This window comes from Chromatium okenii (assembly GCF_016583745.1).
Classification (GTDB): Bacteria; Pseudomonadota; Gammaproteobacteria; order Chromatiales; family Chromatiaceae; genus Chromatium; species Chromatium okenii.
In genome coordinates, this window is the sequence record NZ_NRRQ01000004.1 from 57,672 (window position 1) to 113,756 (window position 56,085).

General features: G+C 55.3%; 60 protein-coding genes (2 of these 60 running past the window's edge). 30 read left to right on the forward strand and 30 right to left on the reverse strand.

Going from position 1 to position 56,085, the window contains the following annotated elements; all coding sequences use genetic code 11:
* The 12 genes from dapC to CKO12_RS02405 all read left to right on the forward strand — a co-directional run.
* A protein-coding gene (gene dapC, locus CKO12_RS02350; protein WP_200153122.1) for a succinyldiaminopimelate transaminase crosses the window boundary here: on the forward strand, positions 1-938 show its 3' portion. 274 nt of this gene lie to the left of the window's left edge; 938 of the gene's 1,212 nt are visible here — the last part of the coding sequence; its start codon lies beyond the left edge, outside the window; it ends in the stop codon at positions 936-938.
* Positions 939-1,047: 109 nt separating this feature from the next.
* Positions 1,048-1,893: an STAS domain-containing protein gene (locus CKO12_RS02355; RefSeq protein WP_200153123.1), complete on the forward strand. Its 846-nt coding sequence runs from the start codon at positions 1,048-1,050 to the stop codon at positions 1,891-1,893.
* A complete protein-coding gene (locus CKO12_RS02360; RefSeq protein WP_200153124.1) occupies positions 1,890-2,282 on the forward strand; it encodes an STAS domain-containing protein in 393 nt (130 codons plus the stop codon). The genes CKO12_RS02355 and CKO12_RS02360 overlap by 4 nt, the downstream gene beginning before the upstream one ends.
* Positions 2,275-2,682 (forward strand): anti-sigma regulatory factor, encoded by a 408-nt coding sequence (locus CKO12_RS02365; RefSeq protein WP_200153125.1) that lies wholly within the window; start codon positions 2,275-2,277, stop codon positions 2,680-2,682. Before CKO12_RS02360 ends, CKO12_RS02365 begins: the two co-directional genes overlap by 8 nt.
* A gap of 44 nt (positions 2,683-2,726) precedes the next feature.
* On the forward strand, positions 2,727-3,116 hold the full coding sequence (locus tag CKO12_RS02370; RefSeq protein WP_338032681.1) for an anti-sigma regulatory factor: 390 nt from the start codon (positions 2,727-2,729) through the stop codon (positions 3,114-3,116).
* On the forward strand, positions 3,107-3,682 hold the full coding sequence (locus CKO12_RS02375; RefSeq protein WP_200153126.1) for a SpoIIE family protein phosphatase: 576 nt from the start codon (positions 3,107-3,109) through the stop codon (positions 3,680-3,682). Before CKO12_RS02370 ends, CKO12_RS02375 begins: the two co-directional genes overlap by 10 nt.
* A 135-nt stretch (positions 3,683-3,817) precedes the next feature.
* Positions 3,818-4,852 (forward strand): sensor histidine kinase, encoded by a 1,035-nt coding sequence (locus CKO12_RS02380; protein WP_200153127.1) that lies wholly within the window; start codon positions 3,818-3,820, stop codon positions 4,850-4,852.
* Positions 4,853-4,881: 29 nt separating this feature from the next.
* Positions 4,882-5,253, forward strand: a complete 372-nt coding sequence (locus tag CKO12_RS02385; protein ID WP_200153128.1) for a response regulator — start codon at positions 4,882-4,884, stop codon at positions 5,251-5,253.
* A gap of 7 nt (positions 5,254-5,260) precedes the next feature.
* Positions 5,261-6,055 (forward strand): ParA family protein, encoded by a 795-nt coding sequence (locus CKO12_RS02390; protein WP_200153129.1) that lies wholly within the window; start codon positions 5,261-5,263, stop codon positions 6,053-6,055.
* 116 nt (positions 6,056-6,171) lie between these two features.
* Positions 6,172-6,888, forward strand: coding sequence for a bifunctional 2-polyprenyl-6-hydroxyphenol methylase/3-demethylubiquinol 3-O-methyltransferase UbiG (gene ubiG, locus CKO12_RS02395; protein ID WP_200153130.1), 717 nt, complete (start codon positions 6,172-6,174; stop codon positions 6,886-6,888).
* An 8-nt stretch (positions 6,889-6,896) separates the two neighbouring features.
* Positions 6,897-7,586, forward strand: a complete 690-nt coding sequence (locus CKO12_RS02400; protein WP_200153131.1) for an SDR family NAD(P)-dependent oxidoreductase — start codon at positions 6,897-6,899, stop codon at positions 7,584-7,586.
* Between the two features lie 20 nt (positions 7,587-7,606).
* Entirely contained in the window at positions 7,607-8,638 is a 1,032-nt protein-coding gene (locus tag CKO12_RS02405; protein WP_200153132.1) for an agmatine deiminase family protein, read from the forward strand.
* Here CKO12_RS02405 and CKO12_RS02410 read toward each other — a convergent pair.
* From CKO12_RS02410 to CKO12_RS02480, 15 genes are all read right to left on the reverse strand, one after another.
* The gene (locus CKO12_RS02410) at positions 8,635-9,045 is read right to left on the reverse strand and encodes a response regulator transcription factor (protein WP_200153133.1); all 411 of its coding nucleotides are present in this window, start codon (positions 9,043-9,045) and stop codon (positions 8,635-8,637) included. The two genes, CKO12_RS02405 and CKO12_RS02410, sit on opposite strands and share 4 nt — an antisense overlap.
* Positions 9,046-9,074: 29 nt before the next feature.
* On the reverse strand, positions 9,075-9,356 hold the full coding sequence (locus CKO12_RS02415) for a hypothetical protein (RefSeq protein WP_200153134.1): 282 nt from the start codon (positions 9,354-9,356) through the stop codon (positions 9,075-9,077).
* Between the two features lie 27 nt (positions 9,357-9,383).
* Entirely contained in the window at positions 9,384-9,839 is a 456-nt protein-coding gene (locus tag CKO12_RS02420) for a ClpXP protease specificity-enhancing factor (protein ID WP_200153135.1), read from the reverse strand.
* A 17-nt stretch (positions 9,840-9,856) separates the two neighbouring features.
* Complete coding sequence (locus tag CKO12_RS02425; protein WP_200153200.1) at positions 9,857-10,468, reverse strand: glutathione S-transferase N-terminal domain-containing protein; 612 nt, start codon at positions 10,466-10,468, stop codon at positions 9,857-9,859.
* Positions 10,469-10,634: 166 nt separating this feature from the next.
* Positions 10,635-11,369 (reverse strand): cytochrome c1, encoded by a 735-nt coding sequence (locus CKO12_RS02430; protein WP_200153136.1) that lies wholly within the window; start codon positions 11,367-11,369, stop codon positions 10,635-10,637.
* The gene (locus CKO12_RS02435; protein ID WP_200153137.1) at positions 11,366-12,610 is read right to left on the reverse strand and encodes a cytochrome b; all 1,245 of its coding nucleotides are present in this window, start codon (positions 12,608-12,610) and stop codon (positions 11,366-11,368) included. Before CKO12_RS02435 ends, CKO12_RS02430 begins: the two co-directional genes overlap by 4 nt.
* Positions 12,610-13,206 (reverse strand): ubiquinol-cytochrome c reductase iron-sulfur subunit, encoded by a 597-nt coding sequence (gene petA, locus CKO12_RS02440; protein ID WP_200153138.1) that lies wholly within the window; start codon positions 13,204-13,206, stop codon positions 12,610-12,612. The genes CKO12_RS02435 and petA overlap by 1 nt, the downstream gene beginning before the upstream one ends.
* 202 nt (positions 13,207-13,408) lie before the next feature.
* Positions 13,409-14,161, reverse strand: a complete 753-nt coding sequence (locus tag CKO12_RS02445; protein WP_200153139.1) for a Nif3-like dinuclear metal center hexameric protein — start codon at positions 14,159-14,161, stop codon at positions 13,409-13,411.
* Between the two features lie 89 nt (positions 14,162-14,250).
* Positions 14,251-14,499, reverse strand: coding sequence for a YfhL family 4Fe-4S dicluster ferredoxin (locus CKO12_RS02450; RefSeq protein ID WP_200153140.1), 249 nt, complete (start codon positions 14,497-14,499; stop codon positions 14,251-14,253).
* A 57-nt stretch (positions 14,500-14,556) separates the two neighbouring features.
* Positions 14,557-15,033, reverse strand: coding sequence for a pantetheine-phosphate adenylyltransferase (gene coaD, locus CKO12_RS02455; protein ID WP_200153141.1), 477 nt, complete (start codon positions 15,031-15,033; stop codon positions 14,557-14,559).
* Positions 15,034-15,123: 90 nt separating this feature from the next.
* Entirely contained in the window at positions 15,124-15,654 is a 531-nt protein-coding gene (locus tag CKO12_RS02460; protein ID WP_200153142.1) for a TRAP transporter small permease subunit, read from the reverse strand.
* A complete protein-coding gene (gene tadA / locus CKO12_RS02465) occupies positions 15,655-16,137 on the reverse strand; it encodes a tRNA adenosine(34) deaminase TadA (RefSeq protein WP_200153201.1) in 483 nt (160 codons plus the stop codon).
* Entirely contained in the window at positions 16,137-16,661 is a 525-nt protein-coding gene (locus tag CKO12_RS02470) for a thermonuclease family protein (protein WP_200153143.1), read from the reverse strand. Before CKO12_RS02470 ends, tadA begins: the two co-directional genes overlap by 1 nt.
* Before the next feature lie 11 nt (positions 16,662-16,672).
* Complete coding sequence (nhaD, locus tag CKO12_RS02475; RefSeq protein WP_200153144.1) at positions 16,673-18,001, reverse strand: sodium:proton antiporter NhaD; 1,329 nt, start codon at positions 17,999-18,001, stop codon at positions 16,673-16,675.
* A 14-nt stretch (positions 18,002-18,015) separates the two neighbouring features.
* Positions 18,016-18,606 carry an ankyrin repeat domain-containing protein gene (locus tag CKO12_RS02480; RefSeq protein WP_200153145.1) on the reverse strand — a complete coding sequence of 197 codons (591 nt, stop codon included), beginning with the start codon at positions 18,604-18,606 and terminating at the stop codon, positions 18,016-18,018.
* 178 nt (positions 18,607-18,784) lie between these two features.
* On the opposite strand from CKO12_RS02480, the gene CKO12_RS02485 reads away from it, so the two are divergent.
* Positions 18,785-20,419 carry an alpha-D-glucose phosphate-specific phosphoglucomutase gene (locus tag CKO12_RS02485; protein ID WP_200153146.1) on the forward strand — a complete coding sequence of 545 codons (1,635 nt, stop codon included), beginning with the start codon at positions 18,785-18,787 and terminating at the stop codon, positions 20,417-20,419.
* Positions 20,420-20,526: 107 nt separating this feature from the next.
* Here CKO12_RS02485 and CKO12_RS02490 read toward each other — a convergent pair whose 3' ends face one another.
* Positions 20,527-21,498 carry an Lcl C-terminal domain-containing protein gene (locus CKO12_RS02490; RefSeq protein ID WP_200153147.1) on the reverse strand — a complete coding sequence of 324 codons (972 nt, stop codon included), beginning with the start codon at positions 21,496-21,498 and terminating at the stop codon, positions 20,527-20,529.
* A 122-nt stretch (positions 21,499-21,620) separates the two neighbouring features.
* Between CKO12_RS02490 and CKO12_RS02495 the strand changes: the two genes are divergently transcribed.
* Positions 21,621-22,376 carry an adenosylcobinamide-GDP ribazoletransferase gene (locus tag CKO12_RS02495; RefSeq protein WP_200153148.1) on the forward strand — a complete coding sequence of 252 codons (756 nt, stop codon included), beginning with the start codon at positions 21,621-21,623 and terminating at the stop codon, positions 22,374-22,376.
* A gap of 133 nt (positions 22,377-22,509) precedes the next feature.
* On the opposite strand, the gene CKO12_RS02500 is transcribed toward CKO12_RS02495, so the two are convergent.
* Positions 22,510-24,951 carry a DNA internalization-related competence protein ComEC/Rec2 gene (locus tag CKO12_RS02500; protein WP_200153149.1) on the reverse strand — a complete coding sequence of 814 codons (2,442 nt, stop codon included), beginning with the start codon at positions 24,949-24,951 and terminating at the stop codon, positions 22,510-22,512.
* Between the two features lie 54 nt (positions 24,952-25,005).
* Here CKO12_RS02500 and CKO12_RS02505 point away from each other — a divergent pair, with 54 nt between their 5' ends.
* Complete coding sequence (locus CKO12_RS02505; RefSeq protein ID WP_200153150.1) at positions 25,006-25,554, forward strand: DUF2062 domain-containing protein; 549 nt, start codon at positions 25,006-25,008, stop codon at positions 25,552-25,554.
* Here CKO12_RS02505 and CKO12_RS02510 read toward each other — a convergent pair.
* Both CKO12_RS02510 and CKO12_RS02515 read right to left on the reverse strand, forming a co-directional pair.
* Positions 25,506-26,195: an ABC transporter ATP-binding protein gene (locus CKO12_RS02510; RefSeq protein WP_200153151.1), complete on the reverse strand. Its 690-nt coding sequence runs from the start codon at positions 26,193-26,195 to the stop codon at positions 25,506-25,508. The two genes, CKO12_RS02505 and CKO12_RS02510, sit on opposite strands and share 49 nt — an antisense overlap.
* Positions 26,188-27,435, reverse strand: coding sequence for a lipoprotein-releasing ABC transporter permease subunit (locus CKO12_RS02515; RefSeq protein WP_200153152.1), 1,248 nt, complete (start codon positions 27,433-27,435; stop codon positions 26,188-26,190). The genes CKO12_RS02510 and CKO12_RS02515 overlap by 8 nt, the downstream gene beginning before the upstream one ends.
* Positions 27,436-27,614: 179 nt before the next feature.
* Between CKO12_RS02515 and dnaX the strand changes: the two genes are divergently transcribed.
* The 6 genes from dnaX to minE all read left to right on the forward strand — a co-directional run bounded on the left by dnaX (position 27,615) and on the right by minE (position 32,020).
* The gene (dnaX, locus tag CKO12_RS02520) at positions 27,615-29,300 is read left to right on the forward strand and encodes a DNA polymerase III subunit gamma/tau (protein WP_200153153.1); all 1,686 of its coding nucleotides are present in this window, start codon (positions 27,615-27,617) and stop codon (positions 29,298-29,300) included.
* Positions 29,301-29,347: 47 nt separating this feature from the next.
* On the forward strand, positions 29,348-29,671 hold the full coding sequence (locus tag CKO12_RS02525) for a YbaB/EbfC family nucleoid-associated protein (RefSeq protein ID WP_200153154.1): 324 nt from the start codon (positions 29,348-29,350) through the stop codon (positions 29,669-29,671).
* A gap of 13 nt (positions 29,672-29,684) precedes the next feature.
* Entirely contained in the window at positions 29,685-30,029 is a 345-nt protein-coding gene (locus CKO12_RS02530) for a histidine triad nucleotide-binding protein (protein ID WP_200153155.1), read from the forward strand.
* A gap of 62 nt (positions 30,030-30,091) precedes the next feature.
* A complete protein-coding gene (gene minC, locus CKO12_RS02535) occupies positions 30,092-30,877 on the forward strand; it encodes a septum site-determining protein MinC (protein ID WP_200153156.1) in 786 nt (261 codons plus the stop codon).
* A gap of 61 nt (positions 30,878-30,938) precedes the next feature.
* Positions 30,939-31,748: a septum site-determining protein MinD gene (gene minD, locus CKO12_RS02540; RefSeq protein WP_200153157.1), complete on the forward strand. Its 810-nt coding sequence runs from the start codon at positions 30,939-30,941 to the stop codon at positions 31,746-31,748.
* A gap of 2 nt (positions 31,749-31,750) precedes the next feature.
* Positions 31,751-32,020 (forward strand): cell division topological specificity factor MinE, encoded by a 270-nt coding sequence (gene minE, locus CKO12_RS02545; RefSeq protein ID WP_200153158.1) that lies wholly within the window; start codon positions 31,751-31,753, stop codon positions 32,018-32,020.
* A 70-nt stretch (positions 32,021-32,090) separates the two neighbouring features.
* On the opposite strand, the gene dapE is transcribed toward minE, so the two are convergent.
* The gene (gene dapE / locus CKO12_RS02550) at positions 32,091-33,221 is read right to left on the reverse strand and encodes a succinyl-diaminopimelate desuccinylase (RefSeq protein WP_200153202.1); all 1,131 of its coding nucleotides are present in this window, start codon (positions 33,219-33,221) and stop codon (positions 32,091-32,093) included.
* A gap of 47 nt (positions 33,222-33,268) precedes the next feature.
* On the reverse strand, positions 33,269-34,471 hold the full coding sequence (locus tag CKO12_RS02555) for a diguanylate cyclase domain-containing protein (RefSeq protein WP_200153159.1): 1,203 nt from the start codon (positions 34,469-34,471) through the stop codon (positions 33,269-33,271).
* 130 nt (positions 34,472-34,601) lie between these two features.
* On the opposite strand from CKO12_RS02555, the gene CKO12_RS02560 reads away from it, so the two are divergent.
* Complete coding sequence (locus CKO12_RS02560) at positions 34,602-35,471, forward strand: SDR family oxidoreductase (protein ID WP_200153160.1); 870 nt, start codon at positions 34,602-34,604, stop codon at positions 35,469-35,471.
* Positions 35,472-35,569: 98 nt separating this feature from the next.
* Here CKO12_RS02560 and CKO12_RS02565 read toward each other — a convergent pair whose 3' ends face one another.
* The 5 genes from CKO12_RS02565 to CKO12_RS02585 form a co-directional block, all read right to left on the reverse strand.
* Positions 35,570-37,297, reverse strand: a complete 1,728-nt coding sequence (locus tag CKO12_RS02565) for an ATP-binding SpoIIE family protein phosphatase (RefSeq protein WP_200153161.1) — start codon at positions 37,295-37,297, stop codon at positions 35,570-35,572.
* Positions 37,291-38,991, reverse strand: a complete 1,701-nt coding sequence (locus tag CKO12_RS02570; RefSeq protein WP_200153162.1) for a SpoIIE family protein phosphatase — start codon at positions 38,989-38,991, stop codon at positions 37,291-37,293. The genes CKO12_RS02565 and CKO12_RS02570 overlap by 7 nt, the downstream gene beginning before the upstream one ends.
* Before the next feature lie 24 nt (positions 38,992-39,015).
* The gene (locus CKO12_RS02575; protein ID WP_200153163.1) at positions 39,016-43,026 is read right to left on the reverse strand and encodes a response regulator; all 4,011 of its coding nucleotides are present in this window, start codon (positions 43,024-43,026) and stop codon (positions 39,016-39,018) included.
* 134 nt (positions 43,027-43,160) lie between these two features.
* Positions 43,161-44,237 carry an HD domain-containing phosphohydrolase gene (locus CKO12_RS02580; protein WP_338032682.1) on the reverse strand — a complete coding sequence of 359 codons (1,077 nt, stop codon included), beginning with the start codon at positions 44,235-44,237 and terminating at the stop codon, positions 43,161-43,163.
* Between the two features lie 229 nt (positions 44,238-44,466).
* Complete coding sequence (locus CKO12_RS02585) at positions 44,467-45,312, reverse strand: PA4780 family RIO1-like protein kinase (RefSeq protein ID WP_200153165.1); 846 nt, start codon at positions 45,310-45,312, stop codon at positions 44,467-44,469.
* A gap of 35 nt (positions 45,313-45,347) precedes the next feature.
* Here CKO12_RS02585 and CKO12_RS02590 point away from each other — a divergent pair, with 35 nt between their 5' ends.
* Positions 45,348-46,415, forward strand: a complete 1,068-nt coding sequence (locus tag CKO12_RS02590) for a protochlorophyllide oxidoreductase (protein ID WP_242466166.1) — start codon at positions 45,348-45,350, stop codon at positions 46,413-46,415.
* A 23-nt stretch (positions 46,416-46,438) separates the two neighbouring features.
* Here CKO12_RS02590 and trpC read toward each other — a convergent pair whose 3' ends face one another.
* From trpC to CKO12_RS02605, 3 genes are read right to left on the reverse strand one after another with little or no spacing between them, the layout of a single operon-like run.
* Positions 46,439-47,242 (reverse strand): indole-3-glycerol phosphate synthase TrpC, encoded by an 804-nt coding sequence (gene trpC, locus CKO12_RS02595; protein WP_200153166.1) that lies wholly within the window; start codon positions 47,240-47,242, stop codon positions 46,439-46,441.
* Positions 47,243-47,264: 22 nt separating this feature from the next.
* Complete coding sequence (gene trpD, locus CKO12_RS02600) at positions 47,265-48,293, reverse strand: anthranilate phosphoribosyltransferase (RefSeq protein WP_200153168.1); 1,029 nt, start codon at positions 48,291-48,293, stop codon at positions 47,265-47,267.
* Positions 48,294-48,878, reverse strand: a complete 585-nt coding sequence (locus CKO12_RS02605; protein ID WP_200153169.1) for an anthranilate synthase component II — start codon at positions 48,876-48,878, stop codon at positions 48,294-48,296.
* 147 nt (positions 48,879-49,025) lie between these two features.
* On the opposite strand from CKO12_RS02605, the gene pncC reads away from it, so the two are divergent.
* Both pncC and CKO12_RS02615 read left to right on the forward strand, forming a co-directional pair.
* Positions 49,026-49,511 carry a nicotinamide-nucleotide amidase gene (gene pncC / locus CKO12_RS02610; protein ID WP_200153170.1) on the forward strand — a complete coding sequence of 162 codons (486 nt, stop codon included), beginning with the start codon at positions 49,026-49,028 and terminating at the stop codon, positions 49,509-49,511.
* 45 nt (positions 49,512-49,556) lie between these two features.
* A complete protein-coding gene (locus CKO12_RS02615) occupies positions 49,557-49,799 on the forward strand; it encodes a DUF2442 domain-containing protein (protein ID WP_200153172.1) in 243 nt (80 codons plus the stop codon).
* Positions 49,800-49,895: 96 nt separating this feature from the next.
* Here CKO12_RS02615 and CKO12_RS02620 read toward each other — a convergent pair whose 3' ends face one another.
* Complete coding sequence (locus tag CKO12_RS02620) at positions 49,896-50,777, reverse strand: NAD(+)--dinitrogen-reductase ADP-D-ribosyltransferase (RefSeq protein ID WP_200153173.1); 882 nt, start codon at positions 50,775-50,777, stop codon at positions 49,896-49,898.
* A gap of 179 nt (positions 50,778-50,956) precedes the next feature.
* Here CKO12_RS02620 and nifH point away from each other — a divergent pair, with 179 nt between their 5' ends.
* The 5 genes from nifH to CKO12_RS02645 all read left to right on the forward strand — a co-directional run.
* Positions 50,957-51,838, forward strand: coding sequence for a nitrogenase iron protein (nifH, locus tag CKO12_RS02625; protein ID WP_200153174.1), 882 nt, complete (start codon positions 50,957-50,959; stop codon positions 51,836-51,838).
* A gap of 143 nt (positions 51,839-51,981) precedes the next feature.
* Positions 51,982-53,460: a nitrogenase molybdenum-iron protein alpha chain gene (gene nifD, locus CKO12_RS02630; RefSeq protein WP_200153175.1), complete on the forward strand. Its 1,479-nt coding sequence runs from the start codon at positions 51,982-51,984 to the stop codon at positions 53,458-53,460.
* Between the two features lie 110 nt (positions 53,461-53,570).
* On the forward strand, positions 53,571-55,142 hold the full coding sequence (nifK, locus tag CKO12_RS02635; protein WP_200153176.1) for a nitrogenase molybdenum-iron protein subunit beta: 1,572 nt from the start codon (positions 53,571-53,573) through the stop codon (positions 55,140-55,142).
* A gap of 77 nt (positions 55,143-55,219) precedes the next feature.
* A complete protein-coding gene (gene nifT, locus CKO12_RS02640) occupies positions 55,220-55,438 on the forward strand; it encodes a putative nitrogen fixation protein NifT (RefSeq protein WP_200153178.1) in 219 nt (72 codons plus the stop codon).
* Between the two features lie 69 nt (positions 55,439-55,507).
* Positions 55,508-56,085, forward strand: the 5' portion of a protein-coding gene (locus CKO12_RS02645; RefSeq protein WP_200153179.1) for a dinitrogenase iron-molybdenum cofactor biosynthesis protein. The gene runs 130 nt beyond the window's last position; 578 of the gene's 708 nt are visible here — the first part of the coding sequence; the start codon lies at positions 55,508-55,510; its stop codon lies beyond the right edge, outside the window.

The following is a 56,085-nucleotide window of genomic DNA, read 5'->3' on the forward strand; positions in this document are numbered from 1 at the left end:
TCGACCCGGAACGGCAGATTTTGCCGGTGAATGGCACCCGCGAGGCGCTGTTTGCCATCGCGCAGGCGGTAATTGATCGCCGCCGTGCGCCGTTGGTGCTGATGCCCAATCCGTTTTATCAAATTTATGAAGGCGCGGCATTGCTGGCAGGCGCGGAGCCGCGTTATTTGCCGTGTTTAGCGGAAAATGGATTTATTCCTGATTTTGCAGCAGTGGACGCTGCAACTTGGGAACGCTGTCAATTGCTTTATATTTGCTCGCCGGGTAATCCGACTGGCGCAGTATTGAATGCGGAAACCTTTGCCTATTTAATTGAGTTAGCGCAGCGCCACAATTTCATCATTGTTTCTGATGAATGTTATTCAGAAATTTATCAAGATGAAACTGCACCGCCGCTGGGTTTATTACAGGTTGCAGCGGCAATGGGTAATAACGAATTTAAGCACTGTTTGGTATTTCATAGTTTATCAAAACGCTCAAATGCGCCGGGCTTGCGTTCTGGTTTTGTCGCTGGCGATGCAGAAGTGATCGCACAATTTTTCGCATATCGGACTTATCACGGTTGCGCCATGGCATTGCCGGTGCAATCTGCAAGCGCAGCAGCTTGGAATGATGAAGCGCACGTCCGCACGAATCGGCAGTTATATCGGGAAAAATTCACTGCCGTATTGGAAATTGTGGATGATGTTTTGCCCGTGACGCAGCCCGCAGCGGGTTTTTATTTGTGGCCGGAAACGCCAATTGCAGATACTGATTTTACGCGGCGCTTATTTGCGCAGGAAAATGTCACCGTATTGCCGGGCAGTTTTTTGGCGCGAGAAGTGGATGGTGTCAATCCGGGAGCGCAGCGCATACGCTTGGCGCTGGTGCCGCCGCTCGCTGATTGTATTGAAGCAGCGCAGCGGATTCGGCGCTGTGCGATACTTTATAAGCGTTGATGATTTCAATTGAGTTGCCAATACAATACTGAACTCGTCAGCAAGTATTTGCTGTTTTTAATCGCATCACTGCGACACATTTTTACTAAAAAGTATTTGGGATATTGTTATGAGCACAACCGCGTTTCAACAGGTGTTGCATGAACAACGCTCGGCGCTACTCACCGCTTGGATCAATCACGTTGCCGCGCTCGGCGACCAGCACGGCAGCCATGAACACGCGCTGGATGCACTGCTGCGCAGCCTGTTTGACGACATTCTCGGCATTTTGGAGCGCCAGCCAACTGCCACGCTCACTTTGGAGCACGAGGAATCACTGACGCTGGCGCTGCGCCAGCTCGTCGGCGAGCAAGCGCGACACGGCAGTAGCGCCAGCACCTGCGTCAACGTGGTGCTGACGTTGAAACATCTGGTGTCCGCGCAATTAGTGACGGCAGCGGAGGTGACGCTGGCGGAGATGTCGTGGTTAGAACAGGTCTTTGAGCAGTTGACGCTGTTGACCGTCACGGCGTTTGTGGCGATCCGCGAGCGCCAGATCACGCAGCAAAGTTTGTCGCTGTTGGAATTGTCAACGCCGGTGCTGCGGCTGTGGCACCGCATTTTGCTGTTGCCGCTGGTGGGCGTGATTGACACGGTGCGAGCGCGGCAAATTACCGAAAGTTTGCTGGAGGCGATTGCCCGTTATGAGGCGCGAGTGACGATTCTTGATCTGACTGGCGTGCCGGTGCTGGATACGAGCGTGGCGCAGCATTTGATGAAAACGATTGACGCAGCGCGGCTGTTGGGCACTCGCGTGGTGATGACTGGCATCAGTCCTGAAGGGGCGCAGACGTTGACAAAACTCGGCATTCGGTTTGCGGATGTCATCAGCCGCGCCACGCTGCGGGCGGGAATTGCTGAGGCGCTGCTGTTGGTGGGGCAGCAGATTGCGCCGTTGGAGGGGAAACGCGGATGAAAATTCCAATTCTGCGGCTGGAGCGCATCTTGTTGGTGTCGATTCAGGTGGATTTGACCGACAACGACGCGATGCAATTTCAGTCCGATTTGGTGGAACAGGTGGCAGAAATTGAGGCGCTCGGCGTCGCCATCGACATCACCGCGCTGGATGTGGTCGATTCCTATATGGCGCGGGTGATTAACGACACCGCCAGCATGGTGCGGCTGCTCGGAGCGGAGTCGGTCATTTGCGGGGTGCAGCCGTTTGTCGCGCTGACGTTGGTTGAAATGGGGCGCGATCTGCTCGGCGCGGATTGCGCGTTTAATCTCGGTCAAGGGCTGGAGATATTGCGCACTCGGATCGCCACTCGCGGCGACACGCGATTGAGTGAAGATGAGAATGTCTGAGTTGCCACCCGCTCAGATTCCGCTGCATGAAACCGCCGATGTGGTGACTGCCCGCCGCGCTGCGCGTGAATTGTGCGAGCAACTTGGTTTTGGCAAAGCTGACCAAACGCGACTGGCAACGGCAGTCTCGGAATTAACCCGCAACGTTATTCAATATGCCAATCACGGCGAATGCGTGATTGAAAACCGCTCGACCGCCACGCACCGCTGCATCTGGGTACAGGTGCGAGATCAGGGCGCGGGCATCGCCAACTTGGAGCAGGCGTTGACCGATGGTTACAGCACCAGCGGCGGTTTGGGCGCAGGATTGCCGGGGACGCGGCGCTTGGTCGATCAATTCCACATTGAATCCACGCCGCAGGGCACCTGCATCACGATTGTGCTGACCAAACCATTGTGACCAGCGCGTCCTTTCAACCGCAGCAGCGGCCACACCATATCGACGTGGCGGTCAACGCTGAGGCGGATATTCAAGCTGCCTGTCGCGCCGCACGACAACTGGCGGAAACGCTGGAATTTTCACGCACTGCGGCATATCACATCGCCACTGCGGCCTCAGAATTGGCGGCGAATCTGCTGTTTCACGGCGGCGGCGGCTGGTTACACGCGCACGCGCTGTTTGATCCGCAGACGCAGGAGGTGCTGGGGCTGGAAGTGCTGGCGCTGGATCACGGGCCGGGGATTGCCGATATTGCGTTGGCGCTGACCGAGGGCTATAGCACGGGCAAAGGTTTGGGCTGCGGGTTGCCGGGCGTTAAACGGTTAATGGATGAATTTATGATTGAGTCCACAGTAGGCGATGGCACCTGCGTCAAGGCGATCAAATGGCGCTAATGGGACAGGCATTGCGGGCGTTGCATCCCGCCGAACCGTGTGGCGATCAAATCGGGTGCTGGCGCACCGCAGACGGCTGGCGCTTGGCGCTGGCGGATGGTTTGGGACACGGACGTGAGGCGCACCACGCAGCAGCGACGGCGATGCAGCGGCTGGCAACGACTGCTGCTTCTGCGTCTTTGGCGAGCGTCTTTGCTGACTGCGATCAGCAGTTATTGGATACGCGGGGCGTGGCGCTGGCGGTGATTGATCTGTGTTTCGCCAGCGCCCACTGTCAGCACGCGGCGGTCGGCAACGTGCGTACTCTGTTGATTCGAGACGGAATTGTCAGTCGTTTGGGCAGTGCTCGCGGCATTGTGGGAGCTGGATTTCGTGGTTTGCGCCCAGAATATGTCGCCATTCACCCCGGCGATTGGCTGGTGCTGTTTTCTGATGGCATCCGCGAAAACGTGGAGATCGTCGCTGCGCTCGCTCAACAAACGCCTTCTGATGCGTTGGCGGCGCGGCTGCTGGCGCAGTGGGCGGATGCGCGAGATGACGCGAGTTTGTTGTTATATCAACAGTGACAGTTGTCAGTTAAAAAACTAAAAAGTTGTTTATTGCTTGTCAATTCTTTTGCATCACCGAATTAAAAAATAACCGCCACTCATTAACGCGCTTCACTGACAACTGATAACTAAAAACCGACAACTGAAAAACAAATGCCCGCTCCCGCCATCACCATCCGCTACGCCGAATTATTGCAACAAGCCGTTTTCGCTGAAGACTCGCTGGCAATTGAAGCTGCGTTGACCGCTGCCGCCGATCTGGGGCGCGAGTTGGTGGTGCTGGAAATTCCGTTGGAAGAAGTCGGCGAAATGCACCACGAGGCGTTGATTCAAATGGGCAAAACCCATCCCGAGCTGCTGCTGGCGCAGGTCGCCGAGCGCATCACCGTGCCCTTGATGGAGGCGTACATGGCCTACAGCCTCGCTTTTCGGGTGCAGTTGGAACATCGCACCGAAATGATCGTCAACGCCCGCTTGGAACAATCGCGGCGACTGGAGGCGATTGGCACCTTGGCCGCTGGAATTGCGCACGATTTCAATAACATTCTCGGCATCATCGTCGGTTTCAGCGAGCTGCTCGGCGACGAATTAGCGCCTGATTCCAGCGCCCAGCATCACCTCAGTTTTATTCAACAAGCCAGTTTTCGCGCCCGTGATTTGATTGCGCGGATGCTGACTTTTGCCCGCACGATGGCCGACACGCCTACGCCGGTGGAAATCGTCACCTTGATTAGCGACACGATTTTGCTGCTCCGCGCCTCGCTGCCGATTGGCATTCGGATTGAATGCACCACTGCGGTGCCCGACGCGTGGGTATTGGCGGAGGCGAGTCAAATTCAACAAATTCTGATGAATCTCTGCATCAACGCCGCCGACGCCATCGGCAGCCAACAAGGTGTCATCACCGTTGATCTCAAACTCCTGCCCGCCACGCCCACGCAACGCGCAATGGTGCGCCTGACGGTGCAGGATGACGGCGAAGGAATGCCGCCCGATATTTGCCAGCGCGTGTTTGATCCCTTTTTCACCACCAAAGCGCCGGGCAAAGGCAGCGGCTTGGGGTTATCCGTGATTCACGGGCTAGTCGGTAAACTGGGCGGTATGATTGCCATCAGCAGCACGCCGGGCGTGGGCAGTCGTTTTATTATTGATTTACCGCAATTAGTTGACAGCCCAGCCCGTAATTGAATTTCAAAGTTCATCAATGAGGAACACACATGATCAACATCTTGATCGTTGATGATGAAGAATTATTTCGGATCATGTTAAAAGAAATGGTCGAACGCGAAGGTCATCAAGCCCGCACAGCGGCGAATGGCAACGAAGCATTAAAAGCCGTGCAAAAACAGCGTCCAGATTTAATTATCACCGATATTTTAATGCCAGAAAAAGATGGCATTGAATTGATCGCTGAGTTATCGCGCAACGGCAGCCAGATTCCCATCATTGCTATTTCCGGCGGGCGGCGCTCAATTAGTTTGGAATTCAATTTAGAATCCGCAGCGTTAATGGGCGTTCGCGCCACTTTACCCAAACCGTTCACCCGCGAGGCGCTGCGCCGCGCTCTCGCTGATGCCCTTGCCCATTGAGCCACTCATGTCGTCGCGCCCCCGCATCCTCGTGATTACCAACCGCAAAGGTGGCACTGGCAAAACCACCACCGCCGTTAATTTTGCCGCCGAATTCGCCGCCAGCGGTCAGCGCACGCTGCTGATTGACCTCGACACGCAAAACCACTGCGCCCTCGGTTTGGGCGTCAAACTCGCCGCCAATCATCCCACTGCGCATCATTTATTCAGCGCCACCGCGCCCGTGCCGCTGAGTGAGGCGATTGTGAACACGGCGTGGCTGGGGTTGGATTTGGTCACGGCTGATCCTGATTTTCATCACGACCGCGCCCCTGATGATGAGCACATTTTGGTACGCGCACTGGCGGAACCGGCGCTCGCCGGTCAGTACGATTGGATCGTGTTGGACTCGCCGCCGTCGCTGGATGTGCTGCTGATTAACGCGCTGACTGCGGCGCATTGGGCGCTGATTCCGTTTATGCCACATCCGTTATCTGGCGAAGGGGTGCGCCAACTGGCGCGAGTATTTTTCCGCGTCGCCATGAACAGCAACGCCGATTTACGCTTGCTGGGTTTATTGCCGGTGATGCTTGATACGCGGATCGTGCAGCATCGGCGGGTGCAGGAACAAATCATCAGCCAATTCGGGCAAGAACGCTTGCTCGGCGGTATTCGCAGCGACATCAAATTGGCGGAATCATTTGCAGCGGGACAACCAATTCGTGAATACGCGCCGCGCAGTCGTGGCAATGAAGATTATCAAACCGCTTTTGCTAACTTGTGTGCGCGTTTAATTGCAGCTCCCAGCGCCAGCGGTCGTTAATCTGCACCACTTTTTTAATCACGATTCAATTGGCGCACGGCAAGCATTTAGAATGAATCAGTATTGCCTTGCGCTGACAACTGACAACTTTTTTCGCATCCTTCAGGTAATTCATCATGCCCCCAATTCACAACGTCGATCACGCCGAAATTAAAAAGTTTGAAGACCTCGCCTCGCGCTGGTGGGATCCAAATAGCGAATTCAAACCGCTGCACGACATCAACCCGCTGCGGCTGGACTACATCGACCGCGCTGCCGGTGGACTCGCCGACAAACGGGTGCTGGATGTCGGCTGCGGCGGTGGGATTTTGTCGGAAAGCATGGCGCTGCGCGGGGCGACGGTGCTGGGCATTGATATGGGCACGATGCCGCTGCGCGTCGCGGAATTGCACACGTTGGAAAGCGGCGTTGAGGTCGAATATCGGCAGATGCCGGTGGAAACCTTGGCCGCCGAACAGCCGGGCAGTTTCGATGTCGTGACCTGCATGGAAATGCTCGAACATGTCCCCAGCCCGGCATCAGTCGTCGCCGCCTGCGCCCAATTGGTGCGTCCGGGCGGACGGGTGTTTTTCTCCACCCTCAACCGCAATCCCAAGTCGTTTCTATTCGCCATCATCGGCGCGGAATATGTGCTCAGACTGCTGCCCAAAGGCACACACGACTACGCCCGCTTTATTCGTCCCTCCGAATTGGATGGCTGGGTGCGGCAAACCAAGCTGCGCACCGTCGATTTGATCGGCATGACCTACAACCCGCTGACCCGCACCTATCACCTGACCCCGCGCAATCTCGACGTGAATTATCTCGTCAGTTGCGTGCGCGATGCGGAGTGACGCGCCCGATGACACCACCACTGCACGAGCGCGTCATCTTGGTGACTGGTGCCAGCGAAGGCATCGGTCACGCCGTCGCCATCGCCTGCGCTCACGCCGGCGCGACTGTCATTCTCTCCTCATTTCATGCCGTTGATTTAGAGCCGGTTTATGACGCCATCGTCGCGCACGGCAACCCCGAACCGGCGATCTTGCCGCTGAATTTGGAGACCGCGAGCGAAGCCGATTTCATCGCTGCCGCCAACATCATCGGCGACACCTTCGGGCGTTTAGACGGGCTGGCGCACTGCGCAGCATTTGCGCCCTATCTCAGCCGGATCGACGATTACGAAGCGACCGAATGGGAGCGCGTGCTGCGGATCAATCTGACTGCGCCATTTTTGCTGACGCAAGTCTGTTTACCGCTGCTGCGCGCTGCGCCGAATGCCGCTGTCGTCTTCACCACCGACCGCGTCGGGCGCAACGGTAAAGCCTATTGGGGCGCGTATGCCGCCGCCAAATTCGGGATTGAAGGGCTGGCGCAGGTGCTCGCAGATGAAAGCAGCGCCAGCGGTCATCTCCGCGTCAGCATCGTTGATCCGGGCATCGTTCGCACCGCGCTGCGAGCGCATCTGTATCCCGGCGAAGACCCGCACACGCATCCCACGCCAGACACCATCGCGGGTGAATATGTCCGTTGTTTGAGTCACCCCTGCTAACGCCACCGAGATCATCTGCCATGCGCCGTTTACCCGCCGAATGGGAACCGCAAACCGGAGTGCTGTTGACTTGGCCACACGCCGCCACCGATTGGGCAGCGCAGTTGCCAATCACCGAGGCGCTCTATGCCCAACTCGCCGCGCTGATCTGCCGCGATGAACACGTCCTCATCGTCTGCCGCGATGACGCCCACCGCGAGCAGGTGTGCCAACTGGTGCTCTCTGCTGGCGCCGCACCCGCGCAGTTCCGGTGTGCCATCGCGCCGAGCAATGACACCTGGGCGCGAGATCACGGCCCCATCAGCGTCTTGACCGGCGCTGCCGCACCGCTATTGCTGGATTTTGGTTTCAATGGCTGGGGCGGCAAATTCAGCGCCGATTTGGACAACCAGATCACCGGACGGCTGGTGGCGGCGGGCGCGTTTGGCGACTGTCAGCACGAAACCAGCGCCTTGATTTTAGAGGGTGGGGCGCTTGAAACCGACGGGCTGGGCACGTTGCTGGCGGTGCGGCGCACGGTGCTTGATTCGCTGCGCAATCCCGGCTGGACGCAGGCTGCGGTGGAGCAGGAACTCACAGCGCGGCTGGGGCTGCGGCATTTTTTATGGCTGGAACACGGCGCGATCAGCGGCGATGACACCGACGGACACATCGACACGCTCGCTCGCTTTTGCGATCCGCACACGATTTGTTATGCCCGCTGCGATGATCCAGAAGATGCTGATTTTGCTGAACTTGCGGCGCTGGAACAGGAACTGCGGGAACTGCGCGATCCCGCCGGGCAGCCGTATCGGTTGGTGGCGCTGCCGTGCCCGACGCCGATTCTTGATGAAGAGGGAGCGCGGTTGCCGGCGGGTTACGCCAACTTTTTGATCACAAATCACGCGGTGCTGCTGCCGATTTATGGCGATCCGGTCGCAGATGCGGTGGCGCAAACCACGCTGGCGGGGCTATTTCCGGGGCGGGAGATACGCCTGCTCGACTGCCGTCCGTTAATTCAGCAGGGCGGCAGCTTGCACTGCGTCACGATGCAGCTCGCCGCAGCGCGTTAAACGCCGCCTTCAGCGCGACCTTGTCGCCGTCCGATGTCGTAACGGCGCAACACGGCGCGAATGCGTCCGGCGAGTTCTTCGGGATGAAACGGCTTGGTCAAATAATCGTCCACGCCGTGCTCCAGCGCCGCCAACTTATCCGCTTGCAACGTCCGCGCTGTGAGAAAAATAAACGGAATATCTGCCGTTTGCGCGTCCTGCGCCAGCAACGCTTTCAAAGTAAAGCCGTTGGGCGGCGGCATCATAATGTCGCAGACGATGATGTCTGGGCGCAGCGTCTGTGCCAGCGCCAACCCTTCGGTGCCGGTGCTGGCGGTGGTGACTTGAAAGCGAAACCGTTGAATCAGCAAGCTGGCGGCAAATAATTGATGCGGATCGTCGTCAATCAGCAACACATGTTCAGTCATCGCCTTGATTCCATTCTAAAAAAGCTGCGTCAAGGCGCAGCGGTCTGTGGCGTTTGATCAGCAAACATCGCCTCCAAACGGGCGATCTCAGCTTGCAGCGGGGCGGGCAAACTGGCAGCGAGCGGCTGCAATTGGTTCAACGCAGCGCGGGCGGATTCCACTTGATCGTCCGCCAATTGCGTTCTGACCTCAGCAATCAAGCCCGTCGCCACCTGCTCCGGGGCGACTGCGGGCGGTTCCGGCGCGTTGTGACAGGCGCTCAAACTGACGGCGGCGCTCAACAGGAAGTAGGTACAAAAAGGGCGCGTCATGCCAGACCTCAACGAAATAACCTGCTGTTATTTAATCACTTTCAGCGTGGGACCGCCCTTGCCTTTGGGTTTATCTGGCGCGGGCGCTCCGGCTCCGCGTCCCGACGTGCCGACTGATTTGAGAGCTGGCGCGGCAGCGACTGGTGCGGCGCTGGTCGGTTCCGCATCGGGATAGACGGGTTCAGGAAACATCATGCCCTGCTGCGTTTCGCGGGTAAAAATCCCCAACACGGCCTCCGTTGGCAGCATGATTTCTCGCGCTATCCCGCCAAACCGCGCATTAAACGTCAGCCACTCGTTGCCAATCACCAGCCCGTGAACCGCGCTCGGCAAGATGTTGAGCACGATTTGCCCGTTGGTGACGAATTCGAGCGGCACCTGCGCCGCCGGATAATTGGCATCGACGAGCAGATGCGGCGTCATCTGGTTATCCAAAATCCATTCGTAAAACGCCCGAATGAGATACGGCTTGTTAGACGTCATGGGCTCAAGCTGCTGTTTCATCGCGCTAAATCCGTAATCATCTCCTTTTCCGCTTCGGTGAGACTCAAGCGGAATGCTTCCCACAGTTGTAACCGTTTGCGATAGGCAATGACCGGCGCGGCTTGCGCGGGCGGTAATTCGATGCCGAGCACGGGCAAGCGCCACAACAGCGGTGCCACGCAGCAATCCACCAGTGAGAATTCGTCGCTCATAAAATACGGATGGGCGGCAAATACTGGCGCAGTCACAATCAAACTTTCGCGCAGTTCTTTGCGGGCGTGATTCGCATCGGTGTTGGAACCTTTGAGAATCCGGTGCATCAGCGAATACCAATCCCGATCAATGCGATACATGAATAAACGGGCGCTGGCGCGGGAGACCGGATCAACCGGCAACAGCGGCGGATGCGGAAACCGCTCATCAAGATATTCCATGATGATCCGCGATTCGTAGAGGCGCAGATCGCGGTCAACGAAGGTGGGCACGGTGCCGTAGGGATTGAAATCCATCACCTCATCGGGCAGGTGATTGGAGTCAACATCAACCACATCAACGGTGATGCCTTTTTCGGCCAGCACCATGCGGACGCGGTGACAATAAGGACAAATGGGATCAGAAAATAACGTCATGGGAATTGGGTCTGCTGGCAGCCGCTGCCGCATTTTTTTTACGCCAGCGGTGAGGCTGAGTGGGACGGGAATTGAAATAGCTGAATTCGAGGAAATACAGATTGAAAAGGTCAAACGATATGCGGGCGTGCCGAATGAAACCGGCAGCGCCCGTACCAATCACGTTTTAGTGAATGTCTTTCCAGAACTCTTTTTTCATCAGATACGCAATGATGAAAAGCACGCCCAAGAATAACAACACATAAACGCCAAGCCGTTGCCGCTCAAGCTGCATCGGTTCGCCGGCATAGGTCAGGAAGTTGGTGATGTCGCGCACCATCGTGTCGTATTCCTTCGCCGACAAGGTGCCTTCTTTCACCAGCTTCACGCCGACGACCACTGGTGCAGCACCAGCAGCGGCATCATGCGCAAACACAGGTTCTTGAATACCCTGCAAATTGCTCAGACCGTGCGGCATTCCCACCAGCGGAAACATGACGTTATTCACGCCATACGGACGAGTCGGATCGACATAAAAGCTCTTCAGATAGGTGTAAACCCAGTCTGATGAGCGCCAGCGCGTGACCAGCGTCAAGTCCGGCACGGCAGTGCCAAACCATTTCAGCGCATCCTGCGGACGCATCGCATTTTCCATCAGATCGCCCGGCTTGGCATCGCCAAACAACAGGTTCTCACGCAGCGTGATCTCGTCAATTCCCAAATCCTGCGCCAAGCGGTTGTAGCGCATGTACTGCAACGAATGGCAGCCCATGCAGTAATTGACGAAGTATTTTGCCCCACGTTGGAGCGATGCCTGATCGCGCAGATCAATATCGGCATCTAACAGGCTCGGCCCGCCGGTATTCGCCACCAGCACGGTCGGCGACAGCAGCAACAGGGCAGCAATAATCAGCTTTCTCATGCGGTGACCCTCTCTGGAACGGGCTTGGTCTTATCCAACGAGCTGTAAATCGGCATCAATAAGAAGAAGGCGAAATACAACACCGTGAAAATCTGCGACAGCAACGTGGACAAATCCGATGCCGGCTGCATTCCCAGCCATGCCAGCACAACAAATGACACCGCAAAGATCGCCAACGCAACTTTGAATACCGGGCCTTTATAACGGATGGATTTCACTGGACTGCGATCCAGCCACGGCAGCACGAAGAAAATCAAAATCGCGCCAAACATCACCACCACGCCGGGGAATTGCGATCCCCACATTGGCGGCACTGCCCGTAACATCGCGTAATACGGCGTGAAATACCACACCGGCGCAATATGCGGCGGCGTCAGCATCGGATTCGCCGGTTGGAAATTCGGCGCTTCCAAAAAGATGCCGCCCATCGTCGGCGCATAAAACATGATCAAGCTGAATAACGCGAGAAAGACCACGACGCCCATGAAATCCTTCACCGTGTAATACGGATGAAAAGGAATACCATCGGCTGGCGCTTTTGGACTCCAGCGATTGCCTTTTGGACCGTCTTTAATTTCAATGCCATCGGGGTTATTCGAGCCAACATGATGCAGCGCGACGATGTGAATAAAGACCAATGCAGCGAGAATAAAGGGCAGCAAGAAATGGAAGGCAAAGAAGCGATTAAGCGTTGCGTCAGAAATGACGTAATCACCGCGCACCCACACCGATAAATCATCACCAACGACTGGCACGGCGGCAAAGAGATTCACGATCACCTGTGCGCCCCAATACGACATCTGTCCCCACGGCAGCAAATAGCCGAAGAAAGCAGTTGCCATCATCGCTAAATAAATAATCACGCCGATGATCCACAATAATTCACGCGGTTTGCGGTATGAACCCCACAATAAAGCGCGGAACATGTGCAAATAAATCACAATGAAAAACATCGAGGCACCGGTGGAGTGCATGTAGCGAATTAACCAGCCCCAATCGACATCACGCATGATGTATTCAACGGAAGCAAACGCTAAAGCCGCATCTGGCTTGTAATTCATTGCCAACCAAATGCCCGTCACGATCTGAATTAACAACGTCAAAATGGCTAAAGAGCCAAAGAATGACCAGAAATTCAGATTTTTAGGGGCGTAGTATTCGGCAAGGTGTCCCTTCCACGTTTCCGTCAATGGAAACCGCTTATCGATCCAACTTAGGTTTTCAGTTTTTTCCGCACTCATCAGGCAGCTCCTCGATCCTCACCAATTAAAATGGTGGTGGCGTTGAGATAGGTGTGCTTGGGAATCACCAAGTTCGTGGGTGCCGGAACGTTCTTGAACACCCGCGCTGCGAGATCAAAGCGCGACCCGTGACACGGGCAATGAAAACCGCCTTTCCAATCCGCGCCCAAATCATCCGGCCCGAATTCTGGACGATAGGTTGGTGAGCATCCCAAATGGGTGCAGATGCCAATAGCAACGAGATATTCCGGCTTAATCGAACGGGTCGGATTTTGGCAATACGCCGGTTGTTGGGATTCAACTGCCGATTGCGGATCAACCAATTTAGGATCATTGGTTGCCAACGCCGTAATCATTTCTGGCGTGCGATGCACCACCCACACCGGTTTACCGCGCCACTTCACGCGGAGCAAAGCACCCGGTTCCAATTTACTCACATCTGCCTCGACTGGCGCACCGGCTGCCCGAGCGCGAGCACTCGGATTCATGGATGCCACAAACGGGACTAATGCGTAACCGGCACCGATGGCACCGATCACGCTGGTTGCAGCGACGAGCACTCGTCGCCTCATGTTGTTCACGCCTTCCGCGCTCATAAGCCAATATCCCCCGGCTGCCTGTCAGTACCGCCGTGTATCCGGTGGTCACTCAAACAGCTTGGATGAAACGTTCAGGTGGAAAATAAGAATATGACGATTGTCTGTAGAATCGACCGCGCATTTTCTGCGATTCCCGTAAAAAAGGTCAAGGAAAAAGCGAGAAAATAATGATTTAACGGCAATTTTTATTGGCGACCGTCTATGCCGGATTATCAATCTCAATGAACTCATGCCACAGCCCAAACCGGGCGGCCAGATGTGTACCGAGCGCCTGGACGCCATCACATTCGGTGGCGTGATGACCGGCTGCGAGATAGCAGAGTCCACATTCTCGCGCTTGATGCGTGGTTTGCTCAGACAGCTCCCCACTGATAAACGCGTCTACACCGAGCGCGGCTGCCGCTTCCAAATGACCCTGACCACCGCCGCTGCACCATGCAACACGCTCGATCAGGCGCTGCGTATGACCAACAAGTGTCACTTGCCGCCGCAGCGTTTGCGTCACCTGTTCTGCCAACACCACCGCCGAACACGGTTGCGCCAGCCGCCCCGCCCACACCAGACCATTGGCAATTGCCGTTGGTTCCCGCGCCACAAAACCCAGCCGTTGTCCCAACAGAGCGTTGTTGCCAACTTCGGGATGGGCGTCGAGCGGCAGATGATAGGCGATCAAGCTGGCACCTGCGTTGAGTAATGTCCGGGCGCGACGCCCGTGAATGCCGATCAAACACGGATTGTCATGTTTCCAGAACCAGCCGTGATGCACCAAAATCGCATCTGCCTCCCGCGCCAGCGCCGCTTCCAGCAACGCCGCACAAGCGGTCACGCCGCTGACCAACCGCTGAATCGAGCGTTCGCCTTCGACTTGTAACCCATTCGGGGCGTAATCGTGAAACTGTGTGACCGCTAAAAAATCATCGCAGTAGGCGACGAGGGCGCGAGGGTCAATCATGGCAGCATGTCTCAAACTGTTCTCAACTAAAAAAGCCCCGTAAAAACGGGGCTTTTATTCAAACACGGCGCTGCGGGTCGCGCTGAAACTTAACCAGCAGTCAGCCGCTCGTATTTCGCACGGAGTTGGTCTTCCGTTTCGGGATGCTTCGGGTCTTTGATGATGCAATCGACCGGACAGACTTCAACACACTGTGACGTTTCAAAGTGACCAACACATTCGGTACACAGATCAGGATTGATGACATAGGTCGCCTTGCCTTGTGAAATCGCGCCGTTAGGGCACTCTGGTTCACAGACATCACAGTTAATGCATTCGTCAGTCATCATTAGGGACATGAGGGAAACTCCTTAAATGGTTGCTTGAGGTCGTGAGTGATATAGAACGTGAGGATATTATCCAAACTGTTTGGTGAATGCAGCTTGCACCGCTGGCGTGACGAAGGTGGAGACATCACCACCGAGGCGGGCGATCTCCCGCACCAGCGAAGAGGAAATATAAGCGTATTGCTCGGCGGGGGTTAAAAACAAGGTTTCGATTTCCGGTGCCATCCGGCGATTCATGCCCGCGAGCTGGAATTCATATTCAAAATCGGACACCGCCCGCAGCCCGCGCATGATGACGCTCACGCCCTGCTCGCGGACAAAATTCACCAACAAACCGCGAAACGGCACCACCGTCACGTTGTCACACTCCGCCACGCTGACGCGTACCAGCGCCACCCGTTCGGCAGTGGAAAACAACGGCGTTTTGCCCGTATCGGCAGCCACCGCCACCGTGACTTGGTCAAACAGTCGTGCGGCGCGATGCACCAAATCCACATGACCATTGGTGATCGGGTCGAAGGTTCCGGGGTAGACCACGCTGCGCAATCGCTACATCCTGTTGTGTCAAAGTGCGCTGAGGCGCGAATGCTGCCAGTTTGACAGCTTGATTGGACGCTGAAAAGCCAACGCGTGAAGTTACTCGTCTGGCAGCGTCGCCGTTGCCGCGTGCCCCAATAACGCCGCACTGGCTTTGATGATTTCTGATCCGCCCTGCGCGGCGAGCAGGCTAAAGCCGACGGGAATCGCTAATTTGATCGGCCACCACAGCAACCCGCCCGGATTCATCGACGCCTCATGTTGTTGAAATGACAACATAAAATAATCCCACGCATCGACCACGATCAGCCCGCACACCGGCAGTAAAAACAGCAGTCCGCCCAACAGATCGACCAGCAGCTTGCCGCGCTCCGACAAGCGCCCATAAATGATGTCAACCCGCACATGCCCTTGATTTTTAAGCGTTACCGGGGCGCACAGCAAAAACACCAGCCCAAACATAAACCACTGCGCCTCCAGCATCGCATTTGAGCCCCAATCCAGCAGATAACGCAGCGTCGCAGTGGTGGCGCTCATCACTACCGCGCCGAGAATCAGCCAGATGCTGGCGCGTCCGATGCGCTCGTTCATCGCATCAATCAGCGCCGCCAAGCGTAATAACGTGTTCATTCAGTTGGTTTCCGAAGATGCAGAACGCGCCCGCCGCGCTCGAAAAAAGCTGCGCAGCAGCTCGGCGCAGTCGGCGCTGAGAAGCCCGCCCTGACAGGCGGTGTGGTGATTAAAACGGTGATCTGACGGCAGCACCGTGAACACGCTGCCGCACGCGCCAGCTTTGGGATCGGGAGCGCCATAAATCACGGCGCTGACGCGGGCATGAATAATCGCACCAGCGCACATCACGCACGGCTCCAACGTCACATACAGCCGCGAGCCGGGCAGCCGATAATTGCCCACCTGTTCACCGGCAGCGCGTAACGCCTGAATCTCGGCATGAGCCGTCGGATCGTGGCTGGCGATGGGGCAATTCCAACCTTCGCCGATGACGACCTCATCGCGCACCAGCACTGCGCCCACCGGCACCTCACCCCACTCTGCCGCCCGCTGCGCCAGCATCAAGGCGCGTTCCATCCACTGCACGTCGCTGGCGCTCATCAATTTTTCTGGCGATGACGAAATGTCCACGGCGTTTGCTGCAAACCGCCGCGACTCCAAATACCGAGCTTGGCTTTTTTGGCTATTTTTTGCGCCTGCGTAAAGCGGCTATCGTCGCAATAACGGGCATAAACCGCCGCGTTGCCGTTTTTGACCAGCTCTAAATTCAGCGAACGATGATCGCTGCTGGCGGTGAACACTTCCGCCACCGTGCGCCCGTAACGATCCAATTCGATCACCTTCAGTTCCACCATGCGCGGCGCGATTCGTTGCAACGCCACTCGCGCCCGCTCGCCCCAAGGCGTTTGCGCTTTTTCCGGCGCATCAATGCAGTGCAGCCGCACCGTCACCGGCTTGCCCTGACAGGTCACGCGCAGCGTGTCGCCGTCCACCACCGCCGCCAACCAGCAAATCTGCGGCATGGCAGCTTCCGCCGGGCGCAGCGGCGTGAGGTTTGGTTGCCAGAGCGCCAGCAGCCAACTACTCAGAAATAACACGCTGATTAAAATCGATTTTTTTAACATTGATTCCAAACTTAGCCATTGAGCCAGAGGTGCGCCGCGATGCTGGCGGCATAGCCGAGCGCAATTGCCGGCGTCCATTTGAGATGTCCAAAAAAGGTATAAACCCCGCGAGCTTGCCCCATCAGCGCCACGCCCGCTGCCGAGCCAATCGACAATAACGACCCGCCCACGCCTGCCGTCAGCGTCACGAGCAGCCACTGGGTCTCATCCATCGCCGGATTCATGGTCAAAATGGCAAACATCACCGGAATGTTGTCGATGATCGCAGACAGCAGCCCCACGCTGATATTGGCCACCGTCGCGCCCCAGTGCTGATACATGACCTCCGACACCAGCGCCAGATAACCCAGTTGTCCCAGCCCGCCGACGCACAGAATCACGCCATAAAAAAATAACAGCGTGTCCCACTCAGCCCGCGCCACATGAGCGAACACATCAAACGGCTTCCGCTCGCCCACCAATTCGGCGTGATCGCCGGCTGGTTGCGCGTGCTGCGAGCGATGGCTGCGGCGCAGATAAAATCCAAACAGTTGCAAATAACCCAAGCCAGTGAGCATTCCGATCACCGGCGGCAAATGGAGAAAGTTGTGGACGCTCACCGCCGTGATGATGGTCAGCAAAAATAGCGCGATCATCCGCCGCGCTCCGCGTTGCATCGGCACCGCGTCAGCAGCCGCCGTCGGTTTTAAGTTGGGAATGGCGAAGTGCATCAGCAGCGCCGGCACCAAAAAGTTGACCAGTGCCGGAATAAATAATGCGAAAAAGCCAAAGAAATCAATAATCCCGCGCTGCCACACCATCAGCGTGGTGATGTCGCCAAACGGACTGAACGCGCCGCCTGCGTTGGCAGCAACGACGATGTTGATGCAGGAGAGTGCGATAAAGCGCGGCTGGCCGTTGCCCACTGCCAGCACCACTGCGCACATCAGCAGCGCGGTGGTCAGGTTGTCGGCGATGGGCGAAATCACGAAAGCCAAGCCGCCGGTGAGCCAGAACAGTGCCCGCAGTCCAAAGCCTTTGCGAATCAGCCATGCCCGCAGCGCGTCGAAGACTTGCCGCTCTTCCAGCGCGTTGATGTAAGTCATCGCCACCAGCAAAAACAGCATCAATTCCGCGTATTCCAGCAGGTTATGTCGCACGGCTTCTGCTGCCACTTCTGGCTGCCCGTGCTGCGCGTAAACGTAAGCCACCAAACACCAGATCAAACCGGCAGCGAGAATTACCGGCTTGGATTTGCGCAGGTGGACAAATTCTTCTGCCATCACCAGCAGATACGCCAGCCCAAAGATCACCAGCGCGGTGATGCCGATGGGATGCGTTGTGAAATCAATGATTTGCATTGAAATTCTCTCGTTTAAGTGCCGCTTTGCAGCAACTTCACGATCTCGACATAGCCGCCTTCACTCGCCCAATCGAGCGCAGTTTTGCCGGTGAAAAAGTCTTTCAAGGTGCGGTCGGCGCGATGTTGCAGCAACGTCGCCACCGTTTTGGTATGTCCTTGTTTTGCTGCCCAAATCAGCGCCGTCCAGCCTTCCGTTTGCTCTTGATGGTCAATCATCGCGCCGCGTTTTAATAACAGCTCAACGGTGTCGGCGTGATTATTCGATGCCGCCAACATCATCGCGGTGTAACCGCCTTTATCCACCGCGTCGATTTTCGCGCCCGCATCCAATAACCGCGCCACGACGGCGGTGTGACCAGACAACGCAGCTTTCATCAATGGCGTCCAGTCGCAGCTATCGCGCACATCGGGCTGGCGGGTGCGCCCCAATAATTCTTCGAGCGCGGATAAATCACCGGCAGCGGCAACGTCCAATAATTCCTCACCTGCGCCATCGCTCACGCCAGTCATGCTGGCGCTGGAGTTGGTGGAGTCGGACACATCACACGCGGCGAGGTTGGCGGTGACAGCGATGGCAACGATCAGCATCAAAAAAGGGTTCATCAAATCATGCTCCAAAAAAGTGGTCGATATGCGAAAGCGCAATCCCAACTGCCAGCGTGTTTGTCTGGCTTGACGCTAAAATGCCTCGCTCGCTGTCAGGTTTCGCACCTGCTGCTGCACTCGCGCCGTCACCGCCCCGCGCACTGACGACATTCGCTCACAGCTCAAGGATTTGAACATGCAACCGCAACGCATCGCCACCACCCCCATTGATGGTCAACGCCCCGGCACTTCCGGGCTGCGCAAAAAGGTCAAAGTCTTTCAACAGCCGCATTATCTTGAAAATTTCGTGCAAGCCATTTTCGACACTCAGCCCGAACTCAACGGCGGCGTGTTGGTCGTCGGCGGCGACGGTCGGTTTTATAACCGCGAGGCGATTCAAATCATCTTGCGCATGGCAGCCGCCAACGGCGTTAAACACACGCTGGTCGGGCGCGGTGGCATTTTTTCTACTCCCGCCGTCTCGTGCGTGATTCGCAAATACCACACCCAAGGCGGGATCGTGTTGTCAGCCAGCCACAATCCCGGCGGCCCCGATGAAGATTTTGGGATCAAATTCAACTCCGCCAACGGCGGCCCCGCCTCAGAAACCGTCACCAACGCCATTTTTGCCCGCACCCAAACCATCGACAGCTATCTCACGCTGGCAACGCCACCGCTCAATCTTGATTTAGAGGGGGAATTCAGCCTCGGCGCGATGACCGTGACCGTGCTCAATCCGGTCAGCGATTACGCCGAATTGATGGAAACCTTGTTTGATTTCAACGCGATCCGGCAGTTGTTGAGCGGCGGCGCGTTTCGGATGCGGTTTGACGCGATGCACGCCGTTACCGGCCCGTATGCCATTGATATTTTAGAACATCGGCTCGGCGCACCCGCCGGCACGGTGTTGAATGGGCAGCCGTTGGAAGATTTTGGCGGCGGTCATCCCGATCCGAATCTTGCGCACGCGCAGGAATTGGTGGCGCTGTGTACGGGCGCAGCGGGGCTGGATTTTGGCGCCGCGTCGGATGGCGACGGCGACCGTAACATGATCTTGGGCAAGGACTTTTTCGTCACGCCCAGCGACAGTTTGGCGGTTTTGGCGGCCAATGCGCGGCTGGTGCCCGGCTATAAATCTGGCATCAGCGGCGTTGCGCGGTCGATGCCGACCAGTCAAGCAGCGGATCGCGTCGCTGCCGCGCTGGGATTGGAATGTTTTGAAACGCCAACGGGCTGGAAATTCTTTGGCAATTTATTGGATGCCGGACGGATTACGTTATGCGGTGAAGAAAGTTTTGGCACCGGTTCCAATCACGTCCGCGAAAAAGATGGATTGTGGGCGGTGTTATTTTGGCTGAATATCTTGGCAGTGCGGCAGCAATCCGTCGCCGCAATTGTGACTGCGCATTGGCAACAATTCGGGCGCAATTATTACACGCGCCATGATTATGAAGGCGTGGAATTAGCTGGCGCAGAAGGATTGATGAATCATTTGCGCATTTTGTTACCTGAATTAGCCGGGCGCACTTTGGGCAATGAAGTTGTCAGTTATGCCGATGATTTTGCTTATACCGATCCAATTGACGGCAGCATCTCAACGCAGCAAGGCATTCGGATTGGTTTTGAGAGCGGAGCGCGAATTGTGTTGCGGTTATCGGGCACGGGCACGGAAGGCGCAACGCTGCGGGTTTATTTGGAGTATTTCGAGCCAGATGCAACGCAACATCAACGGGAAACGCAGGAGGCGATGCAGCCGTTAATTTTAATTGCGCGGGAATTGGCGCAGATTGAAACGCGGACGGGGCGCAGTGCGCCAGATGTTGTGACTTGACACTAACACCACTCTGTTATTAAAGGAATTTTAGCAACGGAGCAGCCAATAAAAACGCCTCATTATTATGAGGCGTTTTAATCATTAACGAATCAAAAAGATCAAAATCACTGTCCACCGCGGACGAGGCGAACGGGGCCGCCGTAGTCCCGAAAGTTGTAGTTGGCGTTGCCACTGAAGAAATTCACGAACCACGCGCCGTACGAGTTGCCGGCATGCGGAGAACCGGACCAAAACCACGAACTCGGCGTATCAGGAAAAGCAGTAGAATCAATCATCGGGCGATTACATTCTCCTTCACACGGCTCACCAGTATCATTCCACGTTTTAGGCTGACCGCTGGAGCAATACACCAACGTTTTTAATTCATCAAGTGATGGCAGCCACCAATCACAATATCCAGCATAACCGCCGTCGTGATTCAACGCTGCCACCGCTTCATGCGCAGCATTCCAATTGTATTTACTTGCTGCTCCAGTGCAATTCTTGCCGTCCCAAGTCTGTCCCAAAGCGCAACGCATCCATTGCAAACTCGTGCGGATGTCTAGGACAGTTCCATCGCCAAAAGCTAAATAACGCGCATTAATCGCTTTGGCGATTCGACACGACTTAAAAATCAGCGTTCCGTCTGCGGATTGTAAAATCAAATCGGTGCCGTCTAAATCGACTGCATCAACAACCAACGTCCGTTCTGTAAACAGTTTTAATGTGCCCGCTTGAATCGGCAGCAATGCGGCGAGATGGATCACTTTATCCGCAGATTCGGTTTGCTTGACGACCTCGGCAACTGTCAAGCCTAATTTAGGCGTGGGATCATTAAACATGAGCGCAATCACAACATCATCTGCCTCAACGCCAAACACTGCGCACAGGTCTTTGAATATCGCGGGATCGGTGCTGGCAGCAATGGCTTGTAATGCGCTCAATTCGGTCGTTAATTTGCGCACCGCCAGCCATTTCGCCAACAGCCCGTTATGAAAATAAGGGAGAATCTCCAGCGTGAAATGCTCGCGCAATTCGTCGATATTTTTCGCTCTGATGCCGTCAATCGGTAAATCAAACTTGATAATTTTTGGCATATTGAATGCTCCGATCAATAATGATCCAATCTGTTTAGAATCGCTAAACGCGCTGCAACAATTGCTGCCGAACGCTGCCAATGATGACTGATTGGCAACTGCGGCGCATGAGGATAACTAAAATGTTCAAACCATTTCATTTGCGTTCAGTGTGGATTGCGGGGCGCTTTCTCAGCCGCCTGCCGTTTCCCGATCCCGGCAGCACGACCGCGCCAGAGATCGGGCACTCCGTCGTGTGGTATCCGCTGATCGGTTTGCTGCTCGGCGCAGTGAGCGCGAGCACCGCGTGGTTGCTCACCGGCAGCGACACGGGCGTTGCCGCTGCGCTGGTGCTCATGGCGTGGGTGTGGGCGACTGGCGGCTTGCATTTAGACGGGATTGCCGACAGCGCCGACGGCTGGGTTGGCGGGCTGGGCAGCCGCGAGCGCACGTTGGAAATTATGAAAGACCCGCGCTGCGGCGCGATGGGCGTAACGGTGATCGGGCTGGTGTTGATCGCCAAATTCGCCGGATTACAGGCGCTGCTGGCGCAGGGCGACGGTTGGTTATTGCTGTGGCTGCCGCTGTTGGCGCGAGTGCAATTGAACTTGCTGCTGCTGACCACGCCTTACGCTCGCACGCAGGGCATGGCGTATGCCCAAGCGCATTATTTGCCGCGACGGACGGTGTGGCTGACGAGCGGTCTGATTGCGGCGAGCGTTGGCGGCATTCTCGGCGCACTCGGCGCAGCATTGCTGCTCACGATGCTGATTGTATTGGTGCTGGCGCGACGCACGATGCTGGCGCGACTCAACGGCTTTACTGGCGACACCGCAGGGGCGCTGATTGAAGTGACCGAAACGGCGTTGTTAATTGTCGCTGTGCTCAGTTCTTTTTGAAAAATGCGCAATTAAAAATCTTCCTTTGATAAATCCCCCCAGCCCCCTTTTTCAAAGGGGGAGAAAAAGCCCCCCTTTGAAAAAGGGGGTTGGGGGGATTTGAGATAAGGCAGTTAATTAAAATCAACTCAACTCACCACCGCCGCCGTATTTTCTCGCGCCAGCCACTCGGTAATTCAAATTGCCCATTTGCATTAAAGCGGAATTGAATTGCGCCAGCCGTCGCCGTATTTAAAGTTTGAATCCCACGCGCCGCGATTCTTTCCTGCACCGCTTGCGTCGGAAAATTAAAATGATTAGCAAACCCGGCTGAAAATAAAACCCAACTGGGCGCAACCGCGTTAAGAAATGTCGCACCCGTCGAGGTATTGCTGCCGTGATGACCGGCAATCAACACCGTACTGCGCAGCGCCGTGCCCACTTGCGCCACCAATTCCCGCTCAATCCGCTGATCCGCATCGCCCGTCAGCAGCAGCGAACGCCCGCCGGTTTCAATCCGCACCACGCACGACGAATTGTTGCCGACTTCCGCCGCCGTCGCTGCCGGATGCAGCACCTGAAAACTCACGCCCGCCCACTGCCACCGCTCACCGGCTGCGCAGCGCGTCGCGCCGGGAAATTGCAACCGCTGCGGCTCGCCACTTTGCACCTGCATCAATTTCACCCGCCGCGCCAGCGCCACCAAACCACCGGCATGATCTTGATCGGCGTGACTGATGAGCACCCGCTCCACCTGCGTGATGCCCTGCGCCAGCACAAATGGCGCAACCACCGCGCTGCCGGCGCTGTAACCGTCACTGCTGCCCGGACCGGTATCAAACACCAGCGTTCCTGCCGCCGTCTGCGCCACCACCGCTAATCCTTGCCCGACATCCAACACCGTCACCCACACCTCACCCCACGCTGGCTGCGGTGGGCGCGTCGTCAGCACCGGCACCAGCAAAATCACGCCCAGCCAGCGTCCCGGCAAACCACGCGGCGCGAGCAGCAACACTGCGCCCAGCGTCGCGGCTGCCAGCACCCAATTCGGCAACGGCGGCAGCGTCACTGCGATCTCTGACCACTGCGCCAGCCACGTCAAACCGTCCATCCCGCTATTCAGCAACTGCGCCGTCCAGCGCAGCGGTGCCGTCGCTGCCGGAATCACGCTCAACACACTGACGCTCAACGCCAGCGGCAGCAGCAGGCTAAACAGCGGCACTGCGATCACATTCACCAGCGGCGCAATCAGCGACACCTGCCCAAACAGCGCCAGCAGCAACGGTAATAATCCCAACGTCACCGCCCACTGCGCCCGTCCGAATTGCGTCCACAGATCACGGCGCGGCAGACGTTGGCCGAGATGAAAAAGCAGTAGCGCGACTGCGCCAAATGATAGCCAGAAGCCGAATGAAATCATCGCAGTAGAATCAAACAGCACCACGCCAATCCATGCCAACGCCAGCGCGTGATACGGGCGCAACGTGCGTTGCCAAAACTGGGCGCTGAGTATCACCAGCAACATGATGAGTGCGCGTTGGGTGGAGATCGAAAATCCCGCTAATCCGGCATATCCCACCGCGCCGATCATGCCCACCACCGCGCTGGCGCGAGGCGTCGCCAGTCGCTGCATCAACCACGCGCTGCGTCGCCACAGCCAGCGCGTCGCGCCAATCACGACGACTGCGATCATGCCGAGATTGAAGCCAGAAATGGCGATCAGATGGCTGGTGCCGGTGCGGGTCAGCGCGTCCCAATCCGCTGTCGTCAAGCTGCCGGTTTCGCCGAGCACCAGCGCGACCATCATGCCGCGAGGATCGGTCGCGCCCGCTGTTTGCGTGAGATGCGCGGCGATCTGCTGCCGCCAGCGTTGCAGCCAATAACTGCCCGCGCTGGCAGCCACCCGTTCACCGCCCGCTCGCACGGAGCCGGTGGCTTTGATGCCGCGTTCAAATAACGTGCGTTCGCCGTCGCGTCCGCCGGGATTGGCGGTGCTGTGAGGCGGTTTGAGGCGCACGGGCAAGCGCCAACGCTCGCCAACTGCCAATGCTGGCGCGGCTTGATACCACGTCAGCCGCACGCGCCCAGTGAACGGCAGCGGTTGTCCGTCGTGCGTGGCGGCGCTGACATCGAATTGAAAACGGGTGCCGTAGCTGGTGATAACGGGAATGGAGGCGATGTGCCCGTCCAGCAGCAGCGGGGCGCGGGTCAGGGCGGCAGGAAAAGGATGATGTAATACATTGCTGACTTGATACTGCGCCCAACTGAAGCCGAGAAGTGCCAGCAGTGGGATGATGAAAAATGTTCTGAAATCCCGCCAACTGCCGCTTGATAAATCCCCCCAACCCCCCTTTTTCAAAGGGGGGCTGTGATGTGTCTTTTTCAAAGGGAGACTTTTTAGTCCAACAATCAGCACCGCCAGCAGCAGCAGCCAACTCGGTGCTTCCGCCAACGTCGAAGGCAGCGTCCATTCTGGAAACAAATAAAACGCAGCGATTCCGGCAGTGCAGGCGATTCCCGCCGGGATGAGCGTCAGTGGTGGCACGGCATTTGATGCGGATAGACGCGCTGGCGCAGCAACCGCGCCGATTGGCAAGCGATTGTTATACTAATCGACCTAAAACCATGCAAAAACAAGTGGAATTTCAACGTGAAGAAATGGTTACAGCGGGTGACGCCCACGCCCAAAGATATTCGAGACAATGCGCGGTTGACGGAACTATTCGGGAAGCTGCTGCACGATCCCAACCTCTGGCATCTCAATCGGCGCTCCGTCCCCGGCGCAGTGGCGATTGGGCTGTTTACGATGTTTTTGACCATTCCGATGCAGTCGCTCATCGCCGCTGGCTTGGCAATTGTGATGCGGGTCAATTTGCCGATTTCCGTCGCGCTGGTGTGGGTCACAAATCCCGTCACCAGCCCGCCGATGTTTTATGTCGCCTACGTCATCGGCTGCTGGTTGCTGGGACTACAGGCAGAAGGATTTAACGTGCATTTCTGGCTCGATTGGCACAACTGGCTCGGCGTGATTGAGCCGTTGGTGCTCGGCAGCCTGATTTGCGGTGCCGTCAGCGGGTTGATTGGTTATCTCACGGTGCAGGCGATTTGGCGCTGGATGCTGCTGCACCGCATTTATAAGCGCAAACAACGTTACGCTCCCGCCCGCGTCAACACCCCGTCATCTAAACGCCAAATCTGATCCATCCGCGCCGCCAAATCGGGATCGTGCGTCACGATCACCAAACTGGTGCCGAGATCGCGGTTCAATTCCAACATCAGCTCATAAACGCTCCCGGCAGTCACTCGATCCAGATTGCCGGTTGGTTCATCTGCCAACAAACACGCCGGATGCGTCACCAGCGCCCGTGCCACCGCTGCGCGTTGGCGCTCGCCGCCTGATAATTCGCCGGGTTTATGGGTCTGGCGCTGCGCCAGCCCCACTCGTGTCAACAAATCCGTCGCCAGCGCCAGCGCCTTGTCCGCACTCGCCCCGCCAATCAACAGCGGCAGCGCCACATTTTCCAGCGCGGTGAATTCCGGCAGCAAGTGATGGAATTGATAGATAAAACCAAGCTGTTGATTGCGGCGCTGCCCGCGCTGCGTTTCCGATAACCGGCTGATATCGGTGCCGAGCCAGCACACGCTGCCGCTGGTGGGGCGATCTAAACCGCCGACGCAGTGCAGCAAGGTACTTTTGCCAGAACCGGACGCGCCGATGATGGCGATGCGCTCGCCGCGTCCGACGCTGAACGTCACGCCGCGCAGCACCGTGACCGTTTGCGGGCCTTGATGAAAGGTTTTCACCAGCTCCCGCACGTCTAACACCAATTCGTTACTCATAACGCAGCGCCTCCGCTGGTTGGGTTTGCGCCGCCCGCCACGCCGGATACAGCGTTGCCAGTACTGACATCACAAAGGCTCCGCCGCCGATCCACAGCACATCCAGCCAATGCACATCGGACGGCAGGGCGCTGATGTAATAAATCGTCGGATCAAGAAAATGAATGCCAAATGTCTGCTCAATCGCGCCCACCACCGCCTCAACATTCAGCGCCAGCACCACGCCGAGCGTCATCCCCAGCAAGGTGCCGATCACGCCAATGGCGGTGCCCTGCACCACGAACACTGCCATCACTCGCGCTGGCGACAAGCCCAGCGTCCGCAAGACAGCGATGTCAGCTTGTTTATCGGTGACGACCATCACCAGCGTGGACACGATGTTGAACGCGGCGACGGCGACAATCAGGAACAGGATGATGCTCATCATCCGTTTCTCCATCGCCAACGCGCTGAAGAAGTTGCTGTGAACCTGCGTCCAATCCAGCAGCCGATAGGTGCCGCCGAGGTCATAGGCGATCTCACGGGCGAGGCGCGGCGCTTCCCACATGTCGGTTAATTTCAGCCGCACTCCCGACACCGCCGTGCCGAGATTCAGCAATTTCGCGGCGTCATCCATTTGAATGTAGGCGGCGTTGCGGTCGTAATCCGCCATGCCGACCGAGAACACGCCGCTGACGGTGAAGCGTTTTAAGCGCGGCATGATTCCGACGGGCGTGGAGCTGACTTGCGGCGACACCACCGTCACCTTGTCGCCCACCGCCACGCCGAGATAGTCGGCGAGATCGCGCCCCAAAATGATCCGAAATTCGCCGGCGACTAATTCGTCAATCGAACCGCTCACCATCTGCGCCCGCAGCTCGGCGACCTGATCTTCTTCCGTCGGAATGATGCCGCGAATCAGCGCCCCGCTGACGGCTGCGCCGTTGACCAGCATTCCCTGCACTTCCACGAAAGGCGCGGCACCAACCACGTCAGCATGTGCCCGCACCTGCGCGAGCACTTCCTGCCAATTCGCCATGCCGGCGTAGGGATCGCTCAACGTCGCGTGGGACGCCATGCTGAGGATGCGGTGTTGAATTTCCTTGTGAAAGCCATTCATCACCGACAACACCACAATCAAGGCGATGATGCCCAGCGTGATGCCGACCATTGAGGTGCCGGAAATAAAGGAGATGAAATGATTGCGGCGTTTGGCGCGGGTGTAGCGCAAACCGATAAACAATGGGATGGGATGAAACATAGCTGCGGGGTGTGTTGACCAGTCAGGATGGATGGTGTTGGTTGGAGGGACGCGCTCGGGTGAATTAAGTTGTCGGTTGTCAGTCACAACGCGCTGCTTTCTGACAACTGCAAACTGACAACTGACAACTGTTACACTTGAACGCCTCATTATTCACTAAATCGGTTGCTTTCAGACGCATGTCTTATCAGGTACTCGCTCGCAAATGGCGTCCCAAAGCGTTCGACGATCTGGTCGGACAGCAGCACGTTGTGCAGGCACTCTCGAACGCGCTTGACCGCGATCAATTGCACCACGCCTATTTATTCACCGGCACTCGCGGCGTCGGCAAAACCACGCTGGCGCGGATTTTGTCCAAGGCGCTCAACTGCGAGCAGGGCATCAGTTCCAAGCCGTGCGGCGTCTGTTCTGCCTGCCGCGAAATCGACAGCGGGCGCTTCGTTGATTTACTCGAAGTGGACGCTGCTTCCCGCACCAAGGTCGATCAAACCCGTGAACTGCTGGATAACGTACCGTATGCGCCAGCGCGGGCGCGGTTCAAGGTGTACCTGATTGACGAGGTACACATGTTTTCGACCGCCAGCTTCAATGCGCTGTTGAAAACGCTGGAAGAACCGCCGCCGCATGTGAAGTTTTTGCTGGCGACCACCGATCCGCAAAAGGTGCCGGTGACGGTGTTATCGCGCTGTTTGCAATTCAATCTGCGCCGGCTGTTGCCCGGTGAAATCGCCGAGCGCCTGCGCCATGTGTTGACGACGGAAGGCTTGGAATTTGCCCCTGCTGCGTTGCCGCTGCTGGCGCGAGCAGCAGACGGCAGTATGCGCGACGGTTTAAGCCTGCTCGATCAAGCGATTGCGTTTGGCGGCGGGCGCGTGTTGGAAAATGAAGTGCGGACGATGCTCGGCACCGTCAGCGGCGATTTGGTGCTCAATCTGCTCGACGCGCTGGCGGCAGCGAATGGCGCACAGTTGCTGGCTGAGATTGAACGGGTGGCGGCGCTAACGCCGGATTTTGAGGAATTGCTGCGCGAGTTGATTGGGCTGTTACATCGGCTGGCGCTGGTGCAGCAGGTGCCGAGCAGCGTGGCGGCAGATGATCCCGATCAGGCGCGATTGACGGCGCTGGCGGCAGCGATTCCAGCCGAAGATATTCAACTTTATTATCAAGTGGCATTGACTGGCCAGCGCGATTTGCCGCTGGCTCCCGATCCGCGAGCGGGCTTTGAAATGGTTTTGCTGCGGGCGCTGGCATTTCGTCCGGCAGCGGATTTCAGTCAAGCCGCAGCGCCAGCGCGACCTGCTGCCGCACCGGTCGCGCCGCTGACTGCGCCACCCGCTCGTCCCGCGCCGTCACTGTACGCAGTGCCCGCGCCAGCCGCCGTTGCCCCAACTGCGACTGCGCCAACCAGAGTCCCACCTTGGGAAGATGCGCCGGCTGCGACTGCGCCATCAGCTCCGGCTGCGGGTGAGGTCTCATTAACGTGTGCGGACGATTGGCGGCAATTGGCAGCGCGACTGCCGCTGCGGGGCATTCCGGCGCAGATCGCTCAGCATTGCGTGTTTTCCGAATGGGCACATGGGCAGTTGACGTTGATTCTTGACCCGGCGATGCGCAGCTTGCGCAATCCGGGGTCTGAAGAGATTTTGCGGGCGGCGTTGGAGCAGGCGCTGGGCACGACGGTGAAGCTGGCGCTGAAAGTGGGCACGTTGCCGGAGGAGACGCTCGCGCAAACGCAGAAGCGGGAGCTGGATGTGCGGCAACAGGCGGCGGTGGAATTGTTAAACACTGATCCGCTGGTGAAGCAGATGCGGGAAAAATTTGAGGCGCAATGGGTGCCTGATAGCATTCAACCGCTGGACGATTGAACCAGCGGCAGTGCGATTTAATGGTGATTTATTAAGAGGTTAAAACGATGAAAGCATTGGGTGGATTGTTAAAGCAAGCGCAGAAAATGCAGGAAGAAATGCAGCAGACGCAGGCGCGGTTGGCGGCAGAAGAGGTGATTGGCGAGGCTGGCGGCGGCATGGTGCGGGTGACGATGACCGGTCAGCATCAGATGAAACGGGTGGAGATTGATCCGTCGCTGTTGGGTGGTGATGACAAGGAGATGTTGGAGGATTTGATTGTGGCGGCGACCAACGCGGCGGTGCAGCGGGTGGCGGAAAAGGTGAAGGAAAATATGGCGGAATTGACCGCTGGAATGCCGTTGCCGCCCGGCTTCAAACTGCCGTTTTAAGTGGGTGCTGCGCATGTCAGACACGTTGTTTAGCAAAATTGCCGCCGGTGAAATTCCGGCTGATATTTTATACGCGGACGCAGAAGTGGTCGCATTTCGGGACATCAGCCCGCAAGCGCCGGTGCATTTTTTGGTGATCCCGCGCCAGCCGTTGCCAACGCTCAACGCGGCGCTGCCGGAACATGCGGCGCTGTTGGGCAAGTTGTTACTGGTGGCAGCGCAGGTCGCAGCGCAGGAAGGCATCGCCGCGAGCGGTTATCGCACGGTGATCAATTGCAACGCGGACGCCGGTCAAACGTTTTTTCACCTGCATCTGCATGTGCTTGGCGGGCGAGCACTGAATTGGCCGCCGGGTTAGCGGTGCTGGCGCGTGAACGCCATGACCATTCGAGTTGGCAAGGACTTGTGGAGAGTTAGGCAATGAGCAGTTCAGCGATTGAGGTCGCGCCAGCGTCGATTGCGAAAGGATTTGAGCTAAAAGCCTCGGGGTTCACGCTTCCGATCATGCGGGTGTTTGAAAACGACCTTGAGGCGCTCACCGCGCACTTGAGCGCCAAAATTGAGCAAGCGCCAGATTTTTTTCACAACATGCCGCTGGTGATTGATTTAAGTCATGCCTCCCCCGGCACTGCGGCAGTCAATAATTTACCGTTGTTAATTGGGCTGCTGCGCGGTTACGGGATGATTCCGTTTGGAGTGCGCGGCGGCACTCCGGCGCACAACGAGGCTGCGGAAGCGTTGGGGCTGGCGCTGTTGCGGGATTCTTATCTGCGGGCGAGTAAAACCAGCGCGACGGAAGTCGAGACTGACAGCGAGGAGTTGCGATTGCCTCCGGCGAGAACGGGCCCGCGCTCCCCGGCACCAGCGCGTAAACCGCCGCTGGGTTCGCTGGTGGTCAGTCGTCCGGTGCGCTCTGGGCAGCGGGTGTATGCCGCTGGTGGTGATTTGTCGATCATTGCGGCAGTCAGCTCCGGCGCGGAACTGATGGCCGACGGCAATATCCATATTTATGGAGCGTTGCGCGGGCGGGCGTTGGCGGGGATGAACGGTAATTTGAATGCGCGGATTTTTTGTCAAGAACTCCGCGCAGAATTGGTGTCGATTGCGGGTCATTATCGCGTCAATGAGAACATTCCGGCGGAGATGCAGGGCTTGCCGGTACAAATTTATCTTGAGCAAAAAATTCTGCGGATTGAGCGGCTGTAAGCTATTTTTCTTTATTTTTCAACGCGGTCGTCCGCGCTTTAACAATTGTTTGGGGGCTACCTTGGCAAGAATTATCGTGATTACCTCGGGCAAGGGTGGGGTGGGTAAAACCACCACGGCTGCCTCGCTGGCGATGGGGTTAGCGCAAAAAGGCAAACGCACGGTGGTGATCGACTTTGACGTGGGGCTGCGTAATCTGGATTTGATTATGGGTTGCGAGCGGCGCGTCGTTTACGATTTTATCAATGTGATCAATAACGAAGCGAATTTAGGGCAGGCGTTAATCCGCGATAAACGCTGCGATCTGTTGTATGTGTTGCCGGCGTCGCAAACCCGCGATAAGGATGCGTTGACGAAGGAAGGCGTGGCGCGGGTGCTGGAGGAGCTGGCGGCGAGTTATGACTTTGTGATTTGCGATTCGCCAGCCGGCATTGAGCACGGGGCGACGATGGCGATGTATTTTGCGGATGACGCCGTTGTGGTCACGAATCCTGAAGTCTCCTCGGTGCGCGATTCCGACCGGATGTTGGGAATTTTATCGAGTCGGTCGCGGCGGGCGGAGTTGAGTGAGGAGCCGATTCGGGAGTTTTTGCTGTTGACGCGCTACGACGCTGGGCGGGTGCAAAACGGTGAGATGTTGAGCGTCGATGATGTGCAGGAGATTCTCGCGCTCAAATTGCTGGGCATCATCCCCGAATCCAAAGCGGTGCTCACGGCGTCGAATTCGGGAACGCCGGTGATTTTGGATCGAGAAAGCGACGCGGGGCAGGCGTATAGCGACATGGTGGCGCGTTATTTGGGCGACGAGGTGCCGCACCGTTTCCTTCATGCGGAAAAGAAGGGTTTTCTTAGCCGTTTGTTTGGGGGGTGAACATGGGACTGTTGGATTATTTTCGTGCGACCCAGCCACCGGGGTCGGCAACCGTTGCGAAAGAGCGGCTGCAAATTCTGGTTGCCCATGACCGCGCTGCGGCGCGGGGATGTCCGTCGTATTTACCGCAACTGCAAACGGAAATTTTGGCGGTGATCCGCAAATATATTGATGTGGATATGAATTCGGTCACGGTGAATTATGAGCAAGGCGAATCACACGAAGTGCTCGAACTCAATATCATCTTGCCTGACTCGCCCTCATCTCGCTGAATTAAGAAGTTGTCGGTGACAACGCTGTTTTTTTAACTGACAACTTCTTTTTTCAATCGCATCACTCCCGCTATTCAATTAACAACCGCTCCAGCACTTCGCAATAAATCTGCGTGAGCTGCTCGAGTTCCGCCACCGCGACGCACTCGTCGATTTGATGAATCGTTGCATTGAGCGGGCCGAGTTCCACCACCTGCGCTCCGGTCGGCGCAATAAAACGTCCATCCGAAGTGCCGCCGCTGGTGGACAGTTCAGCCGCCACGCCAGTCACGCTGTGAATCGCTGCTCGTGTTGCCTCCACCAACGCCCCAACTGGCGTCACAAATGGCTGCCCCGACAGCCGCCAACTCAGGTCATAACGCAGCCCGGCAGCATCGAGGATGGCGACCACCCGTGCTTGAATCTGCTCCGGCGTGATGGCGGTGGAAAAGCGCAGATTGAATTGCGCCGTCAATTCGCCGGGGATGACGTTATCCGCACCGGTGCCCATGTGCAGATTGGCGAGCTGGAAACTGGTCGGCGGAAAGTGAGCGTTGCCGTGATCCCACACCTCCGCGCACAACGCCGCCAACGCAGTCACGCTGGCATGAAATGGATTGAGCGCCAACTGTGGATACGCAACATGCCCTTGTTTTCCATAAATTTTCACCACTCCCGTCACGCTGCCGCGCCGACCATTTTTGATCGTATCGCCCAGCCGCTCCCGACTCGATGGCTCACCCACCAGCGCGTAATCAATTGTTTCACCGCGCTGCGTCAACCATTCCATCACCTTGACCGTGCCGTTGACCGACGGACCTTCTTCATCGCTGGTCAATAAAAATGCCAGCGAGCCGCGATGATCGGGATGTGCGGTCACGAAGGTTTCCGCTGCCGTCACCATCGCTGCGACCGAGCCTTTCATGTCCGCAGCACCGCGCCCGTAAAGCACGCCGTCGCGGACGGTGGGTGTAAATGGCGGTGAACTCCACTGTTCCAGCGGCCCGGTCGGCACGACATCGGTATGACCGGCGAAACACAGCAGCGGTGCGGTCGTGCCGCGCCGTGCCCATAAATTGGTCACGTCGCCATACGGCAGCCGTTCAATCTGAAAACCGCTGGCAGCTAATCGCTCGGCAATGACGGTTTGGCAGCCGTGATCGTCCGGCGTGACCGACGGGCGACTGATGAGATCGCAGGCAAGGGCGAGAGTGGGTGAAATCATTTCGTTTTCCAAAAAAGTTGGCAGTTATCAATCTGCTGGCGCATTCAGTCGCACCATACCTCGACGCGGTTACGTCCTAAATCCTTGGCACGGTACAGCGCCAAGTCGGCATGTTGAATCAGAGCGTCGGTGGTCGCATCCGCGCTGTCCATGCTGGTGATGCCAAAACTCATCGACACCAAGTTGGATACCGATTTGGGATGATCCAGCCGCAGCGCCAGCACCGCCAGTCGCAGCTTTTCTGCCAGCGCCCGCGCTCCTTCCAAGCGCGTGTTGGGCAACACCAGTACGAATTCTTCGCCGCCGTAACGTGCGCAAAAATCACCGCGCCGCTGCAAATTGTTGTGTAACGTTTGCGCCACTAACCGCAAACACTGATCGCCGGCTGGATGTCCAAACTGATCGTTGTAGGCTTTGAAGTGGTCGATGTCGCACAAAATCAGCGCCAGCGGCTGGCGGCGGCGCAAGGCAGAGCGCAGATGCTCATTGAAAAAACGCCGGTTGGGAATGGCAGTCAGCGGATCAATTTCGGCTTGCTGGCGTAACTCGCGGTAAGACGTCGCCAACATCTGTCCCATGACGACAATTAACAGCGTCCCCGCCAGCGCGATGGCGAGATGGCTGACGACGAGCGCCACCAGCGGATAATCCGGCACCTGCGGCAGTGTGACGCTGATGCCGCCGCGAATATCGCCCTCGTGATAACCCTGCTCGGCGTGGCAACGCAAACACGCCTTTTCCGTCAGCAGCGGTGCCATGTAGCGATAGATTTGCTGACCAGCAGTGGTGATGAATTCGCCTTGTTCGGACACCCCCCGCTTGAATTGGCGCAACGCCGCCTCTTCCCAATCAGTCGGTCGATTGTCAGGGCGTAACGGCAGCAAGCTGGTGATATGAAATTGAATTCCGCGCCGTTCTTGGGCAATTTCCGACAATTGCCGCGTCATAAACGCCGGATTGATGAGCGTCAGAGTCAACGTGTCGGAAATGTGCAGATCGCGGTTGGGCACGCGCAAATACGGATTGGGCTGAGTGTCGGCGGTGACTGGAACATAAACGCCGCCGTGTCGCGCACTCCAGCGGCGCATGATGCGGATTTGTTCAAACAAAGAACGCGCCGTCTGCACCGCCAGCTCCTGCCGATGAACTTTGGCTTGGTGGATATTCCACGCCAGCGATAACGTTGCCAGCGTCCACCACAGCACTCCAGCGATCATCAAACGCCGATTAAAATTGTCATGCGTCATGTGAAAAACGTTTATTTTCAAAGAGATGAATTATTGCCCGCCGGACAGCGCGACGCGCATTTGGTCTTGCAATTCTATTGAACTGCTGTTGATAGTGTCGCACTGGGCGACCTGAATTGAGAACAAAACGATGACTGAAACCATCATTGTGGGCTGTGGCGAAGTGGGCACACGGCTGGCGCAGCGACTGCTGGCGCGGGGCGAGGCGGTGCGCGGACTGGTGCGCAGCATCACCAGCGCGGCACGACTGGCGGCAGTCGGCGTTCCCAGCGTGGTTTATGACCTGATGACGCCAGATGCCGCGCCCGCTGGCTTGGTCACCGCGGGCGTTGATTTATTCCACTTTGCGCCGCCACCGGAGCAGGGCGTGCTTGATCTGCACACGCGGCACTTGGTGGGGTTATTCGCCCACAGCGGCAACCCGCGCCGCATTGTTTATATCAGCACGACTGGCGTGTATGGCGATTGCCGAGGCGCGTGGATTGATGAAACCCAGCCGGTGCAGCCGCAGGCGGAGCGGTCGCAGCGGCGCTGGGATGCCGAACAAACGTTGCAGCACTGGCGCGAGCGCAGCGGCGGCGAGGTGGTGATTGTGCGGGTGGCGGGAATTTATGGACCGGGGCGGTTGCCGCTGGCGCGGCTGCGACAAGGATTGCCGCTGGTGCGCCCGGCAGAAGCGCCCTACAGCAATCGCATTCACGTTGAGGATTTGGTGACGGTGTGTGACGCAGCGCGGGAGCGCGGGGTTGATGGCGCGGTTTATAACGCTTGCGACGACGCGCCGAGCACGATGACCGAGTATTTTTTAGCAGTCGCAGCGGCTGCCGGATTACCCGCGCCGCCCCTGTTGCCATTAGCGGAAGCGAGTGCGCAGGTCTCTGCCGGAATGCGGTCGTATCTCGCGGAATCACGGCGCATATCGAATCGCAAACTGCGCGAAGAATTGGGCGTGGTATTGCAATATCCTGATCTTGCTGCTGGCTTGCGGAGCTTGTTTTAATTGACTTGTCAGTTGTCAGTAACAACGCTGTTTTTTACTGACAACTGGCAACTGAAACCTAACAACTCAATGAACAATTGGTGCTTGCAATTCTGTGATTACCATTGATAAATCGCCTCCACCACTCGCCCCTCATCGTGATAATTCAATGCCACACATAATTGCCGCACCAATGCAATTCCGCGTCCCCACGGTCGCGCCGCAGCCAGCACCGTATTCGGATCAGCCGTTTGCCACGCCGACGCATTAAATCCCGTACCACTATCACGAAACCGAATACTGATTTGCCCGCCAGTTTCTAGTGGCGCATAACACAGTTCTAAATGAATCCATCCTTTACAGCCCGCATTGAGCGAATCACTGCGCCGCCCGTAATACAGCTCAAAACCATCCGGCGCGGATTTTAATGTCGATGACAATTGCAAAATCCCGTGCTCCAGCGCATTGGAATACAGCTCCGCAACAATGGTTTCTAACGCGACCAAATGCGCATCTAATCCATCCAGCAATCCCAACGGGCGCAACATCGCCTCCACCGAGCGCAAATCGCCCAACTGCTCATCATGTAATTCAATGCCCCACGTCCATCCGCCGCTGACCACCGCCTGCTCATGCGCCCGCAACGCTGCCGTGAATAACCCGCTGTTGAGGGGCACTTCCACCACCGCGATGTCATCCGCCTGTTCCGTATGTAAACAATGCTCATCAAGGGCTTCAATCATGTCGGCAAACACCGCGCTCCCGTGTTGCCACCGCGCCAGCACTTCATGGAAACCCGCGTCTTCAAACGCAATTCCCGCGCAATTTTGCGCCTCCAGCAACCCATCGCTAAACATCAACAACCGATCACTCGCCTGCAATGACACATGACGCGGCGTCGCCGTGTCCGGCAGCTCCGGCACAATGCCCAGCGGCAACGCATAAGACTCCAGCTCATGCAGCCCATCGGCTTGACACAACCACGCGCTCGGCAATCCACCATTCCACCACCGCAGCGTTTGCCGATTGCCCGGCACCGAAATCAAACACACCGCCATAAACCGCTCCACCGGCAGCAATTGATAGAGCTTGCGATTGAGTTCCGCCACGATTTCTTGATCGTCAACGCCCTTGCGCGTCATCGCATGAAACGCATCCGCCACCGGCAACGCCGCAATCGCCGCCGCCAAACCGTGCCCAGTGAAATCGCCCAGCAATACCCGCAGCCCGCCGTCCGGCAAATGTTGCGTCAAAATCACATCGCCGCTGAACGTCGCCGCCGGACGCAGCAACATGCCCAGCACCTCGGTGGCCACATTGCGGTTCTTGATCGCCCGACTAAAAATCCGCTCCGCCAACTCCAGCTCTTGTTGCTCACTTTCCAGCAACAGCGCCAGCGGCAGCGTGTCAGCCGCCGCGTCGCGCTGTAAATCGCGCACCCGCTCCATCGCCACCAACCGCGCCCGCAGCAGCGCAAAGTTATACGGCTTGGTTAAAAAATCATCGCCGCCCACCGCGATCCCGTGTACCAGCGCCGCCTCATCCTGCAACGCCGACTGAAAAATCACCGGCACAAAATCAAAGCCGTGCAGATTTTTGAGCTGGCGCGTCGCCTCAAACCCATCCATGCGCGGCATGATCGCGTCCATAAACACCAGATCAAACGCCGGTTGCTCCACCATAAACAGCGCCAGCGCCTGCGCTCCATCCTGCGCTTCCACCGCCGTAAAGCCCTCGCGCCGTAACATCTGCGCCAACACCTGTCGGCTCACCGCATCATCATCCGCCACCAACACCTTGCCGCGCCAACCGGCTGGTCGAGTTGCTAATTTATTGAGCGTTACCATTGATATACCGCCTCCACCCGCGTGCCCTGATCTTGATAAGTCAGGTTGGCACACAACTCACGCACCATCGCAATGCCGCGCCCCCACGGTCGCTGCGGATCATCCGGCAGCGCCAGCACTGCCGCATCACAAAAACCGCGCCCGCTGTGCGCGATGCCAAGTCGCACACAATGCCCCACTCCGTCCGTCTCATAATGCAACTGCACCCGAATCCAGCCCTTGCAACCCGCCAGCAGTTGCTGTTCGCGCTGCCGGTAATACGCCTCAAAGCCTTCCTGCGTCGCCTTCATCGTGGAATCCAAACCCAAGATGCCGTGCTCCAGCGCATTGGAATACAGCTCAGTGCAGATCGTCTCTAATACGCCAATGTGAATATCCAACTGTTCCAACAACCCCAACGGCCGCAGCGCCTGCGTCAACGATGGCAATTGTCCCAACCGCCCATCTTGCACCGTCAGCGCCCATTGCCAACGCTGCGCGACCTGCGCCGCTGGCGGCAGCGGTGGCATCGCCAACACATTGACATCTAACGGAATTTCTACCACCGCAATATCATCAAGCGGCTCAATACCAGCGCAGTGCGCGTCAAGCGCCGCCAATAACTTCGGCACCAGCGGCTGCCCGAATTTCCACTGCGGCAACACCTCCCGACATCCCGTCGCCGCAAACATCCGTCCCTGCGGATCAAGCGCCTCCGGCAGCCCATCGCTCATCATCAGCAACCGATCACCGCTGGCAATGGACAAATGATGCGGCACTTCCCGCGACGTCAGCTCCGGCAAGATGCCCAGCGGCAGCGCGTGTGACGCCAGCTCATGCAGCCCGTCCCGCCGCCGCAGCCACATGCTCGGCATCCCGCCGTTCCACCATCGCAGCTCCTCACCGTTGCCGCTGATCGACACCAAACAGGCGGCGAGAAACCGATCCGCCGGCAAAATCTGATGCAGCTTGTGATTGATTTCTGCCACCACGCGGGCATCGTCCACGCCTTTGCGGGCAGTCGCATGAAACACATCCGCCACCGGCAACGCGCCAATCGCCGCCGCCAAACCGTGTCCGGTGAAATCGCCGACCAGCAGCCGCAACCCGCCATCAGGCAGATATTGCGTCAGCACCAAATCGCCGTTGAATACCGACGCCGGGCGCTGCGCGACAATCAGCCGATCCATCGCCACATTGCGATTCGTCACCGCCCGACTCAGCACCCGCTCTGCCAGCGCCTGCTCCTCGCGCCCGCGCTCCACCAGCGTCGCCAACGTTTCGCGCCGCGTCGTGATGATCCGTTGCAGATCGCGCACCCGCTCCAGCGCCATGATCCGCGCCTGCAAAATCTGCGGACTAAACGGCTTGGTGAGGAAATCATCGGCACCCGCTTGCGTGCTCAACAGCGCCGCCTGTTTATCGGTGGAAGCGGTCACGATGATGACCGGCACAAAGGTCGCTCCCGCTAATCGTTTGAGCTGGCGCGTGGTTTCGCAGCCGTCAATGCCGTCCATCAAAATATCCATGAACACCATATCGGGCTGATGCGCGACAAAGCTGGCCAACGCAGCCGCACCGTTTGCCGCTTCGCAAACCTTAAAACCGATCTGCGTCAGCAAACCGGTCAGCAATTGACGATCTGAAGCAGAGTCATCGACGATCAATGCCCAACCGTGAGCGTTGGGTTGGGACTGAGAAGTGAAAGAAGTCATGGTGAATAATTCAGTGATAACGGACTAATGTGTCAGCCAATGCTGCAAGTGCCGATTTAACTGTTGATAACACTGTTCAATTAACACTGTAACCCGCAGATATTCGCTAGGATCGGTATTCTTGCTGCCACAATGTTCTAAATAACTCGCCGCAGCTTCCAATTGTAGCGCGGAAATGTTCGCCGCCAATCCTTTAATCGCGTGCGCTTTAGAACTGATTTCCGCACACAATTCGCTTTCTACCGCCGTGCGCAATTCCGCAATGCGGGTGGGCGTATCAATTAAAAACTGCGCGATGACTTCGCGGGCAATATCGGGATCATCCATCACGCGACTGAGAAAATCGTTGACATCAAACACCGCGATTTTTTTCGTGCAAAAGTCCGCGATTTCTGGTGCATCTTCTGGTTCCAACGCCGGAGTTTCAGTCAGCCCTTCTTTGAATAAAAACGGTTGAGACGCCGCTTGTGCGGGCAAATTATGCGCCGCCAATTGTTCAGAAACCGTCCGCGCCAATTCCAGCGGTTGAATCGGTTTGGATAAATACGCATCCATGCCCGCATCTAAACAGCGTTGCCGATCCCCGACCATCGCCAATGCCGTCATCGCAATAATCGGCAGCCCTTGATTCAACGCGCCCACTTCGCCGCGCCGCAGCCGCCGAGCGACTTCAAAGCCATCAATTTCTGGCATCTGCCCATCCAGCAGCATCAAGTCATAGCGGCGCTGCGCGAGCAGTTCCAAGGCCTCCAGACCGTGATTGGCGGTGTCGATGCAGATATAACCGAGCTTTTGCAGAATGCCCCGCGCCACGATTTGATTGGTGGGATTGTCGTCCACCAACAAAATCTGCGCCTGCGCAAATCCCTCCACCGCCACCGCGCCCATCGCTGGCAACAGCGCCGTCGTCACCGCCTCCGGTGCCGCTTTGCGCCCCAACACCTGCAACAGGCAGTCATACAGCCGTTGTTTGCGCACCGGCTTGGTGAGATGCGCCACAAAACCCGCTTGCGCCATGCGTTGGGCGTCGTCGCTGCGCTGCAATAACGATGTCAATAAAACCAACTTGGTGTCACGCAACAGCGGATCGGTCTTGATGAGATAGCCGAGCTGCAAGCCATCTTGTGTCGGCAGCTTGATGTCAAGCACTGCCACCTCAAACGCCATCTGTTGCTGCTGCGCTTGTCGCAACAGGCGCAAGCCTTCTTCCGCGCTCGCCGCCTCTTGCGTGATGCCGCCCCACGACCGCAACAGCGACGCCAACAGCAAGCGATTGGTGGCGTGGTCATCAACCAGCAGAATTTTGATCCCGCGCAGCGCGGTGGTTGCCGTTGCCAAGGCTTGCGCCAGTGCGGGCGGCGCGGGCAGATATTCAAACTCAGCGGTGAACCAAAATTGCGAGCCGACCCCCACCGTGCTGTCAACGCCGATGCGCCCGTGCATCAATTCCACCAATTGCTTGGCAATCGCCAGTCCCAAGCCGGTGCCACCAAAACGGCGCGTGGTGGAGCTATCAAGCTGATTAAACGCCTTAAATAAATTATCGCGCTGATCGTCGGGAATGCCGATGCCGGAATCGTGGATTTCAAATCGCAGCACCACCCGCTGTGCGCTCATGTGCATCACCGTGACGCGAATGCCGACCTCGCCCTGACTGGTGAATTTGATCGCGTTGCCCATCAGGTTGACGATGATTTGGCGCAGATAACGCGGATCACCGCGCAACTGCGGCGGCACTTCGGGATCAATGTGATACGTCAGCTCCAGATTTTTGTTCTGCGCGTTAAATGCCAGCATTTCCAGCATGTCTTCCAACGCGAGGCGCGGATCAAAGTCGAGCAATTCCAGCTCCAGCTTGCCGGCTTCAATTTTGGAAAAATCAAGGATGTCGTTAATCAACACCAGCAAGTTTTCGCCGCTATCGCGCACGATCTCCGCTAAACGCCGCTGTTCCTTGCTCAATTCGGTATCCAGCAACAAGCCGATGATGCCAATCACGCCATTCATCGGCGTGCGAATTTCGTGGCTCATGTTGGCTAAAAACTGACTTTTTGCCTGCGTGGAGGCCTCCGCCCGCACCAAGGCTTGATCCAGCTCGTGATTTTGACGCTCCATCTGCCGCGCATATTGCTGGAGCTGCTGCTCGGTGCGCTTGCGCTCGCCGATGTCTTTGACGCCGCCATAAATGCGCCAATGTCCGTTTTCTTCCGGGACGCATTGATTGGTAATTTCCACCCACGCCGTGCCACCGTCGCGCCGCCGCAGCCGCAATTGGCAAGTGGAAATCGCGTCCGGGGTGGCATCGCCCATCACGCTCATGGAGTGCAAATCAAACAGGGCGCGATCTTCTAACACCACCAAACGGCGCCAAGTGCCCATCGCCACAATCGCCTCGGCGCTGTGACCGGTGATCGCTTCCACCGCTCCGTTGACCCAATCGAGACGAAAACGGCGCGTGTCGGCTTCGACGCAGGAATAGGCGATGTCGGACATCAACATCGACAAGCGGCGAAACCGCAGCTCATTCATGCGTAACGCCTGTTCTGCCCGGCGCTGACACACGATGCGCCAGATGCCGTTGGCAATCAGTTGGAGCGTTTCCACATCCATCTCATCGTAGGGCGTGGGTTTGTTGCCCAGCCCCGCCAACATCTGCACCCGCCCGCTTTCCAGCACCGGAATCGTGATAAAGCGTTCCAGCGCCAAATCCGCATCCGCCAACTTGACTGGCTCAGAAGGATTGCAAATGAACGGCTGGCGCTGTTGGAGCGCCTGCTCACACACGTCAGCGGTGATCAGCAACTGCCGCAGCGCGAGTGGCGGCAAGCGCCCGCCGCGAGCCCGCGTTGCCGGCGACCACGTCATCAGCGTCATGTTTTGCGGTTCATTGACTAATTGCACAAACCCGAGATCACTTTTGGTGAGCGATCCAGCAAGCTCTAAACCATAGCGAATCAAATTTGTTTCGGTTAATTCATCAGCAGCAAGATGCAATTCTAATAACGTTTCGGAACGTTTTTTTTGGACATCCATTAACAATTCAGCGCGTTTGCGTTCGGTAATATCACGATTCACCCCCCGCCGCCCTTGATAGGTGCCATCAAGGTCATATACCGGACGACACAGATGTTCAATCCAGCGCAATTCACCATCAGGTCGTTGCACGCGCAATTGCAAGCGTTCCGGTCGTGGTTGTTGTTCTTCGCAGACGCGCCCTTCATCGTGTGTAAACCACTGCACCAAATCGTCTGGATGAATTAAACGATCCATTAACTTGGGGTCAGCAAAAAAAGCCTCTGGCTCATAATCGCACACACATTTACACGCTGGCGAAACGTATAAATAATTGCCATCCGGGGCGAGCCAATAATCCCAATCCGTTGAATAATCAGCAACCATGCGATAGCGCGTTTCACTATCCCGCAATCGCGCATAAGCACTGCGCAAATCGTGTTCTTGGCGCAAGCGTTCAGTTAAATCAATAATGGTGCAAATTAAATGATCAGCACCATCATTTTCTGCGGGCAACCGCGCAACTTGCATTTCTCCTTCAAAGTAACCGCCATTGGTCGTGAGAAAATGAATCACAACGGCCGCCTGCTGAGAAAAATTCCACGCCCGCTGCAACAAGCCATCCAATTCTTCATCGGATTCTCGCGTCACCAAACGCGGCAAATAGTGTTTGCGCAAATGATGTTGTTGCAAGCCAAAGAGTCGATTGGCAGCGGCATTTGCCATTAAAATTAAACCGCTGCGTTCAACAACCAGTATTGGCTGCGGGATAGCTTCAAAAAGCACCGTATAACGATTCGCAGTGCGTTCGGCAGCCGCCTGCGTGATCCGCAACTCAGCATTTTGTAATTCCAACTCTGTTTGATAAATGAGCAGATTCTCATTGAGTTTAGCGAGATTCAACTCGCCATCAGTGAGTTCTTGTTCCAGCCAACCAAACTCACCGCGTTCCAGTGCTTGACGCGCCCGGGCTTGAATATGATCGGAAGGTTTGTTGGTATTACTCGGAGGTTTCGTGGTCATTTTTATATCATCAGTAGCCAATAAACCATGATTTAGTTAGGCGTTACACAATTGAAAACAGAAGTTCTTGCTTGAGTGATCAGTTGGCAGTTGTCAGCTACATGCTAACGCTAGAAGTTGAAGTGCGTCATTCGTTATGAATGTGCAAGTGTGGTTGCCGCTGGCGGCGACGCCACCGGATCAGAAAAACGATGTCGAATCTCCAAAATTTTAGGAATCAACCGCAAAAAAATCGCGGTCAAATTCGGATCAAAATGCACCCCGGCTTGTTCTTTAATAAACGCCAGCGCCACATCCACATCCCAGGCTTTTTTATAAGGACGCTCTGAAGTCAACGCATCAAAGACATCTGCAAGTGCCACAATGCGCCCCGATTCGGGAATTGCCGTGCCACTTAAACCCAAGGGATAACCAGTGCCATCCCATTTTTCGTGATGACTCAACGCAATTTCTCGCGCCATTTGTAATAATTCAGAACTGTCACCACTGAGAATATCACCGCCAATGGTGGCGTGCGTTTGCATTACTTGCCATTCTTCAGGCGTTAATTTACCCGGCTTTAATAAAATCCGATCTGGAATACCAATTTTACCCACATCGTGCATGGGGCTTGCATGAAGCATCACATCACAGAGTTCTGTATTCCAGCCCAGATGTCGCGCTAATAATGCTGAACTATGACTCATCCGCAAAATATGTTGTCCAGTTTCATTATCACGATATTCGGCAGCGCGTCCCAATCGTTGCACGACTTGCAAGCGCGTTTCCCGAATTTGTTTCGTGCGTTCTTGCACAATCCGTTCTAAAACATCTTTTTGATCGTAAAGCATTCGATGCGCCAATTGCACATCCAACATATTGCGCACCCGCGCCACCACTTCGGCTTGATCGAATGGTTTACGAATCACATCATGCGCACCTGCTTCTAATGCCCGCAACATTTCACCATGCCCGCGCCGTCCCGTGAGCATTAAAATCGGCGGTAATAACGGATCATGCAGCGCCTGAAGTTGTCCAATCACTTCAAAACCATTTAATTCTGGCATGTGAATATCTAACAGAATTAAATCAGTTGGCGTTTCTTGATACGCCGCGAGCACTTCGCAAGAATTCTGCAATAGCACCACATTGGCATACCCCGCTGCTTGCAATAAACGGCGCATTAAAATCAGGCTGGTGCGCTCATCATCAGCGACAAGAATTCGCGCCATGCCACGATTGGTCTGATAATTTGAATGAAAGCTGAACATACGCAATCCACATCAAAGAAACATTAAAAACGGATTAAAGTGAAGAGTGAATCTAGGCAAAATATCAGTGTTCGTTTGAATGTTTCAGTTATCTACACTGATGTTCCAGTGACACGTCAATGCAATCACCTTGATGTTGGTGCGCGTTATTGAATGTGTAACAGCATCACTCCTCACCTTGAATAAGTGGTTAATGATTTTCCCGTAATTGTGCCCGTCGCAACGCTTCATCACGGGCGTCGTTAATCTCGCGCAAAATGCTGTCAAGATCAGCACTGTGCTGTTGTTTTTTATAGTGACCCGTGAGCTGCGTTGTGGGCGTTAAATCGCCGTTTTGGTACAGATGCCAAAGTTCCTGCGCATAGTTGGTGGTGTGCAATTCTGGCGCAAATTGCCCAAAGTAAGTTGCAAGGTGCGTCACATCACGCGCCAAAAATTGTGCCGCATGATTATTCGCAGCGGCATCAATCACCTGCGGCAAATCAATGATGACTGGCCCTTGCGCGTCAATGAGCACATTAAATTCCGATAAATCGCCATGTATCATGCCGTTGCATAACATGTTAATCACCTCCTGTATTAACTGGTGGTGATAACTTCGCGCCTGTTCTGGAGTTAAATCTAAATCACTTAAACGCGGCGCAACCTCACCTTCGGCATCAATAATTAATTCCATTAACAATACCCCGTCAATGAAATGATACGGCTGCGGCACTCGCACACCAATTGCAGTGAGTTGATATAACGCGGTGACTTCCGCATTCTGCCAAACCTGTTCCTGTTCTTGGCGTCCATAGCGCGTCCCCTTTGCCATTGCGCGGGCTTGGCGACTATTGCGCACGGTGCGCCCTTCTCGATATAACACTTGATGATGAAATCCGCGTTTATTCACTTCTTTATACACCTTCGCGCAGCGGATCACGCCTTCAGATTGCACCACATAAACTGCGGCTTCTTTACCACTTTTTAAGGGTCGAATCACAGCATCAATCAAACCATCTTGCACCAAAGGCTCCAGCGTTTTAGGAATTTTCATAATGACCTATCGTGAGAACGTTGCGAAATGAAACCATGATGCTACAGCGCGGTAGTCATAACCATGTGGGCAGTTATCTGCGCTATCAATACTTTGCCAAGTTGCAAGCGTATCGTTATAGTTGTGTCACTGTTAAAGATACGGATGTATTGTTAATGACTCAAGCGCAGCTCCCACAAGATCAATCAGCCTATTGGGATCGGTTAGAAGCCATTTTTTTTGCACATTTACCAGAATGTTTAGAGCGCGATGAATTCACTGAATACTATAGTCAACAGCACAATGCGCACCATTGCGTGCGGGCACGGTCGCGCATCTATCACGGTGAAAAACTTGATCGGGTGATGGTGCATCAATACACGCTGAAAGCAGGACGCGGTGGTTTAGTGATCTTTGGCTATCCGCGTCTTGAATACGCCATCCCCGCATTTTTATTGCATATTGGCGGAATGCCACCAAGTCGCACCTTATTGATTTTAGATTTAGCGCCAATTAGTCCAGAATTAGAAATGACGCCGTTTCAAAACACTGCTGATCAGCAACGCGCTGCATTATCATTACCGGCGACAACGGTAGAATGGTTGTCTGCTGTTACCTCGCCGCATTTGCTGTATTGCCCATTGCAGCCATTAGTACTGGAGCACTTTTTATTGAGCTTTACTGCAATTGTGGACACTTGGCGAACCTACATTGATGCTGCGCCGCGCAATGATGATCCGGTCGCCATTCAGCAGCGTAGTGCCGCAACGTTAGAATTAAAGCGCGTGCTCTTGCGTAATGATCCTGCTTTTCCCGTCTTCACTCGTGCTTTTGGGCAAAAGATGTCAGATGTGTTTGCAGAAGCAGCATTTGGTGGTACGCCCGCAGTCTCTATTGCAGAAGCGGTAGAACCGTTGCCAATTCCGGGCAGTTGGGTGAATAAAAAGTTAGGCGTTCATTGGAATGCAGATGCGCAAGAACGGGTACATGAAGCACCGGCATTTTTGCGTCCTATCATTCGCCGTATTATTGAAAAAGAAGCGGTAAAAGAAGAAATCAATTTGGTTACAGTTGAACTTGTATTGCGCTGCGAGAAAAAATATCGCAGCGGAATGGAGTTGTAACGAATATCTGGCTGGCGTCGCAGTTAATGGGGAAAAAATAACCGCGCCAGCTCCGTACCGGGGTCAGCAGTACGCATGAATGCTTCTCCAACTAAAAACGCATTCACTTGGTTAGCACGCATTAACGCAACATCTTCTCGCGTGACAATGCCGCTTTCTGTAACCAAGAGACGCGCTGCGGGAATGGCTGGTAATAAGGCGACGGTGGTCATTAAATCCACCGCAAAGGTGCGTAAATTGCGATTGTTAATTCCAATGAGCCGCCCCGGTATTGCCAGCGCCCGCGCTAATTCAGCGCCATCATGCACTTCAATCAATACGTCCAAGTTTAATTCCAGCGCCAGCGCATTGAGTTCGGCTAATTGCGCATCATCCAGCGCGGCGGCAATGAGCAAAATACAATCGGCACCCATTGCGCGGGCTTCGTAAATTTGATACGGATCAATGATAAAATCTTTGCGAATAACCGGCAATGTGCAGGCTGCTCGTGCTGCTTGTAAATACGCATCGCTGCCTTGAAAAAAATCAATATCAGTTAATACTGATAAACAGGTTGCGCCGCCTTGCGCATAGCTGGCGGCAATGGCGGCGGGATCAAAGTTTTCACAAATCAATCCTTTACTCGGACTGGCTTTTTTAATCTCCGCAATCACCGCCGGCATTCCCGCAGCAATTGTGGTTGCCAGCGCGTCGGCAAAACCACGCGGGGCAGCGACCGCAGCCGCTTGTGAGCGCAGTGCGGTCAGCGGGAGGCGAGTTTGGCGCTCGCGCACTTCTTCCGCTTTGCGCCGCAGGATTTTTTGCAAAATATCAGGCTTATCAGTCATTTGAGTTGTCAGTTGTCAGTTGTCAATTGTCAGTGAAGCTGGCGGTGAGCGCGATCAGGCGTTCCAACCGCTGGGCTGCTTCACCGTTGCTTAACACGGTCGCCGCTTGCGCAACGCCAGCCGCGAGGCTGTCAGCGATGCCCGCTGCGTAAATCGCCGCTCCCGCGTTGAGTTGCACGATGTCTCGCGCCGCACCCGCTTGTCCGGCGAGGACGCCGCGCAACATGGTCAAACTTTCCGCCGGGTCGTTGACGCGAATTGCGGCGAGATCGGCGCGAGTCAAACCGAAATCTTCCGGCTGGATGCTGTAGCAATGAATCATGCCGTCGCGTAATTCGGCGATGTCGGTCGGTGCGCCAATGCTGATTTCATCTAAGCCGTCGCGGGCGTTGACCACCAGCACATGACGGCTGCCGAGCCGTTGCAACACTTCCGCGAGTGGTTCGAGCAGGGCGGGACTGAAGACGCCGAGCACTTGATTGGGCACTCGCGCTGGATTGGTGAGCGGGCCGAGAATGTTAAATAAGGTACGCACGCCCAATTCCCGGCGCGGCCCGATGGCGTGTTTCATCGCGCCATGATGTCCGGGTGCAAACATGAATCCCACGCCCAGCTCGCGGACGCAGCGCACCACTTGCGCCGGCGTTAAATACAGCCGCACTCCAGCCGCTTCCAACACGTCAGCCGCGCCCGATTTGCTCGACACCGAGCGGTTGCCGTGTTTGGCGACCTGACAGCCAGCGGCAGCGGCAACGAAGATGCTGGCGGTGGACACGTTGAAAGTGCCGGAGGCATCACCGCCGGTGCCGACGATGTCCACCGTGTGCGCCAGCCCAGTTAAATCAACGCCCGTCGCCAATTCGCGCATCACGCCCGCAGCGGCGGTGATTTCGGTGACGGTTTCACCTTTCATCCGCAGCGCCACCAACAGCGCCGCAATTTGTGCCGAGGTCGCGCCGCCGGTCATCACCGCCCGCATCACGGCGGTCATGTCGTCCTCGCTGAGGTCGTGGCGCTCCACGCACCGCGCAATTGCATCTTTAATGTTCATTTAACAGCTCGTCGTCAGAAAATTGCGCAACAAGTCGTGACCGTGTTCCGTCAAGATTGATTCGGGATGAAATTGCACGCCTTGAATCGGCAGCTCCCGATGCCGCACGCCCATGATCGCCTCGCGGCTGCCGTCGGGATGTTGCGTCCACGCGGTGACTTCGAGGCAGTCGGGCAAGGTCTCCGGCGCAATCACCAGCGAGTGATAACGGGTGGCTGCAAAAGGCGATTTCAACCCCTGAAAAACGCCACCATCCGCGTGATACACCGGCGAAGTTTTACCGTGCATCACCGTCGGAGCGCGGACGATCTGTCCACCAAACGCCTGCCCGATGGACTGATGACCGAGACACACGCCCAAAATCGGCACCTTGCCCGCTAAAGCGAGAATCAGCGGCACCGAAATGCCCGCTTCATTCGGCGTACACGGCCCGGGTGAAATCACCACCCGTTCCGGTTGCAGCGCCAGCACCTGCGCCACCGTCAATTCATCATTGCGCACCACCCGCACCTCAGCGCCCAATTCGCCGCAGTACTGCACAAGGTTGTAGGTAAAAGAATCATAGTTATCAAGCATTAACAGCATGGCGCGGCTCGTCTCGAGTTGACCGGCGTGATAAAATATGCCCAATGTTAGCGCACCGCCCCGGTTTGAGTTGACAGTTGTCAGTCGGCACCTGTCTGGCATCAAGAGCGCGGCGTTTGTTTTCAACCAGCACCTGCTCATTCATTTATGGATCAATCCATCCTCAATGTTCATGCCAGCCACATCGGGACACTTTTGCAACAACGCAGACAGCGGTTAGTGACGGCAGAATCCTGCACCGGCGGCTGGGTCGCCAAACTCATCACCGACATCGCCGGCAGCAGCGCGTGGTTTGAACGTGGTTTTGTGACCTACAGCAACGCCGCCAAACAAGACCTGCTCGGCGTTGCGCCGACGGTATTGGCGACGCACGGCGCAGTCAGTGACGCGGTGGTGCAGGCGATGGTGCGCGGGGCGCTGGCGCACAGTGTGGCGGACATTGCGCTGGCAATTACTGGAATCGCCGGACCGGACGGCGGCTCGGTAGATAAGCCAGTCGGCACCGTGTGGATTGGCTGGGGATTAGCGGACGGGCGCATCAGCAGTCAGCGGTTTCAATTCAACGGCGACCGCGAGGCAATTCGTTATCAAGCCGCAACAACCGCATTAAGTGAATTGCTGGCGCTGTTGTGAACAATAGAAAATTATTGTCAAAAATTAAACCGTTAGAGTAACAGCATGTTTATTCACGTCACGAGCGCACAATACCTCAAAGATTACAAAATATGGCTCTCTTTTAGCGATGGAGCACAGGGTGAGATTGATCTATCTTCCGAACTGTTTGGCGAAGTGTTTGAGCCACTAAAAGAGATCAAATTTTTCAAATCGTTTGAACTGGAAGGTCACACAATTTCTTGGAATAACGGTGCTGATTTTGCGCCCGAGTTTCTTCGTGAGCAGATTATGACTGAAACTAAATGACTGAAAACCGCCGTTACACGATCACGGCGGTTTTTATACTACATTACAACGTAAAAGCGAGTGAAAAACCACAACAAACATCACTAAACACCCTGCTCAAATCGTGCTAATGTTCACCTCATATACCCCGCCAATCACCACATATTCATCTTCACCCCGCAATAACCCCGGCAGCAAACGGTTATAAAAAAAGATTTTCGCTAACGGCACCGCGACTGTCAGAATGTAATCGCCAAACTCATCTGCACGGTCGCGCTGGCTTGTAAAGCTATTGAGATTATTAAATAACACGCACTGCAATTCTGTATCGCAACGCTCCTGCAATTCATGCTCATCAATGCGATTGATGCCGCGATGCAAGGTCAAATGCGTTTGCGATGAAAATTCTAAATTCAGTTCATATTGGCAATAGGTGTAAAGCAAATCAAGCTGCGATTCCAGCGCGTTGGTTGCGTATAAACCCCGCGAGCCTTCACTGAGATAACGCTGATACGTTTCGCTATTGCGATCTGCCAACGAACCGGCATGATGCCGCGCCAACAATCCAAATCGACTCTCCACCCAGCGTTTTAATACTGCCCCTTCGCGCCCATCCGCATCGAACGACCAACCGCGCACCTGCCGTAAATAATTGGCATTGGCGCGAGCTTTACGCCCCCGCCCCGGCATCAATCCCGCTTCATCCAATTCATCTAATAAAAAGTTCACCGTCATATAATCTTGAAAGCGTTGAGCGCGTTCTTGATGCGTCGGAAAAGTCGCTAAAGTCCGAAATAAATCTGCATGTAAATGTGCAATTCCATCTAATTCTAATGGCACCGGATGGCGTTGATACGTCAAGCTGCCCAGAATAATTGCGGGCAAATTGCAGCGATTGACTGATAACCGCGCCCGCGCCGGCAGCGTGGGCGGTTTTGCTGCACTCGGCGGCGCGGCAACGGTGCGGTCTGATTGTTCGATTTGTCGGTTGCGATCCATACGGCGATCTACTTTGTCGGAGATGTCACCAGCGCATAACTGCCTGTTGCTTGAAATAAACGATAGTAAATCAAGTGGTTAAGCGTTATTTGCGAGTTGGCATCAGGTTTGCTTTATCACTGTCGAACGGCAACGTCATCAACCCTTACGACAGCAGTGATTTTTAGGAGATTCTCATCATGGCAATTCGTCAATGCGCTATTTACGGCAAAGGTGGGATCGGTAAATCCACCACCACGCAGAACCTCGTCGCCGGTCTCGCCGAACTTGGTATGAAAGTGATGATCGTGGGCTGCGATCCGAAAGCCGATTCTACCCGTTTGATTCTACACGCAAAAGCACAGAACTCGATCATGGAAATGGCTGCTAACGCCGGCTCTGTTGAAGACCTCGAATTGGAAGACGTGCTCAAGGTCGGCTACCGCGACATCAAATGCGTAGAGTCTGGCGGTCCTGAGCCGGGTGTTGGTTGCGCAGGTCGCGGCGTTATTACCGCAATTAACTTCCTTGAAGAAGAAGGCGCATATACCGATGATTTAGATTTTGTATTTTACGACGTATTGGGCGACGTGGTTTGCGGTGGTTTCGCAATGCCAATTCGTGAGAATAAAGCACAGGAAATTTACATCGTGTGCTCCGGTGAAATGATGGCAATGTATGCCGCCAATAACATCGCCAAGGGTATTGTAAAATACGCCAGTTCGGGTAGCGTGCGCTTGGCCGGTTTGATTTGCAACAGCCGCAATACCGCCCGCGAAGATGAATTGATTATGGAATTGGCACGGCAATTGGGAACGCAGATGATTCATTTCGTCCCGCGTGACAACGTGGTACAACGCGCTGAAATTCGCCGCATGACCGTGATTGAATATGATCCGAGTGCCAAGCAGGCGCAGGAATACCGCGATCTGGCGAAGAAGATCATTGAGAACAAGATGTTTGTCATTCCAAAACCCATCACGATGGAAGCATTAGAAGACCTGTTGATGGAATTCGGTTTGATGGATGGCGAAGACGAAAGCATCATTGGCAAGACGGCAGCAGAAGAAGCAGTCGCGTGAATCACCGCGTTGTCAGCACTCAATTGACTGTGAATAAAAACCTCAATTTGAATTCTGACAACTGCGAACTGCCAACTTGAATCCTGATAACTGAAGTCACGCCGGGTGTCCGCAGATTAGCGGCACGGCAGGAGTGAAGCGCAATGACCACGATGACGCATGATGAAACGCAGGCACTGATTCAAGAAGTGCTGGAAGCGTATCCAGAGAAGGCTAAAAAAGATCGCGCTAAGCATTTAGCGGTCAACGATCAATCGCTCGAACAATCTAAGAAGTGCATCATTTCCAACCGCAAATCATTGCCGGGAGTGATGACGGTACGCGGTTGCGCTTACGCTGGCTCTAAAGGCGTGGTGTGGGGGCCAATTAAAGACATGATTCACTTGTCGCATGGACCGGTGGGTTGTGGTCAATACTCCCGCGCAGGTCGGCGCAATTATTATGTCGGTCATACTGGCGTCAATACCTTTGGCACCATGAACTTTACTTCTGATTTTCAGGAGAAAGATATTGTATTCGGTGGCGATAAAAAACTCGCCAAGCTCATTGATGAGATGAATCAACTTTTTCCGCTGGCAAAGGGAATTAGTGTGCAGTCTGAATGCCCAATTGGTTTGATTGGCGATGATATTGAAGCCGTCTCCAAAAAGAAGGGCAAGGAATTAGATAAACCCATCGTGCCCGTGCGTTGCGAAGGATTTCGCGGTGTATCGCAATCATTAGGTCATCACATTGCCAATGATGCGATTCGGGATTGGGTAATTGGCAACCGCGATGGCGATGAAACCTTTGCGACCACTCCGTATGACGTGGCCGTGATTGGCGATTACAACATCGGTGGTGATGCGTGGGCATCGCGTATTCTGTTGGAAGAAATGGGTTTGCGTGTTGTGGCGCAATGGTCTGGTGACGGTACGCTTGCCGAAATGGAATTGACGCCTAAAGTTCGGCTCAATCTCATTCACTGCTATCGCTCGATGAATTACATCAGCCGCCACATGGAAGAGAAGTATGGGATTCCGTGGATGGAATACAACTTCTTTGGTCCGACGAAAATTGCGGAATCACTGCGCAAAATTGCGGCATTCTTTGATGAGACGATTCAAGCCAATGCTGAGAAGGTGATTGCCAAATACGAGGCGGAATATCAAGCAATTATTGCGAAATACCGCCCGCGTCTCGAAGGCAAGCGCGTGATGCTGTACGTTGGTGGTTTGCGTCCGCGTCACGTCATTGGCGCGTATGAAGATTTGGGCATGGAAGTTGTTGGCACTGGCTATGAATTTGCTCACAACGATGATTATGACCGCACCATTAAAGAAATGGGCAATGCGACCCTGCTGTATGACGATGTGACTGGCTATGAGTTTGAAGAATTCGTCAAGAAGATCAAGCCAGATTTGATTGGCTCTGGGATTAAAGAAAAGTATATCTTCCAGAAGATGGGAGTGCCATTCCGCCAGATGCACTCATGGGATTATTCAGGGCCTTATCACGGTTATGACGGTTTCGCCATCTTTGCGCGTGATATGGATATGACGATCAATAATCCGTGCTGGAAGAGTATGCAGGCGCCTTGGTTAAAAACTGCTGACGCTGAGAGCCAAACGCTCGCTGCGTAAGTGAAAAATTCTCCTTGCAACAGCAAACAAAACTGTATGCGAGGAGAATTTACCCCAGTCAATCAATTGCCGTTGTTCGCCAATTAGCGGCGCGGTAGGAGCACAATGTAATGAGCCAGATCGCTGAGAAAATCAAACCCTGCTATCCCTTATTTTGCGATGCAGACTACGTTGATAACCTCGCTAAAAAGCGGGCAACTGCTGAAGAAGCATATTCGATTGAGAAGATTGAAGAAGTCTTTCAGTGGACGACCACGCAGGAATATCAAGAACTGAATTTTCAACGCGAGGCGTTGACAATTAACCCGGCGAAAGCCTGTCAACCGCTTGGTGCCGTATTGTGTGCGTTGGGCTTTGAAAAAACCTTGCCGTATGTACATGGTTCACAAGGTTGCGTGGCGTATTTCCGCTCCTATTTTAATCGCCATTTTAAGGAACCGATTGCTTGCGTTTCTGATTCAATGACTGAAGATGCAGCGGTATTCGGCGGTCAAAAAAACATGTTTGACGGGTTAGAAAATGCCCGTGCTTTGTATAAGCCAGACATGATTGCGGTGAGCACGACCTGCATGGCAGAAGTTATTGGCGATGACTTAAATGCCTTTATTGGTAACTCGCGGAAAGAGGGATATATTCCCGAAGATTTCCCAGTTCCTTTTGCGCATACGCCGAGCTTTGTGGGCAGCCACACTACCGGCTGGGATAATATGTTTGAAGGAGTTCAACGTCATTTAACGTTGAATTATATGGATGACAAGGTGGTGGGTTCCAATGGCAAGATCAATTTGGTGCCCGGCTTTGAAACCTATCTCGGTAACTATCGTGTTTTGCATCGCATGATGAAAGAAATGGGCGTGGGTTATAGCCTATTGTGCGATCCAACTGAGGTTTTAGATACGCCCGCAGATGGTCAATTCCGCATGTATGATGGCGGCACCACGCTGAATGAAATGCGCGATGCGCCGAATGCAATTGATACGCTGTGTTTGCAACCTTGGCAGTTGATTAAAACCAAGAAGTTTGCTGAATTGACGTGGAAACACGCCACCAATTATGTCAACATTCCGATGGGATTGGAATGGACGGACGCCTTTTTAATGAAGGTGGCAGAATTGACTGGCAAGTCAATTCCCGATTCGTTGACGAAAGAACGCGGACGTTTGGTTGATATGATGACCGACAGCCACACTTGGTTGCACGGCAAGAAGTTTGCGTTATATGGCGATGCAGATTATGTATTGGGCATGGTGAAGTTCTTACTCGAACTGGGTGCTGAACCAACGCATATTTTATGCAGCAGTGCGAATAAGCGGTGGAAAAAAGAAGTTGAGAAGGTATTGGCTTCTTCTCCGTATGGCGTGAATGGTCAGGTACACATTAACCTTGATCTGTGGCATTTGCGCTCGCTGTGCTTTACCGATAAGCCAGACTTTTTAATCGGCAATAGCTATGGCAAGTTTATTCAGCGCGATACCCTGCACAAGGGACGTGAATTTGAGGTGCCGCTCATTCGGATTGGCTTCCCAATTTTTGACCGTCATCATTTACATCGTATGACCACGCTGGGCTATGAAGGCGCGATGTATATTCTGACCACGTTGGTGAATGCAGTATTGGAACGGCTTGATGACGATACGCGCATCATGGGCGTGACTGACTTTAACTACGATCTGGTGCGGTAAATCTAAATCCCAACCCCCCTTTTTTCAAAGGGGGGCTTGTGAATATAACAGTTTGGGATTTTTTCAGTGAGAACGCCATGCCAAATGTGATGATTCGTAAAAATGATGCCGGTGATTTGCTGTTCTATGTTGCGAAAAAAGACATGGAAGAAACCATTGCTACCGTTGAATTTGATACTGCTGACACTTGGGGCGGTGCGGTGACTTTGACTGACGATTCCAGTTGGTATATTGATCCAATCAGTCCGCCCCCCACATTTCCCACTACGCTGCGTTTTAAGCGCGGTAATGAGTGAGTTGAAAAATTGCGCTCGCAATGAACATCATCAGCGAATTATGTTCTGCTGCTTTTGAGGAATTCAATTATGTCTGATAGCGTACTTTCTGATGACATTGCGCTGCGAATTGCTTTGGCAGCGCGGACTTTGCCGGATACTGATCCAGCGCGGTTAATTCGGGTATTAAAAGATGCAGTGGGTTTGCCGCCAACGGCTGAAAAATTGGCAACGTTGCGGGTAAAAGAGTTGAAACAAGCGGCAGATGGTGAATTCGCTGATTTAGAGCAAAGCGTGTTAAAAGCTGCCGTGACGATTTTACAAGGTGGCGCTGGACTTGCGAGTGACCCAGCGCCAGCGGTGGAGCCATTGGCAGCGCATGAAATGCCCAATTCGATTCGGGTAGCGTGTGCGTCTGATAGCGGTGAAAATCTTGATGGACATTTTGGCGCTGCGCGGCGGTTTTTAATTTATCAAGTCTCGGCAACGGAACATCGTTTAATTGCTGTGCGCACGGTTGATGATAGTCAAGCTGGCGATGATAAAAATGCGTATCGCGCTGAGTTGATTGCGGATTGCCAAGTGTTATATGTCGCGTCGATTGGCGGACCTGCTGCGGCAAAAGTGATTAAACGCGATATTCATCCCATTAAAGATGATCAAGGCGG

Excerpts from the sequence above, each read along its gene's own strand:
- CKO12_RS02575 (WP_200153163.1), bottom strand. The coding sequence starts at position 43,026 with ATGACCACGAAACCTCCGAGTAATACCAACAAACCTTCCGATCATATT.
- nhaD (WP_200153144.1), bottom strand. The coding sequence starts at position 18,001 with ATGCAAATCATTGATTTCACAACGCATCCCATCGGCATCACCGCGCTG.
- CKO12_RS02405 (WP_200153132.1), top strand. The coding sequence starts at position 7,607 with ATGCGCCGTTTACCCGCCGAATGGGAACCGCAAACCGGAGTGCTGTTG.
- CKO12_RS02495 (WP_200153148.1), top strand. The coding sequence starts at position 21,621 with ATGTTCAAACCATTTCATTTGCGTTCAGTGTGGATTGCGGGGCGCTTT.
- CKO12_RS02530 (WP_200153155.1), top strand. The coding sequence starts at position 29,685 with ATGTCAGACACGTTGTTTAGCAAAATTGCCGCCGGTGAAATTCCGGCT.
- ubiG (WP_200153130.1), top strand. The coding sequence starts at position 6,172 with ATGCCCCCAATTCACAACGTCGATCACGCCGAAATTAAAAAGTTTGAA.
- CKO12_RS02615 (WP_200153172.1), top strand. The coding sequence starts at position 49,557 with ATGTTTATTCACGTCACGAGCGCACAATACCTCAAAGATTACAAAATA.
- pncC (WP_200153170.1), top strand. The coding sequence starts at position 49,026 with ATGGATCAATCCATCCTCAATGTTCATGCCAGCCACATCGGGACACTT.
- CKO12_RS02380 (WP_200153127.1), top strand. The coding sequence starts at position 3,818 with ATGCCCGCTCCCGCCATCACCATCCGCTACGCCGAATTATTGCAACAA.
- CKO12_RS02590 (WP_242466166.1), top strand. The coding sequence starts at position 45,348 with ATGATGCTACAGCGCGGTAGTCATAACCATGTGGGCAGTTATCTGCGC.
- CKO12_RS02450 (WP_200153140.1), bottom strand. The coding sequence starts at position 14,499 with ATGTCCCTAATGATGACTGACGAATGCATTAACTGTGATGTCTGTGAA.
- minE (WP_200153158.1), top strand. The coding sequence starts at position 31,751 with ATGGGACTGTTGGATTATTTTCGTGCGACCCAGCCACCGGGGTCGGCA.
- CKO12_RS02585 (WP_200153165.1), bottom strand. The coding sequence starts at position 45,312 with ATGAAAATTCCTAAAACGCTGGAGCCTTTGGTGCAAGATGGTTTGATT.
- CKO12_RS02490 (WP_200153147.1), bottom strand. The coding sequence starts at position 21,498 with ATGCCAAAAATTATCAAGTTTGATTTACCGATTGACGGCATCAGAGCG.
- dnaX (WP_200153153.1), top strand. The coding sequence starts at position 27,615 with ATGTCTTATCAGGTACTCGCTCGCAAATGGCGTCCCAAAGCGTTCGAC.
- CKO12_RS02435 (WP_200153137.1), bottom strand. The coding sequence starts at position 12,610 with ATGAGTGCGGAAAAAACTGAAAACCTAAGTTGGATCGATAAGCGGTTT.
- CKO12_RS02560 (WP_200153160.1), top strand. The coding sequence starts at position 34,602 with ATGACTGAAACCATCATTGTGGGCTGTGGCGAAGTGGGCACACGGCTG.
- minC (WP_200153156.1), top strand. The coding sequence starts at position 30,092 with ATGAGCAGTTCAGCGATTGAGGTCGCGCCAGCGTCGATTGCGAAAGGA.
- tadA (WP_200153201.1), bottom strand. The coding sequence starts at position 16,137 with ATGAGCGCCAGCGACGTGCAGTGGATGGAACGCGCCTTGATGCTGGCG.
- CKO12_RS02510 (WP_200153151.1), bottom strand. The coding sequence starts at position 26,195 with ATGAGTAACGAATTGGTGTTAGACGTGCGGGAGCTGGTGAAAACCTTT.
- nifT (WP_200153178.1), top strand. The coding sequence starts at position 55,220 with ATGCCAAATGTGATGATTCGTAAAAATGATGCCGGTGATTTGCTGTTC.
- CKO12_RS02360 (WP_200153124.1), top strand. The coding sequence starts at position 1,890 with ATGAAAATTCCAATTCTGCGGCTGGAGCGCATCTTGTTGGTGTCGATT.
- CKO12_RS02410 (WP_200153133.1), bottom strand. The coding sequence starts at position 9,045 with ATGACTGAACATGTGTTGCTGATTGACGACGATCCGCATCAATTATTT.
- CKO12_RS02375 (WP_200153126.1), top strand. The coding sequence starts at position 3,107 with ATGGCGCTAATGGGACAGGCATTGCGGGCGTTGCATCCCGCCGAACCG.
- CKO12_RS02620 (WP_200153173.1), bottom strand. The coding sequence starts at position 50,777 with ATGGATCGCAACCGACAAATCGAACAATCAGACCGCACCGTTGCCGCG.
- CKO12_RS02480 (WP_200153145.1), bottom strand. The coding sequence starts at position 18,606 with ATGAACCCTTTTTTGATGCTGATCGTTGCCATCGCTGTCACCGCCAAC.
- CKO12_RS02460 (WP_200153142.1), bottom strand. The coding sequence starts at position 15,654 with ATGAACACGTTATTACGCTTGGCGGCGCTGATTGATGCGATGAACGAG.
- trpD (WP_200153168.1), bottom strand. The coding sequence starts at position 48,293 with ATGAACATTAAAGATGCAATTGCGCGGTGCGTGGAGCGCCACGACCTC.
- CKO12_RS02425 (WP_200153200.1), bottom strand. The coding sequence starts at position 10,468 with ATGACGTTATTTTCTGATCCCATTTGTCCTTATTGTCACCGCGTCCGC.
- petA (WP_200153138.1), bottom strand. The coding sequence starts at position 13,206 with ATGAGCGCGGAAGGCGTGAACAACATGAGGCGACGAGTGCTCGTCGCT.
- CKO12_RS02570 (WP_200153162.1), bottom strand. The coding sequence starts at position 38,991 with ATGACTTCTTTCACTTCTCAGTCCCAACCCAACGCTCACGGTTGGGCA.
- nifD (WP_200153175.1), top strand. The coding sequence starts at position 51,982 with ATGACCACGATGACGCATGATGAAACGCAGGCACTGATTCAAGAAGTG.
- CKO12_RS02415 (WP_200153134.1), bottom strand. The coding sequence starts at position 9,356 with ATGACGCGCCCTTTTTGTACCTACTTCCTGTTGAGCGCCGCCGTCAGT.
- CKO12_RS02580 (WP_338032682.1), bottom strand. The coding sequence starts at position 44,237 with ATGGCGCGAATTCTTGTCGCTGATGATGAGCGCACCAGCCTGATTTTA.
- CKO12_RS02390 (WP_200153129.1), top strand. The coding sequence starts at position 5,261 with ATGTCGTCGCGCCCCCGCATCCTCGTGATTACCAACCGCAAAGGTGGC.
- CKO12_RS02515 (WP_200153152.1), bottom strand. The coding sequence starts at position 27,435 with ATGTTTCATCCCATCCCATTGTTTATCGGTTTGCGCTACACCCGCGCC.
- CKO12_RS02485 (WP_200153146.1), top strand. The coding sequence starts at position 18,785 with ATGCAACCGCAACGCATCGCCACCACCCCCATTGATGGTCAACGCCCC.
- nifH (WP_200153174.1), top strand. The coding sequence starts at position 50,957 with ATGGCAATTCGTCAATGCGCTATTTACGGCAAAGGTGGGATCGGTAAA.
- nifK (WP_200153176.1), top strand. The coding sequence starts at position 53,571 with ATGAGCCAGATCGCTGAGAAAATCAAACCCTGCTATCCCTTATTTTGC.
- trpC (WP_200153166.1), bottom strand. The coding sequence starts at position 47,242 with ATGACTGATAAGCCTGATATTTTGCAAAAAATCCTGCGGCGCAAAGCG.
- CKO12_RS02385 (WP_200153128.1), top strand. The coding sequence starts at position 4,882 with ATGATCAACATCTTGATCGTTGATGATGAAGAATTATTTCGGATCATG.
- CKO12_RS02365 (WP_200153125.1), top strand. The coding sequence starts at position 2,275 with ATGTCTGAGTTGCCACCCGCTCAGATTCCGCTGCATGAAACCGCCGAT.
- CKO12_RS02605 (WP_200153169.1), bottom strand. The coding sequence starts at position 48,878 with ATGCTGTTAATGCTTGATAACTATGATTCTTTTACCTACAACCTTGTG.
- CKO12_RS02355 (WP_200153123.1), top strand. The coding sequence starts at position 1,048 with ATGAGCACAACCGCGTTTCAACAGGTGTTGCATGAACAACGCTCGGCG.
- CKO12_RS02555 (WP_200153159.1), bottom strand. The coding sequence starts at position 34,471 with ATGACGCATGACAATTTTAATCGGCGTTTGATGATCGCTGGAGTGCTG.
- CKO12_RS02445 (WP_200153139.1), bottom strand. The coding sequence starts at position 14,161 with ATGATTGACCCTCGCGCCCTCGTCGCCTACTGCGATGATTTTTTAGCG.
- CKO12_RS02400 (WP_200153131.1), top strand. The coding sequence starts at position 6,897 with ATGACACCACCACTGCACGAGCGCGTCATCTTGGTGACTGGTGCCAGC.
- CKO12_RS02420 (WP_200153135.1), bottom strand. The coding sequence starts at position 9,839 with ATGACGTCTAACAAGCCGTATCTCATTCGGGCGTTTTACGAATGGATT.
- CKO12_RS02565 (WP_200153161.1), bottom strand. The coding sequence starts at position 37,297 with ATGGTAACGCTCAATAAATTAGCAACTCGACCAGCCGGTTGGCGCGGC.
- CKO12_RS02470 (WP_200153143.1), bottom strand. The coding sequence starts at position 16,661 with ATGTTAAAAAAATCGATTTTAATCAGCGTGTTATTTCTGAGTAGTTGG.
- CKO12_RS02525 (WP_200153154.1), top strand. The coding sequence starts at position 29,348 with ATGAAAGCATTGGGTGGATTGTTAAAGCAAGCGCAGAAAATGCAGGAA.
- CKO12_RS02430 (WP_200153136.1), bottom strand. The coding sequence starts at position 11,369 with ATGAGAAAGCTGATTATTGCTGCCCTGTTGCTGCTGTCGCCGACCGTG.